Source organism: Bacillus sp. P4_E1 (genome assembly GCF_056401715.1).
The window spans coordinates 1-57,671 of sequence record NZ_JBFUIV010000001.1 but is presented as its reverse complement, the minus strand read 5'-3'; the positions used below and the strand labels follow the sequence as shown (position 1 = coordinate 57,671).

The 57,671-nt window shown below is 32.0% G+C and carries 50 protein-coding genes, 5 pseudogenes, 2 riboswitches and 1 other annotated feature (1 of these 58 running past the window's edge); of the genes and pseudogenes, 10 read left to right on the top strand and 45 right to left on the bottom strand.

Translation table 11 applies throughout. The features are described 5' to 3' along the window. Positions 1–1,056, bottom strand: partial view of a methyltransferase domain-containing protein gene (locus AC1DS7_RS00275; RefSeq protein ID WP_476998659.1) — the 5' portion only. It extends 168 nt beyond the left edge of the window; only the first 1,056 of its 1,224 coding nucleotides appear in the window; its start codon is at positions 1,054–1,056; its stop codon lies off the left edge, out of view. 702 nt (positions 1,057–1,758) lie between these two features. Between AC1DS7_RS00275 and AC1DS7_RS00270 the strand changes: the two are divergent. Both AC1DS7_RS00270 and AC1DS7_RS00265 read left to right on the top strand, forming a co-directional pair. Next, positions 1,759–3,563: pseudogene (locus tag AC1DS7_RS00270) on the top strand (ABC transporter ATP-binding protein). Then, entirely contained in the window at positions 3,556–5,304 is a 1,749-nt protein-coding gene (locus AC1DS7_RS00265; RefSeq protein ID WP_016101892.1) for an ABC transporter ATP-binding protein, read from the top strand. The pseudogene AC1DS7_RS00270 and the gene AC1DS7_RS00265 overlap by 8 nt, the downstream one beginning before the upstream one ends. Positions 5,305–5,556: 252 nt before the next feature. On the opposite strand, the gene AC1DS7_RS00260 is transcribed toward AC1DS7_RS00265, so the two are convergent. The 14 genes and pseudogenes from AC1DS7_RS00260 to AC1DS7_RS00195 form a co-directional block, all read right to left on the bottom strand. Then, positions 5,557–6,363: a DegV family protein gene (locus tag AC1DS7_RS00260; RefSeq protein ID WP_002013192.1), complete on the bottom strand. Its 807-nt coding sequence runs from the start codon at positions 6,361–6,363 to the stop codon at positions 5,557–5,559. A gap of 192 nt (positions 6,364–6,555) precedes the next feature. Next, positions 6,556–7,062, bottom strand: a complete 507-nt coding sequence (locus AC1DS7_RS00255; RefSeq protein ID WP_002141972.1) for a DUF3189 family protein — start codon at positions 7,060–7,062, stop codon at positions 6,556–6,558. A 79-nt stretch (positions 7,063–7,141) separates the two neighbouring features. Then, a complete protein-coding gene (locus tag AC1DS7_RS00250; protein WP_476998658.1) occupies positions 7,142–7,609 on the bottom strand; it encodes a CcdC protein domain-containing protein in 468 nt (155 codons plus the stop codon). A gap of 211 nt (positions 7,610–7,820) precedes the next feature. Then, complete coding sequence (locus tag AC1DS7_RS00245; RefSeq protein ID WP_078185854.1) at positions 7,821–8,453, bottom strand: VanZ family protein; 633 nt, start codon at positions 8,451–8,453, stop codon at positions 7,821–7,823. Positions 8,454–8,574: 121 nt separating this feature from the next. Continuing rightward, a pseudogene (locus tag AC1DS7_RS00240) lies at positions 8,575–8,700 on the bottom strand (GNAT family N-acetyltransferase); the annotation flags it as partial. 68 nt (positions 8,701–8,768) lie between these two features. After that, a pseudogene (locus AC1DS7_RS00235) lies at positions 8,769–8,972 on the bottom strand (penicillin-binding protein); the annotation flags it as partial. A gap of 113 nt (positions 8,973–9,085) precedes the next feature. After that, positions 9,086–10,324, bottom strand: coding sequence for an MFS transporter (locus tag AC1DS7_RS00230; protein WP_476998657.1), 1,239 nt, complete (start codon positions 10,322–10,324; stop codon positions 9,086–9,088). A 65-nt stretch (positions 10,325–10,389) separates the two neighbouring features. Further along, positions 10,390–10,647, bottom strand: a binding site (T-box leader). Between the two features lie 176 nt (positions 10,648–10,823). Continuing rightward, positions 10,824–12,962, bottom strand: coding sequence for a penicillin-binding protein (locus AC1DS7_RS00225; RefSeq protein WP_476998656.1), 2,139 nt, complete (start codon positions 12,960–12,962; stop codon positions 10,824–10,826). Between the two features lie 231 nt (positions 12,963–13,193). Further along, a complete protein-coding gene (locus AC1DS7_RS00220; RefSeq protein WP_002141978.1) occupies positions 13,194–13,793 on the bottom strand; it encodes an undecaprenyl-diphosphatase in 600 nt (199 codons plus the stop codon). 273 nt (positions 13,794–14,066) lie between these two features. Further along, positions 14,067–15,056: a zinc-binding dehydrogenase gene (locus tag AC1DS7_RS00215; RefSeq protein WP_098636598.1), complete on the bottom strand. Its 990-nt coding sequence runs from the start codon at positions 15,054–15,056 to the stop codon at positions 14,067–14,069. Between the two features lie 145 nt (positions 15,057–15,201). Next, the gene (locus tag AC1DS7_RS00210) at positions 15,202–16,620 is read right to left on the bottom strand and encodes an ATP-binding protein (RefSeq protein WP_476998655.1); all 1,419 of its coding nucleotides are present in this window, start codon (positions 16,618–16,620) and stop codon (positions 15,202–15,204) included. Beyond that, positions 16,617–17,291 carry a response regulator transcription factor gene (locus AC1DS7_RS00205; protein WP_002032425.1) on the bottom strand — a complete coding sequence of 225 codons (675 nt, stop codon included), beginning with the start codon at positions 17,289–17,291 and terminating at the stop codon, positions 16,617–16,619. Before AC1DS7_RS00205 ends, AC1DS7_RS00210 begins: the two co-directional genes overlap by 4 nt. Before the next feature lie 12 nt (positions 17,292–17,303). After that, positions 17,304–17,834 carry a hypothetical protein gene (locus AC1DS7_RS00200; RefSeq protein ID WP_016101885.1) on the bottom strand — a complete coding sequence of 177 codons (531 nt, stop codon included), beginning with the start codon at positions 17,832–17,834 and terminating at the stop codon, positions 17,304–17,306. Between the two features lie 109 nt (positions 17,835–17,943). Next, complete coding sequence (locus AC1DS7_RS00195; protein ID WP_016101884.1) at positions 17,944–18,462, bottom strand: GrpB family protein; 519 nt, start codon at positions 18,460–18,462, stop codon at positions 17,944–17,946. Between the two features lie 126 nt (positions 18,463–18,588). Here AC1DS7_RS00195 and AC1DS7_RS00190 point away from each other — a divergent pair, with 126 nt between their 5' ends. Beyond that, positions 18,589–19,470 carry a serine/threonine protein kinase gene (locus AC1DS7_RS00190; protein ID WP_476998654.1) on the top strand — a complete coding sequence of 294 codons (882 nt, stop codon included), beginning with the start codon at positions 18,589–18,591 and terminating at the stop codon, positions 19,468–19,470. Positions 19,471–19,516: 46 nt separating this feature from the next. Next, positions 19,517–20,836: a sensor histidine kinase gene (locus AC1DS7_RS00185; RefSeq protein WP_016101882.1), complete on the top strand. Its 1,320-nt coding sequence runs from the start codon at positions 19,517–19,519 to the stop codon at positions 20,834–20,836. 99 nt (positions 20,837–20,935) lie between these two features. Here AC1DS7_RS00185 and AC1DS7_RS00180 read toward each other — a convergent pair whose 3' ends face one another. From AC1DS7_RS00180 to AC1DS7_RS00165, 4 genes are all read right to left on the bottom strand, one after another. Further along, positions 20,936–21,034 (bottom strand): YjcZ family sporulation protein, encoded by a 99-nt coding sequence (locus AC1DS7_RS00180; RefSeq protein ID WP_000007808.1) that lies wholly within the window; start codon positions 21,032–21,034, stop codon positions 20,936–20,938. A gap of 135 nt (positions 21,035–21,169) precedes the next feature. Continuing rightward, a complete protein-coding gene (locus tag AC1DS7_RS00175) occupies positions 21,170–21,970 on the bottom strand; it encodes an energy-coupling factor transporter transmembrane component T family protein (protein WP_002141987.1) in 801 nt (266 codons plus the stop codon). Further along, a complete protein-coding gene (locus AC1DS7_RS00170; protein WP_476998653.1) occupies positions 21,963–23,663 on the bottom strand; it encodes an ABC transporter ATP-binding protein in 1,701 nt (566 codons plus the stop codon). The genes AC1DS7_RS00175 and AC1DS7_RS00170 overlap by 8 nt, the downstream gene beginning before the upstream one ends. A gap of 10 nt (positions 23,664–23,673) precedes the next feature. Further along, positions 23,674–24,222, bottom strand: coding sequence for an ECF-type riboflavin transporter substrate-binding protein (locus AC1DS7_RS00165; protein WP_002127640.1), 549 nt, complete (start codon positions 24,220–24,222; stop codon positions 23,674–23,676). 139 nt (positions 24,223–24,361) lie between these two features. Further along, positions 24,362–24,477, bottom strand: a riboswitch (SAM riboswitch). Between the two features lie 150 nt (positions 24,478–24,627). On the opposite strand from AC1DS7_RS00165, the gene AC1DS7_RS00160 reads away from it, so the two are divergent. Further along, positions 24,628–25,311 carry an aspartate/glutamate racemase family protein gene (locus AC1DS7_RS00160; protein WP_476998652.1) on the top strand — a complete coding sequence of 228 codons (684 nt, stop codon included), beginning with the start codon at positions 24,628–24,630 and terminating at the stop codon, positions 25,309–25,311. 49 nt (positions 25,312–25,360) lie between these two features. Here the strand turns inward: AC1DS7_RS00160 and AC1DS7_RS00155 are convergent, their stop codons facing one another. The 8 genes and pseudogenes from AC1DS7_RS00155 to AC1DS7_RS00120 form a co-directional block, all read right to left on the bottom strand. Further along, positions 25,361–26,539 carry a macrolide family glycosyltransferase gene (locus AC1DS7_RS00155; protein WP_476998651.1) on the bottom strand — a complete coding sequence of 393 codons (1,179 nt, stop codon included), beginning with the start codon at positions 26,537–26,539 and terminating at the stop codon, positions 25,361–25,363. A 256-nt stretch (positions 26,540–26,795) separates the two neighbouring features. After that, the gene (gene lepB, locus AC1DS7_RS00150) at positions 26,796–27,314 is read right to left on the bottom strand and encodes a signal peptidase I (protein ID WP_016101878.1); all 519 of its coding nucleotides are present in this window, start codon (positions 27,312–27,314) and stop codon (positions 26,796–26,798) included. Between the two features lie 77 nt (positions 27,315–27,391). Continuing rightward, positions 27,392–29,518, bottom strand: coding sequence for a peptidoglycan D,D-transpeptidase FtsI family protein (locus AC1DS7_RS00145; protein WP_016101877.1), 2,127 nt, complete (start codon positions 29,516–29,518; stop codon positions 27,392–27,394). 224 nt (positions 29,519–29,742) lie between these two features. Further along, entirely contained in the window at positions 29,743–31,530 is a 1,788-nt protein-coding gene (locus tag AC1DS7_RS00140; protein WP_016101876.1) for a PAS domain-containing sensor histidine kinase, read from the bottom strand. 352 nt (positions 31,531–31,882) lie between these two features. Continuing rightward, positions 31,883–32,734 carry a Cof-type HAD-IIB family hydrolase gene (locus tag AC1DS7_RS00135; protein ID WP_476998650.1) on the bottom strand — a complete coding sequence of 284 codons (852 nt, stop codon included), beginning with the start codon at positions 32,732–32,734 and terminating at the stop codon, positions 31,883–31,885. A gap of 177 nt (positions 32,735–32,911) precedes the next feature. Further along, entirely contained in the window at positions 32,912–33,490 is a 579-nt protein-coding gene (locus AC1DS7_RS00130; RefSeq protein ID WP_002136626.1) for a cysteine dioxygenase family protein, read from the bottom strand. A gap of 114 nt (positions 33,491–33,604) precedes the next feature. Then, positions 33,605–34,471: pseudogene (locus tag AC1DS7_RS00125) on the bottom strand (cytochrome P450); the annotation flags it as partial. 93 nt (positions 34,472–34,564) lie between these two features. Continuing rightward, entirely contained in the window at positions 34,565–34,867 is a 303-nt protein-coding gene (locus tag AC1DS7_RS00120) for a hypothetical protein (protein WP_016101872.1), read from the bottom strand. A gap of 257 nt (positions 34,868–35,124) precedes the next feature. Between AC1DS7_RS00120 and AC1DS7_RS00115 the strand changes: the two genes are divergently transcribed. Both AC1DS7_RS00115 and AC1DS7_RS00110 read left to right on the top strand, forming a co-directional pair. Next, on the top strand, positions 35,125–35,646 hold the full coding sequence (locus AC1DS7_RS00115; RefSeq protein WP_000568385.1) for a DinB family protein: 522 nt from the start codon (positions 35,125–35,127) through the stop codon (positions 35,644–35,646). Between the two features lie 218 nt (positions 35,647–35,864). Then, entirely contained in the window at positions 35,865–36,269 is a 405-nt protein-coding gene (locus AC1DS7_RS00110) for a PadR family transcriptional regulator (protein ID WP_078204536.1), read from the top strand. Between the two features lie 102 nt (positions 36,270–36,371). On the opposite strand, the gene AC1DS7_RS00105 is transcribed toward AC1DS7_RS00110, so the two are convergent. From AC1DS7_RS00105 to AC1DS7_RS00080, 6 genes are all read right to left on the bottom strand, one after another. Further along, entirely contained in the window at positions 36,372–36,527 is a 156-nt protein-coding gene (locus AC1DS7_RS00105; protein ID WP_000046089.1) for a DUF1540 domain-containing protein, read from the bottom strand. A gap of 73 nt (positions 36,528–36,600) precedes the next feature. Beyond that, a complete protein-coding gene (locus tag AC1DS7_RS00100) occupies positions 36,601–37,230 on the bottom strand; it encodes a Vat family streptogramin A O-acetyltransferase (protein WP_002165689.1) in 630 nt (209 codons plus the stop codon). Beyond that, on the bottom strand, positions 37,220–38,503 hold the full coding sequence (locus AC1DS7_RS00095) for an MFS transporter (protein WP_476998649.1): 1,284 nt from the start codon (positions 38,501–38,503) through the stop codon (positions 37,220–37,222). Before AC1DS7_RS00095 ends, AC1DS7_RS00100 begins: the two co-directional genes overlap by 11 nt. Positions 38,504–38,770: 267 nt before the next feature. Beyond that, on the bottom strand, positions 38,771–40,006 hold the full coding sequence (locus AC1DS7_RS00090) for a cytochrome P450 family protein (RefSeq protein WP_002013149.1): 1,236 nt from the start codon (positions 40,004–40,006) through the stop codon (positions 38,771–38,773). A 160-nt stretch (positions 40,007–40,166) separates the two neighbouring features. Then, entirely contained in the window at positions 40,167–40,571 is a 405-nt protein-coding gene (locus tag AC1DS7_RS00085) for a hypothetical protein (RefSeq protein ID WP_002032464.1), read from the bottom strand. 146 nt (positions 40,572–40,717) lie between these two features. After that, positions 40,718–41,722: a DUF1835 domain-containing protein gene (locus AC1DS7_RS00080; protein WP_088291873.1), complete on the bottom strand. Its 1,005-nt coding sequence runs from the start codon at positions 41,720–41,722 to the stop codon at positions 40,718–40,720. Between the two features lie 298 nt (positions 41,723–42,020). Between AC1DS7_RS00080 and AC1DS7_RS00075 the strand changes: the two genes are divergently transcribed. Further along, positions 42,021–42,224 (top strand): hypothetical protein, encoded by a 204-nt coding sequence (locus AC1DS7_RS00075; protein ID WP_002142003.1) that lies wholly within the window; start codon positions 42,021–42,023, stop codon positions 42,222–42,224. Between the two features lie 352 nt (positions 42,225–42,576). On the opposite strand, the gene AC1DS7_RS00070 is transcribed toward AC1DS7_RS00075, so the two are convergent. After that, on the bottom strand, positions 42,577–42,780 hold the full coding sequence (locus tag AC1DS7_RS00070; RefSeq protein WP_002085220.1) for a hypothetical protein: 204 nt from the start codon (positions 42,778–42,780) through the stop codon (positions 42,577–42,579). A gap of 624 nt (positions 42,781–43,404) precedes the next feature. On the opposite strand from AC1DS7_RS00070, the gene AC1DS7_RS00065 reads away from it, so the two are divergent. Then, positions 43,405–43,584 (top strand): hypothetical protein, encoded by a 180-nt coding sequence (locus AC1DS7_RS00065; RefSeq protein ID WP_242488160.1) that lies wholly within the window; start codon positions 43,405–43,407, stop codon positions 43,582–43,584. Between the two features lie 597 nt (positions 43,585–44,181). Here AC1DS7_RS00065 and AC1DS7_RS00060 read toward each other — a convergent pair. From AC1DS7_RS00060 to AC1DS7_RS00020, 9 genes and pseudogenes are all read right to left on the bottom strand, one after another. Beyond that, positions 44,182–44,472, bottom strand: a pseudogene (locus AC1DS7_RS00060) (homoserine dehydrogenase); the annotation flags it as partial. A gap of 70 nt (positions 44,473–44,542) precedes the next feature. Then, entirely contained in the window at positions 44,543–44,959 is a 417-nt protein-coding gene (locus tag AC1DS7_RS00055) for a DUF3995 domain-containing protein (RefSeq protein WP_476998648.1), read from the bottom strand. A 145-nt stretch (positions 44,960–45,104) separates the two neighbouring features. After that, a complete protein-coding gene (locus tag AC1DS7_RS00050) occupies positions 45,105–45,872 on the bottom strand; it encodes a DUF3959 family protein (protein WP_476998647.1) in 768 nt (255 codons plus the stop codon). 210 nt (positions 45,873–46,082) lie between these two features. After that, a complete protein-coding gene (locus tag AC1DS7_RS00045) occupies positions 46,083–48,464 on the bottom strand; it encodes a pPIWI_RE module domain-containing protein (protein ID WP_476998646.1) in 2,382 nt (793 codons plus the stop codon). Between the two features lie 331 nt (positions 48,465–48,795). After that, positions 48,796–49,482, bottom strand: a complete 687-nt coding sequence (gene tenA / locus AC1DS7_RS00040) for a thiaminase II (RefSeq protein ID WP_002032475.1) — start codon at positions 49,480–49,482, stop codon at positions 48,796–48,798. Positions 49,483–49,606: 124 nt separating this feature from the next. After that, positions 49,607–49,712: riboswitch (TPP riboswitch) on the bottom strand. A 73-nt stretch (positions 49,713–49,785) separates the two neighbouring features. Then, positions 49,786–50,700 (bottom strand): D-alanine--D-alanine ligase, encoded by a 915-nt coding sequence (gene ddlB / locus AC1DS7_RS00035; RefSeq protein WP_002013134.1) that lies wholly within the window; start codon positions 50,698–50,700, stop codon positions 49,786–49,788. 4 nt (positions 50,701–50,704) lie between these two features. Next, on the bottom strand, positions 50,705–52,153 hold the full coding sequence (gene pdxR, locus AC1DS7_RS00030) for a MocR-like pyridoxine biosynthesis transcription factor PdxR (RefSeq protein ID WP_002032478.1): 1,449 nt from the start codon (positions 52,151–52,153) through the stop codon (positions 50,705–50,707). A 96-nt stretch (positions 52,154–52,249) separates the two neighbouring features. Beyond that, a complete protein-coding gene (locus tag AC1DS7_RS00025) occupies positions 52,250–53,275 on the bottom strand; it encodes a homoserine dehydrogenase (protein ID WP_061689488.1) in 1,026 nt (341 codons plus the stop codon). An 88-nt stretch (positions 53,276–53,363) separates the two neighbouring features. Beyond that, entirely contained in the window at positions 53,364–54,605 is a 1,242-nt protein-coding gene (locus AC1DS7_RS00020; RefSeq protein ID WP_002127669.1) for an esterase/lipase family protein, read from the bottom strand. Between the two features lie 279 nt (positions 54,606–54,884). Here AC1DS7_RS00020 and AC1DS7_RS00015 point away from each other — a divergent pair, with 279 nt between their 5' ends. Continuing rightward, positions 54,885–55,226, top strand: a complete 342-nt coding sequence (locus AC1DS7_RS00015; RefSeq protein ID WP_002189797.1) for a DUF3914 domain-containing protein — start codon at positions 54,885–54,887, stop codon at positions 55,224–55,226. Positions 55,227–55,301: 75 nt separating this feature from the next. On the opposite strand, the gene AC1DS7_RS00010 is transcribed toward AC1DS7_RS00015, so the two are convergent. Both AC1DS7_RS00010 and AC1DS7_RS00005 read right to left on the bottom strand, forming a co-directional pair. Next, positions 55,302–55,970, bottom strand: coding sequence for a lipoprotein BA_5634 family protein (locus AC1DS7_RS00010; protein ID WP_476998645.1), 669 nt, complete (start codon positions 55,968–55,970; stop codon positions 55,302–55,304). A gap of 69 nt (positions 55,971–56,039) precedes the next feature. Then, positions 56,040–57,671: FtsX-like permease family protein (locus AC1DS7_RS00005; RefSeq protein WP_476998644.1), on the bottom strand; the 1,632-nt coding region annotated here is incomplete at its 5' end.

The window sequence follows — 57,671 nt, the reverse complement described above, 5'->3', positions numbered from 1 at the left end:
TCTTAATCTAGTTGTAATTTGGCTATTTATGCTAAAATTTTTAAATACAATAAATGAACTTAATAAATAACAATCAGGTTTGAATAGATAGTTTAATTCGTACAATAAAAAATTTTCATGCTCAAAACTGTAATTACTTGTACCAGACTGATCAATTACAATATCAACAGAATGATTCTGAATAGGTATACTTAAAAAATCAGCGCAAATAAAAAGAATGTTTCTTTTGGAATTTCTTTTTTCAATTACATCTTTTAAAAATATAAGTTTATTCAAATCTCGATCAACAGCAATATATAAACAATCTTCTGGTAGTTCTTCATAAATATTTCGTAAAAAGAACCCAAGACCCGATCCTAAATCAAGTAACACCTTATTATTTAAATCTAGCTGCATTAGTTTCTTTTTCGCCCATTCTCCTCCTCTTTGTATATTCTCCAAAAAAGTAGTATCTGTTTCATTGATATAATCTGAAATATACTCCTCAAGTAAAGTCCTTTCATATGCTTCAAATGATTTTCCAGCTGTTAAAATCCCTGAGGTAATCTTGTATTCTTCACCACAATTGCAAATTAGATTTCCCTCAACAATTTGGTTCTTATTGATAATGCCATCTTCCAAAATTAAATTTCCGTTACACTTAAAACATTTAAATAAATTAAGTACTGTTAAATCTATCCCTAAAATTGAATTCGAAATTTTAGTTGCTGTAGATAAATTATTTAACGCTGTCTTTAATTTATCTTTTCTTTCCTCTAATGTTTTTATTTCTTGTTCAACCTTTTCATATTTCAATTTAAATAAAGATTGATAAGAAGTATCTGTTTCGTAATTCATAGATTTCGCTAAATTTTGATAAAGAAAAAGTTCTTTAATTTCATTCAAACTAAAACCTAGCCATTTGTACTCTAATATAAGCTCTACATCTTTTTGACAATATTCATCAAAAAAATAGTGACTTCCCTTTTTTTCAGGAATAACGAGTCCTAGGTCTATATAATGCCTAATCGTATCTACACTTACACTATTTACTTCTGCAAACTTACTGATTTTCATATTATCACTACCATTTATGTATTTGTTTATATATACTTCTTTTTTATTTTTTAAAATCCTTTTATCTCCCTATGCAAGATTATTTATAGTATGAATTAGGATTACCAATTCTGCATCAGGTTCATAAATAATAACTCAATCTTTAAGATTACCTGTGCCACTAGTGTACGCCACACTTAAAACCTTATTAATATGCATGGGGGCACCAACGTTTTACAGATTTCGTACGTTTAGATGAACCACCCTCTTTTCTCTAACTTTTGCGCTAGAAGTCTTACTCTGCCTGCTAAAGAGAGCTACACAAGGCCTCCCAGCTCCCACTTTCATTGTCTAACCTACATATCGATCTCCTGCCTTGTCAAAGAGTACTATACTTATAATTTCATTCCACATCCACATATTGACATCGATAATCATTCTCGATAAAATACCTAATGTAGAATATTCTAAATATATCAATTGGATTTATATAAGGACCTCAAAACAGAAAGGAGTTTCATTATGGTGACAAAAAATAAATTAACTGTACAAGGTTTTATGAATACTGGGCTTTATACAAGTATTTTACGCATATAAAAAAACAGCTATTTATTATTACTCATGACCCTGAACTGATTGCTCTTTCTTGTGATGAAACACTTGAAATTGCAAACGGTCGTATAAAAGAAATTAAAACATTTACACTATAAAGGACGTGAAAATATGGAACATTATACACACCCTGCTCAAAAGAAACATTGGATTCACTCGATTTTACAATTTGCAGCTTCCTTTAGACACTTAATGATTATTTCTACTTTCTTAGCTATTATTAGCGTTATTGGTGGACTCGTTCCTTATGTAGCCATCTATTATATTCTTAAACTATTAATAGACGGTACCCAAACTATAAGTAGCATTAGCTATTGGATTTTCATTGCTACCTGTGGCTATTTCGTACAAACAGTATTTCATGCACTCTCAAGTTATTACTCACATCAAGTTGCTTACAGTATTTTAGAGAATATTCGTTTGCAATTAGCTGAGCGTCTCATGCGTGCGCCACTTGGACACATTATCAATCAACCTGTTGGTAAGATGAAAAATGTCATCGTTGATCGTGTTGAAACATTAGAACTTCCACTTGCCCATATTATCCCTGAAGGGCTATCCAATATTTTATTACCAATTGGTGTTTTTATTTATTTGTTAACAATCGATTATCGAATGGCATTAGCTACACTCATTACCGTACCAATCGCGTTCATGATTTATATGATCATGATGCGCAACTTTAATTCACAATACAAAAATTACATGGAGGCTAGCAACCACGTTAACAGTGTGATTGTTGAGTATGTAGAAGGAATTGAAGTCATTAAAACATTTAATCAAACAAACAAATCTTATAAAAAATTCTCTCATGCTATTACATCATTTAAGGATTACACATTAAATTGGTTCCGTAGCACATGGCCTTTAATGACTCTCGGGAATGCGCTCCTCCCCTCAACGCTTGTTGGAACACTTCCAGTCGGATTGCTTCTTTACCAAAATGGTACTATTGAACCAGCAGAACTTATTATCTCATTAACTTTATCGATGGGATTAATTCATCCGCTCATACAATTGACAACTTTCGTTAATGATTTTAAATCTATCGAATATGCAGTGAATGACACAAAGGACTACTTACATCTAGAAGCATTATCGGTTGCCCCTACTTACAATCTAGTACCAACTCACTTTCAAATAGAGATGAATCATGTTGCATTTGGTTACAACGAAGAACATACAGTTATCCGCGATCTATCGTTAATTATTCCTGAGCGTAACTATACCGCACTTGTAGGTCCGTCTGGTAGTGGTAAATCCACTATCGCTCGGCTCATAACACGCTTTTGGGATGTATCTGATGGAAGTATCAACATTGGTGGCATCAATATTAAAGATATTCATCCAAACGATTTCAGTAAGATGATTAGCTATGTTGCACAAGATAATTTCCTTTTCCGTACAAGTATATTAGAAAATATTCGCATGGGGAATCCCAATGCTTCAGACGATGAAGTTTTCCATGCAGCTCGCCTTGCTCGTTGCGATGAATTTATTAAATCATTATACCAAATGGCTATCAAACGGACTCTGGTGAAGCTGGAAAAAAACTATCTGGCGGTGAAAAGCAGCGTCTTGCGATTGCTCGTGCTATTTTAAAGGATGCACCAATTATTATTTTAGATGAAGCAACAGCGTTCACAGATCCTGAAAATGAAGCTGAAATTCAAAAAGCATTTAATGAGTTAGCTTCAAATAAAACACTAATTGTTATTGCTCATCGATTATCAACGATTAAACACGCTGATCAAATTGTCGTCTTACAAAGTGGCAATGTTCATACTATGGGTACCCATGACCAGCTCTTACAAAGTAATAATTTGTATCAAAAACTATGGCGAGCACATATTGGTGCAAGTAAAAAAGACATTCAATCAGACTATGTAACTAAGGAGGGACATTCCAATGTTTAAGATTATAAAACGAATTCTGAATTGGACCGGTCCTTATAAAAAGCGCGTATATCTTGGGTTCGTCTTCTCATTTTTCCAAGCTATTTGTATTGCTTTACCCATTGTCATCTCTGCTAAGGGACTGCAATATATGCTCGATGACTATCATGGTACAAAAGAATTAACCTCACAAACAATTTGGTTACTCCTTTTATTTATGGTGATAGCAATTTTAGGACGATTCCTCTTTTCTTATTTAAAAGCTGTTTATCAAGAGAGTGTCGGTTATGAACTCGCTGCATCACATCGCATTCAGCTTGGGAACACATTAAAAGGAGTTTCACTCGGTTTTTTCAATAAGTACCGTACAGGTGATATTAATGGTATTGTAACTACCGATTTATCATTTGTGGAAATGATGGCAATGAAAATGATTGATATTGTTGTAAACGGTTATATCATGACATTTACAATGATTTTATTCTTATTGTTCTACAACCCCATTATGGCACTTATTGCAATTGCTGGCGTTATACTATCTATGATCTTTTTACAATTACTACAAAAACATAGCCGGAAAAAGGCACCCGTACATCAACAAAGTCAACATGAACTCGTTAACAATACACTTGAATACTTACGTGGTATGTCGGTTGTAAAAAGTTTCAACCAAGAAGGTATAGCATCACGAAATATTAACAAGGCCTTTAAAAATAGTAAAAATGTTAACATTGAAATTCAAAAGTCATTCGGTATTTATAATGTCGGTCACCGTATGGGGCTGAAACTTGCATCAGTTTTACTTGTTCTCGTTGCTTCGTCACTTGTTTTATCCGGTGATATGGAGTTTTCTGACCTGATCTTAATCACACTATTTTCTTTCGTTATGTTTGATAGTATTGAACCAATTAGTGATGCCACACACGTTCTTGAAACAGTTGACAATATGCTAGATAAGCTGGATGCTATTGAACAAACAGAATTTGTCGATACAAAAGGTAAAGATATACATTTAAAACATTTTGATATCACGTTCGATCATGTTTCATTTAGCTATAGTGATCGCCCAATTATCCAAGATGTATCACTTCATATAAAAGAAGGAACAACAACTGCAATTGTCGGTCCGTCTGGTTCTGGTAAAACGACACTATGTAACTTAATCGCTCGTTTTTATGATGTAGATAAGGGGGCTATTACAATTAATGGTATGAATATTAATGAATTAAGTCTTCATACATTAATGTCATCGATTAGCATGGTATTCCAAAATGTTTATTTATTCAATGATTCTATTTATAACAATATACATTTCGGTAATCCTAAGGCGACGAAAGACCAAGTCATTGAGGCGGCAAAAAAAGCGCAATGTCACGACTTTATCATGTCACTTAAAGATGGGTATAGTTCGGTGCTAACAGATGGTGGATCTTCTCTATCTGGAGGTGAAAAACAACGTATTTCCATCGCCCGTGCTATCTTAAAAAACGCACCAATTATTATTTTAGATGAAGCAACCGCAAGCCTTGATCCTGAAAATGAATCGCTCATTCAATGTGCACTTGATGAGCTGACAAAACGAAAAACCACACTCATTATTGCCCATCGACTTGCAACAATTCAAAACGCCCATCAAATCGTTGTACTTGAAAACGGAAAAATGGTTCAAAAAGGAACACACGAAGAACTAATCCAACGTGAAGGTACATATCGTCGTTTCATTCGTATTCGTCATGAAGCAGAAAACTGGGTTTTAAAATAATTTCTCCTATTTGAAAGAAAAACGAGTATAAACCTAGATTCGGTTATACTTGTTTTTTTCCTATTAAGCATGCCCTATTGCTTGTAACACAGCTTCATGAATGGATTCTGATAACGTTGGATGCGTTGCGATAAAATCTCCCATGGCTTGTTTTGGAGAACCATCAATTTCTAAGCTTGATGGAGGTGTGTCGGGACCCCATTTTTGATTTAACTAAATAAAAAACCCGCGAATTATTCACGGGTTTTACTCTTAATAACTAATTGCTATTGTTCCTTCACCTGCATGAACAGCAAATGAAATCGGCAATGGATAAAGCTTGAAATCCATTTCAGGGAATGCTTGTTTAATATCTGAAATCCATTCTTCAGCTCCATTTTTATCGTTAGCATAGAACATATGAAGTACTTTTGGTAATTCCTTTTCAAGCTCATTTTTAATGTATTCTCTACATTTTTGGATTTTACGCACTTTCTTTTCAAGTAAAAGTTCTCCGCCTTTTACTTCTAAGATTAAGTTGACACTTAATAAACTTCCAAGTAAAAATTGAACTCCCTTTACTCGACCACTTGCATATAAACCTTTTAAGCTTTTTGGAAATACATAAAAAGGCCTTCTTTTTTCATCTACTAATGTTTTATGTATATCTTGTAAAGTCATACCATCATTGTATAACGTTTTAGCTTTTCTCAAAAGTTCATCCATTGGATAACTTGTCGTTTCACTATCTAATACAGTTAAAGGGAAACCTGCCATATCAGCAGCTAGCTTCATATTTTGATAGGTCCCACTTACTTTTCCGCTAATAGCAACTGCAAAGCCTTCTTCATATTCTTCTTTGCATTTAGTAAATAATTCTACCATTTCCCCTATGTTAGGTTGCGAAGTAGTAACTGTTCTTCCATCATTTAACGCTTCATAAAGACGTTTATGAACTCCTTCTTCACAATCCTTATAAGACACTCCATCAATAATAACTTCAATTGGGATAACAAAGTTATCACCATCTGTTGTAAAACTCGCAGTTGTACTATCAGTAAACCAAGCAACACGCTTCATGTTGTTCCTCCCTTATTCTGTTCCTCTTTTCTGACTTTTCTATATATTTATCTTACGAAAAGAGAATATCCCCTGTAATAGTAACAGGACTTTATTATTTTGGCTATAGTAGATGTAATAATAAATGTGAATGTTTTTTGTCTATTTATCAAAAAAAAGAAAACCACAAAATTTCCCGGCCTTCTTTTAACATTACTTAAATGTTTCGTTATCTAAAATTACAACATAATCATTCGTCAATCGGCCAGCTTCTTTCGTATAATTAACAAGCCTTTGTATGTTATCACAGCTAAGTTTTGCTCCCCATACGAGTAATGGTACGCCGATAAAGTCGATGTGGAACCTTCTAGAAAACAGACCACCGAAAGTCATTGGTAAAGGAACTGTTGGTGATGTATTAGAAAAGATAATCTTTTCATGGCTATGATAATGTTTTTGCAGAATCTCTCCTAAATGCTTCATCGCAGGTACAACGACTTTGGATGCCCCGCACCCAATTGTATATACAGGATTTTCATATTCATCTTGTCCATGAAAAATAATCTTTCCCATATCCTCTGTTTTCAATTTATTAAAGTAATCTACATTTAATATTTCTTCTTTCGTTAACTTACGATCTGTTGGTAATTTATTTAAATGATAAGCTGCAGCGAGTGCAGTTGAATGCGTTCCACCGAAATCTGTGTAAATGAATATCATATTATCATCCCTTGTTGTAAAAGTTCAATATTATTTAGTATTACCGTTCACATCGTTGTTAAACAAGGGACGAATGTATTTACGCTTTTTGTGTTAATTCATTATATTTTTTCCAAATATAATAGCGTCTACTAATTACGGTACCTAATGTAATACATAAAAAGGCATTCGTTACAACCATTAATGTGTGGTGAGTACTGCCAGGAAACATACTTTGCTTAATCAAAACCTTTGCACCTAAAATAACAAGGAGAATAATTGTACTTAACCAATTTCCTTTTCTTAATACATGACCTGTTTCACTATCTAATCGAAATGTTAAAGCTTTTCCCCTAATAACTCCAAGACCCAATCCAATTCCAAGCATTGCAACGAATAGTAGTACGTGCAATATATTTAATTGTCCCATATGAATTATGGACTGGATTGTTACAAAGCACAGCAAAGCCGGAATGAACCAAATACGATTAATATTCACTTTGTATTCCTTACCTTGCATTAATACAATTATAAGAATAACAAGTAGAATAACAAATAGAATATCCATTTAGAGTCCTCCTATATACTTGTTTACCTTTGAAAATTATATTCGTCTCTGTTCATACCATACTTGAAATACGATAGCTACTTTAATTTGTATAATATGGAATGTGATCTCCCATCAGCCTTAAGCATAATTTATAAAAGTAAAAAGACGTACTTTTTACTCATACGTCTTTAGTAGATTTATTAGTACATTCCTAAACTGGTTTAAACTTTTATTTATCAATAAATTCTACACCTTTAGAGTTAGTTTTATCTAATACTTGAATGTTAAATGTAGCAGCTAATTTTAAAGTGATTTTATAAATGGAATATCCAATTATAGAACCTAGAACGTTACAGATTACATCATCAATATCGGTAATACGTCCCCCTCCACTAACTAATGACTCGATTAATTGTAACAATTCTATACTAACCGATATGATAAAACCTAATAAAATAGTATTTTTAACTTTTTTGAATTTATTCCATATAAGTGGTGCTAAAAACCCTAAAGGCATTAATAATAAAACATTCCCGCCTACATTTCTTACGATTAGACCAATCATAAATAGGACATCACCATCATAAGCACTCCCTATTTGACCGATATCTTTAATAATTGATGCAAAAGGAATAATATTGACTGACCGATTAAGATTTTCAACACTAGAAGGAAACCCGATTGGTAAAGGGAATAAGGTTACTGCAACAACCATACAAATGTATACTGCAAATAGAAAACTAATTAATTCTTTCCACCAATTCACATGCTTTTTATTTTTAAACCCAATTAATATACTTCGGACAAATAAATAACAGATAACCCCAAAAATAATAAATAAACTACCGTTAATCATATGCAAATCGCTAACACATCCCTTTATCTTAATAACTCGCTTCTATTCTATAGGACTTTTCGCAGGATGGTTTTGTCATACGAAATAATGCATCTTTATATTATTGTAAATTCATTAAAGAAAAGCCTTCAATTGCGGGATTTTCATATTTTTCTTTCTCTCTAAGTACATTGTCATAATATGCTGTATCTAAAAAAGATAACGCACGGCAACGTACCTAGCCTATTTCGTCTTCTTTTTTATATGCACTAATTTTATATCCATGTAATTAAAAAGCTCCTTCTATTTCTACCATTAGTTTTTCAGGTCCTGCCCCTTTATGATAGCAGTAAATAATTTGCATCCTGAGGCAATTCCAAATCTTGTTTGTAGTGTATTGTTTATACATTCACTTTGGTTAGCATATCCAAATGAATTTTCATAGATAATATCATCATCTTTTTTTATTAAGACTACCCCAGAAAAATCTATATTCTGATGTATTTCTTTTACAATTTTCTCTATTTGATCTTTTGTTTTTATCATAATAACCACCCTTGTTTATTGGTATTGTTCTTTCCCCTTATTATTTTTCCATATATAGGGTAAAGAAACCTCCTATTCACCCACCCTTTAGTTTCAAATAAAAATCAAGGTAACTATTTCGATTTTATTGATTCAGCGGAATATATCTTAGACTGCGATGGTAATAAGGTAAACACGCACAATATGATAGTAATAAGTAGCATTACCAGTACTCCTACAATGACCACAAGTTGCATAGAAGTGAATTGAGTTGCAACGCCGAACAGAATCGTTATAAAAATTGTTAAAACAGCTATAATGAGCCCGTATATACTCCCGATTCGTCCCATCATATGAACCGGAACGTTATTTTGATAAAATGTGTAAAATCCTGTATTTGCATATGCCATAGAGAAAGATAGAATAAAGAATCCGATAGCAGCTATTAAAAACTCACTTGAAAAAGCATAAATCAAATATCCGATTGCAATGAATAATGATCCTATCACAATTAGAAATGAAGGTGCTAATTTTTTTGATAAAATTGTATTTGTTATGGCTCCTAAAATAAAACCCGCTCCAGCGATACTAACTAGGAAGCCATACTCACTATCTGTTAACAATAAAACTTCTTTCGCAAACGATAGTTCAAGTGAATCTATAGCGGTAGCTAAAACCATCATCCCTTGAAATAAGAAGTAAACACAAACAATATACATAGATTTTTTACTAAAATTTAAAACTATGTTCCAATCTTTCTTTAATACAGTTAGTGAAAATTTATCATTGGATGTATTAGAATCGTCTTTTTTATCAAGATTAGGTAAAAGTAATGTAATGAACCCTGATAACAGAAATGCTATAGCATTCATATATATAGCAAACTCTGGTGTACCAGTTATTAATAATATCCCCGCTACTGCTGGACCAATTAAAAATGCACCAGATCCTATTAAACTACGTAGTGAGTTGAAACGTTGTCTTTGCTCTACTGGAATTAATTTCGTCATATATGTCATAGCAGTTGGTTCATAAATCGCACTGGCCATGCTTATAAAAAATACTAAGAGATAGACAATCCAAAGGGATGGAACCAAGGGTAAAATAGCGATAAATACTACTCGATATATATCGAGGTGAATCATTAACTTTCGTTTATTTAAACGATCTATCATACTTCCTGACCAAGCGTTTGTAAATAAAGTGGCTAATGGTTTTATCACATATAAAGTAGCGACAGCTAAGGCTGAGCCACCCATATTATAGACAAGTACATTCAGTGCGATTAAATAAATCCATGCACCTAAATTCGCAATACCAACTCCGGACAATAGTAATAAAGGATATTTCCAATCTTTAAGTAACTTTTTCACTTTAGGCACCCGCTTTCTAAATTGTTTTAAAACAATAAAAAAATCCCACCCCCAAGACTTTTAGTCTTAGGGACGAGATTTATCATCGCGGTGCCACCCTAGTTTGTTAATATGTCGCCATATTAACCTTATCAGGTACTGCACTATTTTCATGCTTATACCTTAGCTCTATAACGGGAGCTCCCGTCACACCATCCACTTTTAAAAGGTTCCGATGTGCTGCTCAGAGGCTTGATTCAATAAAGAATTTTTGCTCCTTTTCAGCTAAATGGAGCTCTCTGTGAAAAATTCATTTTATCTACTCTTCTCTTCACTGCATTTGGTTTTTCCATATTATCACATAACTATTTAACTGTAAATAATAAATAATCAGATATTTCAAACTATGCCAATGTTAATAGTCTTATTTATTATTTTTTCTAAAAATTACGGTGCGTGAAATTAGTTGAATCTCTAAAAAAAAGAGCCAATTATATATAGGCCCTTCAAAATTTCCAAATTAATTCGTGTTTGCCTCTACTAACGGTTGTAGCGGTGGTTCTAATTCTAGTTCTAAAGTGTCACCCTCTTGTAAATCTTGTCCTTTTTCAATACTTTGACTCGTTACATAGCCCATACCTGAAGTTTTTAAATCTAATTTTAATAGCTTGGAGAAATACATAACATCACGCATTGACCAACCTTTTAGGTTAGGCATTTTCACATTACTTCCTACTAGAAGTATGCGATCTCCTTCACTCATTACTTCGCTAGTCTGTGGATATTGTTTTATTATCTTTCCTTCTCCTAATAATACTGGCTGAAGTTTCTCTTTTTCTGCAATATTTTTTACAGTATCCATTGTTTGATTTACATAATTTTGTACTTTTATTTCAGATTGCTTTGTTGCATCTGCCATTTGCTTTTCTGTATATGGTTTCACTTTTAAATATTCTAGACTATTTTTCATAACTGGTTTAAAAATTTCAGCAAGAGGCTGAGCACCGTATTCATTCCCCTTTAATTTAGGTTGCTTAATGGCTAAATATACGACTAATTGTGGATCATCAATTGGAGCCATTCCTAAGAATGAAAAAATATAATTATCTTTCCCTTCCATATATCGTCCATTTTCAGGATTCGGAATTTGCGCTGTCCCTGTTTTACCACCAATCGGATAGCCATCAATTTTATACATCGTTCCCGTTCCTTTTGATGAAGTAATAACTCGCTCCATTAAGTTCCTTACCTCTTCTGCAGTTTCTTTTTTAATCGGATTCCCTATTTCTTTAGGTTGATTTTCCATAATAACTTGTTTATTTGTTGGATTTACAACCTTATCAACAATATAAGGTTGCATCATTTTGCCGTCATTTGCTATAGCTGTGGCCGCTTGTACGATTTGAATAGGAGTTACAGTTGAGCCTTGGCCGAAAGAAGTAGTAACTTGTTGAATTTGAGTATTTAACAATAATGTATTTTTACTTTCTCCAGGTAAATCTATCCCTGTTTTTTGATTGAAACCAAATTTATTCATATAGTGCTTGAATTTATTTGGTTTCAGTAACTGGTCTTCTAAAATAGAAAAAGCAACGTTCGATGACCGTTCAAACCCTTCATCAAATGTAATTGAGCCCCATCCATAGCCGCCATTATGATCTTTAATCTCTGCTGAACCAACTGCGTATTTTCCTGATTGGAAATATTCTTTCCCGTTATATACACCTTCATTAATTGCAGAAGCTAATGTAAAAACTTTCATTGTAGACCCTGGTTCGAATGCATTCGCAATTGGATCGTTTAAAAAATATTCAATGTCTCCCTTGTTAGGATTATAACTAGGCTTACTAGACATTGCTAAAATCTTACCTGTTTTTGGATCTGCAATAATTCCTACTAACATAGAAGGGTCATAGTGTTGCGCCGCTTTATTCATCGCGTCTTCTAAAAAACTATTAATTTGTTTATCAAGCGTAAGGTATACGTTATTTCCATTTTTAGCAGGTTCTATTTTTCCTATATCATTTGTAAGTGGGATACCATTTCGTGAACCTACATATTTTACATTCCCGTTTGTAGAGCGCAAATATTTATCAAGACTTTGTTCGAGTCCAAACTTACCTTCTGCATTTCCTTTTTCATCTGGCCTAGCAAAACCTAGGATATATGATGCAAAGTCTTCGTTTGGATATACTCTAGCTTTTTCTGTCGTAAATGACACCCCTGGTATTTTTAATTTTTTTATTTCCTCCTTCACTTCTCTAGGTAAATTCCGTCCAATTTTACCAATTTCAACTTGCGTACGTCCTTCATGAAAATTTTTCATGATCTCCTCTTTATCAACTTCAAGCGCATCTGCTAAACGTTGTGCGGTATCTTCTTTATCTTTTAATTTATCTTTTCCTTTTAGGTTTACAACGATGCGATATGTCGTTGAGTCTTGGACTAATACTTTACCGTTTTGATCATAAATTGTCCCGCGATTTGCCTCTAAAACTCCATTTTTGTTTTGTTGTTCCTTCGCAAGATCCTTTACATTAACATTATGCACGACTCCTACTGCTTGAATATAAAATATACGTAAAAGCATAGTAAGAAACAAAACAATAAAAGCAATCATCATATATCGAGCGCCTTTATTCGTTTGAAGTTTATGCATACTAATCTCCTTTCTTTTACAATGCATTAATGCGCTACTAAATATGTTCTTTAATATAGTAGATACTATATTTTTCGAAGTTTTTTTACTAATTCCTCTATAACAATAAGAAAACCAGTTCTGTTGCTATTTATTTTTTATTAATTTTGTATTTTTTAATATAAAATACGGTGAGTGAAATTTTTCGAATCTTCAAATAAAAAGAACCTACTTTTTGGTAGGTTCTTAAGTTTACGCTATGTGGTTATATTTCGCTAAAAAAGGAACTCGTTTTGCTACTAGTGCATACATTTTGAAAATAAAACTTGCTAACGGTTCAAATATACGTGCGCTTTGCATCACTAATCCACTTGTAATAAATGTTAAGAACGCAGCACCCAGTATATCTAGAGGATAATGAACGCCTACGTACATGCGTGATACACCGACTAATATTGCCCATATTAACGCGATATATTTAAGTTTTTCTCCTCTTAGAATAAATACGAAAGCAATCGAAAATACGAGTACAGAATGATCACTTACAAATGATGAATCTGCTGCATGCGGTACTAATTGATTTACATGATGTGTTATAAAAGGACGCGGATGGTAATATACCGCATGTATAAGAACATTTACTAATAATGCAATACTAACTGAAAGTGTCGTATATAACACTGTATATTGTTTTCTAATTGCATTCTCTTTCTTTCCATTATTGAACCATAGGATAAGCATAAATAGAATAGCTACATATGCAGCACTATTTGTAATAGCGATCATTAGCGTATCTAATAGCTTGGATGATCCAGCAAAGTTATTAATCCATTGAAATACTGTGTAATTCATATTACTCTCTCCTTATTATTACTCATTGTACTTTAAATAAAGATACAAGTGTTCTTGATTTACACAGTATACAACATCAATATGAAAATGGGCTTAAACTTTTCTCATCTAATTCTCATTTTATTACTATTCATTTGACAATCGTGTAACTATTTACAAGAGCTAAGTATGTATAAAGCTTGTAAAACATTTTAAATAGTATGGTAAACACTTTATGCATGAATATAATACTTAACATGTTCATTTAAATATAATTTCTCTGAAATCATATTTTCATTCCATACGAAGGGCAATATTACCGAATTGTTCTCCTTGCTGCATTCGATTTAAAGCTTGAATTGCTTCTTCTAATGGATATACTTTATCAATGATTGGTTTAATATTATGTTCCTCTATAAAATGAATCATCGCATTAAACTCTTCACTGCTCCCCATTGATGTTCCCATAATATCGATTTGATTATAAAATAATGCTCGTAACGGTAATTCGATTTTATCTCCTGAACTTGCACCAAAGTTAACGATTCTTCCATTTGGTTTTAATATATCAAAATATTTTAAGAAAGTCGCCGGACCTATACTATCTATAATTAAATCCACTTTTTCTCCATGTAGGCACTCGTCCCAATTACCAGAACTATTAAAAGAAAAGTCTGCTCCATATTTTTCAGCAGCCTTTCTTTTGTCCTCTATCCTTGAAGTAACACTCACCTTTGCTCCAATTGCTTTAGCAAATAACATAGCATAAGTAGCTACACCACCGCCGATTCCCGGAATTAGGACATGTTCTTCAGGTTTTAATCTACCTTTTGTAAAAAGCGCTCTATATGCAGTTAATGCCGATAAAGATAAAACGCCAGATTCTTCCCACGTAAGATATGATGGCTTTTCCACTACATTTTCTGCTGGTACAATAACATATTCAGCAAATGTTCCATCTGTTGGTCCACCTAGTACTTCAGGTAACTCTGGTATTTCATGAGTATTATTCCATCCAATACTAGGGTTAATAATAACCTCGGTATGTAGTGAAATATTTGAAACTCCTTCTCCTAGTTCTATAACAATACCTGCACCATCTGACCCTAAAACTAATGGTAGTTCCATTTCTTTTCTATTATTCATTATAAATAAATCACGATGATTTAAACCTGCTGCTTTTAATTTCACTTTAACCTCTCCAATATTAGGAGTTATCTCAGGTGATAATTTATATTCTAAACCTTCTAATCCTTTTTTATGTTGATGTACAATAGCTTTCATTAATTATTCCCCCTTAATCCTTTCAATTTACTTTAAATGTCGAAATAAATAAAATAATTTGATTGCTAAGCATCAAAAAAGGAGGAAATACAAAATGTATGCCTCCTTTTAAAGAGTATTTTCAAAAATAATTTTTTACCTTTAACTATTCATGTGTAGTATCCGGAAATGTAATTGTAACAATTGTTCCTTCGTTTTCTTTACTCTCTAATTGAATAGCTCCGTTATATTTTTCTACAAGCCTTTTTGCAATTGATAAACCTAGCCCATTTCCACCTTGTTTTCGGCTTCTCGCTTTATCAACTCTATAAAAACGGTTAAGAACAAATGGTAAATCAGCTTCAGGTATTCCTGTTCCATGATCTATTATGCGGATTTTAATTTTTCCTGACCGCATACTTGATTCAATGCAAATATACTTATTAGCTCCTTTTGTATATTTCACTGCATTATCCATTACAATAATAATTATTTGTTCTAAGTAAGATGATGGTATTGAAACATACGCTTCATCTGCATCCAATTTCATATCAAATTGAAAGTCAGTTTGCAGTACTGCAAAGTTTTGTGTAACTTGTTTTAATACGCTATTAACATGGATTCGTTCAGCTGCTATTTGATGTATCTGTTCTGATTCAGCCCTTGATAGCTCTAGCAATTCTGAAACTAATTTATTTAATCGATCTACTTCTTTTAAACTGGATTGAAGAGATTTATCCAATATAGCTGGATCATTTTTCCCCCATCGATTCAGCATTGATAAGTGCCCTTGAATAATTGTTAATGGTGTTCTTAATTCATGCGATGCGTCTTCTACAAACTGTTTTTGCTGTGTAAAAGAAGTTTCCACTTCATCCATCATTTCATTAAAAAGAATCGATAATTTTGCGAGTTCATCATTATTTTCTCGTACTGGAACTCTTTCATTTAGTCCGTTTTTCTTAATACGCTTCATCGTATCCGTTATGTTTTGAACACTTGATAAAAGCTTTTTCGTTATAAGTATTCCGCCTAAAAAACTAAACACTAATCCACATATCCCTGCAAAGACCATTACCACTAAGATAATTTTTAATAAATGATCAAATGTCTCTAAGTTTTTCGTAAGTTCAATAGTTCCCGTGAATTTTTTTGTTTGAATTGGTATGCGCTCAACTAATATTCGATCTTCTATATGTCTTTTTATTAAGGATTCATCTTGGGTAACCTGTTTTGGTTTTATCCAAGCTTCATTAAAATCTCGAGAAACAGTAACAATGGGCTTTCCATCATTTCCGATAATACGAATCATTTGATGTTTATCAATCATATCATTTAGAAATTCTTTACTATTTTCAAATGTTTTGCTCGAGAGCGTTTCGTTTTTATCTTGAAAATATGCCGCTATTTCTGTCAATTGTCTGTTTATTTGTTTCTGTTCATAATCTATAGTCCACTTATTAATTACAATGAATTGTAACGTGCTATACAAAATAAACAAAATGAATACTAGTGTAGTGGACCAAAGTGTTAATTTCCACTTTATAGGTAAATTTCGAATTCGGTGCACAATGTTTTTTATCATTTCATTATATATCCAGCACCGCGAACTGTTTGGATATACTCCTCCTTATCCACACTATGTAACTTATTACGTAAATAACGAACATACACATCGACTATATTTGTCTCAACCATTGCATCATATCCCCATACTTGGTCCAGTAAAATATCACGGGTAAGAACTCGATTAATATTTTTCATAAACATAAGCAGTAGCTCGAATTCTTTATTTGTAAGTTCAATTTCTTCATTTCCTTTAGTTATAGTTCGAGATTCAATCTGAAGCTGTAGATCTTTAAACGAAAGAAATGATGCGTGCTTTTGCTCTGTATTTTCTTCTCTCCTAAAAATCACTCTCATACGTGCTAAAAGTTCTTCAATTGCAAACGGTTTTGGAAGATAATCATCAGCTCCACTATCTAACCCTGTCACACGGTCCATAATACTATCACGAGCAGTCAACATAATAATAGGTGTACTTTTAGTTGCTCTTAGTCGACGACATACTTCCAGTCCGTTTAATCCTGGTAACATTAAATCAAGTAATATGAGATCGTAATTCTTTTCAAGTGCTGCTTCTAATCCCTTTCTTCCATCAAGTTGTATATCTACTATATATCCTTCATACTTTAATTCTAATTCTAAAAAATCTGCTAAGCTTTCCTCATCCTCAATAATTAGTATATGTTGCAACGATACTTCCTCCTATACGATTAAATGAATAAGTAATTCTATTCCGAATATAATTGCAACGATTTGATGTGTTTTTCGATACATTATCAATTTCGTTTTCTTATTAGTTTGTTGTAAAACAAATCCCGCAATCCCTAATGCTATTAAGGTTAAAAGAGAAAATATACCACTGTATACTAGCATAATATGCCGACTTCCTTTTATTAAAAAGTAAACACTGTGAGTAGTCGCAACAGCTATTACAGCGTATCCAATTAATACGTGAAAATGTTTTATAAAAAGATATAGCTCTTTAATTATTTTAAATCTGTGAATATGTTTCTTCTTTAAAAATAACCATATATGACGTAAGAACCATAATGATGCAGCTATAATTACCCCGTATTCACCTAAAGAACCTAATTTCTTATTTAGCCATTGTACATTTAATACATTCCCGTACAAAACATTAATAAATAGCAATTCTACACTACAAACAATAATAGTAATACCGATTATTTTAACATATATATGGAAATATTTATTTCTAAGTATTTTCTCCATTTTATATAATCTCCTTTTGACTCAAAAGCTCTATAATCAGCAGTGTATCAAGTAAAAGAGAGAATAACATGAGAGAAAGATTAAAATAAAATGAGAATCTGCAAACTACTTATATTTTATTTATCTCCTTTTTGGCCAATTCTAATATGTTGCAAATAAACGGTGCTTTTGCATTTGTATATGAAACACGATCAAAAGGATAGGTAGCAGCAAGCATCTCTTTTAATACTCTATATTCTTCACGTGCCCACTCATGATTTATTAGAAAGTCTCGAAATAAAAGGTTGTTCCTCCATTCCTCGTTATTATAAATATAAACATGTAAATGGTGGGTACCAGCTCTCCATTTACCTTTTCTAAAAAAACGCCAATTAGGTGTTTTTTTAGGAACATATTCATAGCCAATTTCTTCTAGGGCTTCCCTCCAATTTTCGGTAATTTGTAAATTTGTTACGCCGATCATCATATCAATAAGAGGTTTAGCCCCTAACCCTTCTACGGCTGTGCTTCCTATATGTTCAATAGCAATAATTTCTTCATGGAGTAACGGCACAAGTTTATTTTTTTCATTTAAAAACTCTGTATGCCAATATTGTTGGTACGGTTTAATTATGATTTTTCCATCCATTTGCTTTCCTCCTTATAACTATATATTATTATATTTATAAAATTTAAGTTTATAAATATAGGGGTTTCACAAAATATGTCGAATACTGTAATGGACAACTTAATTATATTAAATTTGAGGTGAATTATGAAAGATATTCCAGTTAAAATCCAGTTAGATACTATAACATTCCAACTAAAAAAACATCATAATTTTGATTGGCTTACAAAACTAGGTACAGTATTTGCGGTTTTTGACCAACAAGATTCCGGTAATATAAGTTTTGGTGTTGAAAAGAATGGGAAAAAGAACTTTATAAAATATGCAGGGGCACAAACACTCGCATATAATGCTTCTACAAATGAAGCTATACAAAGATTAAAAAGCTCAGTTACTATATACAATGAATTAAAACACGTTTCTCTTATAAGTTTAATTGATCACTACCCTGTACAACATGGATATGTTTTAATTTTTGATTGGTTTGACGGTGAATGTCTCCACCCGCACTGGAGTTTCCCACCCCCAGCAAAATATAATGATCCTAACTCACCATTTTATAAATATAAAAAATTATCCGTTAAAAATAGGCTAGTTTCATTAAATTCTATTTTTAATTTCCATACTTGCGTTGAACACAAAAACTATGTAGCTATTGATTTTTATGACGGTAGTATTTTGTACAACTTCAAAACTAATGAAACAAAAATTTGTGATATTGATTTATACAGTAACAAACCGTATGTAAATAAGATGGGACGAATGTGGGGGTCATCTCGTTTTATGTCACCTGAAGAGTTTCAACTTAATGCTATGATAGACGGGAAAACTAATGTATTTAATATGGGGGCTTTAGCTTTCGCACTATTAGGTGGCGGGCAAGATCGTTCCTTTATGAAATGGGAAGCTAGTGCAGGCTTATATGAAGTAGCATACCGTGCTGTAAATGAAAATCGTAGTGAGCGCTATGCGTCAATGGAAGAGTTTAATAATGCATGGTTAAAAGCCTATAACACTGAAAATCTATAAAAACTAAATACATTGTAAAAGTACATGTAAAACTTGTACTTTTATAATGTATAATACATATGGGATTGAAATTCAGGATAACGGGGCATGTATTATGAACTTTGTTTACATTAATCAAAATGTTTTAAATAATCTTCTTTATATTTTAAGCAGTATATTTGTTTTTTATTTTATTTATGATAGTGGGTACTTCGGGAAGAAATATAAGAAACTACTTATCATTTTTTGTACGAGTATCCCACTAATTTTATGTATGCGGTACCCCATCTATATGGATGAAAATTATATTCACGATTTAAGACAAATCCCCTTTTTAATTGGTACACTTTATGGTGGATTTCCAGTCGGTATTGCATTACTCATGATTTTATTAATAATACGTTTTATGTTTTATGGTTTTAGCCTGTTAACAATCATTGTTTATGGAACGATGTTAATAATTACAGCATTCGCATCATCAAAATTTAATACATACAATAGGAAAATAAAAGTAACTTCATCTATGTTTTTAACTTTTTTCCTTGCAATATTTACAACAGTAATTGTTTTAACTCTATCAGATTTTGAAGTGAATAATTTGTACATTATTTATTTCATTCTATTACCAACTATTTTAATATTATTTATGGTCTATTTTAATGAGGTTTTAAAAGATGCAATATTTATGCGATCAAAATTAATAAAAGTTGAAAAAATGGAGATTGTCAGCCAACTCGCTGCAAGTATTTCACATGAAGTAAGGAATCCATTGACTGTTGTAAAAGGATTTACACAACTTTTAAAAACACCCAATATAACTCAACAATCCAAAGATGAGTATATTGAACATATTCTTGAAGAGTTAAATCGTGCACAAGCAATTATTGATGATTACTTAACTTTTGCCAAACCGGCTTCAGAAAAACTAGATCATATTTCAGTGGAGCACGAGTTAAATCGAGTTATTAATATGATGTTGCCTTTTTGTAACATGAATACTATTAATATTACAAAAGAGTTCTCAGAGGGAACAATTATTGGTAATACACAGCACTTCCATCAATGTTTTTTAAATTTAATAAAAAACAGTATAGAAGCAATGCCATGTGGCGGTAATCTAATTATTTCTGCAACTGTTAGCAATAATAAGGTCATAATAAGGATTCAAGATAGTGGAGTTGGAATGTCGCAAGAGCAAATTAATCGATTTGGCGAACCATATTTTAGTACAAAAACGAAAGGTACTGGTTTAGGTACGATGGTTGCTGTTAAAATTATTGAAACGATGCGAGGCAGTTTAAAAATCCGAAGTATCGTTAATAAAGGAACTACTTTAACTATTACATTCCCAAAATATAATAATGAGAGCACGTTGCATAATAAATAAAAAAGGAGCATAATGGCTCMTTTTTTATTTCGATACAAAAAGTATCTGCTATGTTTTTTTAATTTACATTTAGAAGAGACTAATTAGAAATTAGTACCCTTAACTCCAACAGCTACATCCAACAATAATTAATAAAATAAATAACACAACTAATAAAGCGAAACCTCCACCAAAACCACAAGAACCGCCGAAACTCATATTTTTTCCTCCTTTTGGTTTGAAAACTAATAGGTAGTTGATCATTTTAACTGGTTCGTATTATACAGTATGTATATCTCCCTTTTTTGAGCATGTCTTCATAAAAATTAGTAAAAGCACTCTATTGAGAGTGCTTTAAAATGGGTACCAGAAGCTTTGGAATACATTCAGCTTTAAGTAAACTGCAATAATCAAAATGATAATACCAACAAAAAGTGTGATGTAATCCTCCTTTTGTGCGTCTTTTGCATAGTACCACGTTCGTTTATCCTTTTTTCCAAAACCTCTTAAATCCATTGCATTTGAAACAGTATCAATCCTTTCTAATGAATGAATAATAAGTGGCCAAAAAATTAAAACACGGTTTTTCATACGAATCCACAAGCTCGCTTCTCCTTTTTCAAAAGGTACGCCTCTTGCTTCCTGCGCGTGTCTAATGATTATATATTCAGATTGAATACTTGGTATATAACGCAGTGCAATATTTATTGCATATGTAATTTTATAAGGAATAGCAAATTTATTTAAGCTGCTTACAAATTCACTTGGATGGGTTGTATAAATAAAAAGAAGTGTAAATGGTAATAACGTAAAATATTTCAATGAAAGTGTAGCTGCATAAAATAAAGTTTCATATGTAATTGTTGCATAACCTATATAAAAAAAAGAGGTATACGATCCCGTTAATTCCGATCCATGGGTGGGCGTAATGAAAAGAATCATAACGGAATTTAATAAACTAAATGTAAATATAACGCTGAAAATAACTATAATTTTACGCAATTGAATTTTTGCAATTAAGAGGCCGATACATCCAACAATAAATAAAATTAGCAATATACGAAAATCAAAAAATAAAAAAGTAAGTGTCATACAAAATATAAATAAAGATAATTTAATTGCACCATCCATACGATAAAAATACGTATTATGCATATTCCTCCCTCCTATTAGCTTCAATATAAAGTTTCACAAATGTTTCTGGAGTTGGAATCCCGCTTAATTTAGCTAGTTTTATTAATGAAATCTCCCGTAGATTAGCTCTTTGTAACGTTCCTTGATCCCCTAAAACAGCAGATACAGTATTGTCCGCAATAATTTTTCCTTCATGCAGAACTACCGCTCGATCTGCATATTCTAAAGCAAGATTCATATCGTGTGTGATAATAATAAAGGATATGCCCCTTTCAGCCAGTTTTCTAATAAACGACATAAACTGTTTGTAATGGTAATAATCTTGTCCAGCTGTTGGCTCATCTAATACAATAAGTTTTGGGTTTGTTATAAGTACAGATGCAATAGTAAGCCTCTTTTTTTGTCCATAGCTTAATGCCTGAATTGGCCAGTTACGAAATGGATATAATCCACAAATTTTTAAAGAATTTTCGACTCTTGTCTCAATCTCATCTTTAGAAACCTTTTTTAATTTTAATGAATATGAAACCTCTTCTAAAACAGTAGGCTGTGTAATCATTTGATTTGGGTTTTGCATAACGTAAGAAATAACTTCCCCGCGTTTACGAATAGACCAACAATTTATATTTTCTCCATCGAATGTTATTCTCCCATTCTTTGTTTTATTTATTCCTATAAGAGTATGAGCTAATGTCGATTTCCCTGCTCCATTATGACCCAATAACGCTACTATTTCTCCCTCTCCTATTGAAAGGTTGATATCTTCTAAGGCTGTATGTTTGTTATTGTACGTAAATGATAAATTTTCTATCTTGCATAAAGCTTTTTTAATATATTTGTTTTTTGATGAAACTTGCTTATGCATCCAGTTCTTTAATAGGATATGAACGCCTGCATTACGAAGATTTTCAATTGGAAATACCCTAACATTATTACTATCAAAATTTAATTTCTTTAGCGCCTCTATATAAATAGGTTCTCTTAGTCCGATATTTGGTAATATATTAGAATTTAAAATACTATCCGGTGAACCAACGGCAATAACTTCTCCCTCATCTATTAAAATAATTTTATCTAAATCAAGGTTTAAAATTTCTTCTATTCGATGTTCAATAATTACAATTGTTTTATTATATTTCTCATGTATATTTTTAATGAGTTCTATTGTATTCAAACTACATGCAGGATCCAAATTAGCTAACGGTTCATCAAATAATAATATATCGGCATTTGTCGTTAGCAGACCTGCAAGAGAGACTGTCTGTTTTTGACCTCCTGATAATTCATGCGGACTTTGTGTATGAAAGTCCTGCATGCTTACCTTTTTTAAAGAATCCGTAACAATCTTTTTCATTTCTATTTGATTTACACAATCGTTTTCTAATGCAAATGCTACATCCTCTTCGACAGTAAGGCCTATAAATTGTGAATCTTGATCTTGTAATATTGTCCCTACGTGTTTACTCTGTTCAAAAACACTACCTTTTCTCGGATCCTTTCCAGCTATTAAAATGTTACCGGTACTTATCCCTTCGTAAGAAAATGGAATTAGCCCATTTATACAATGAGCTAATGTTGACTTACCTGAACCACTTCGTCCAGCGATAAGTACCTTTTCCCCAGGATATATTTGAAATGTAATATCTTTTAAAGTAGGCTGCGTGGTATGCCTATATTGAAAGGTAAATTGTTCAAAAGAAATAATTGGTTGCATGTATTCATCCCTACTTTTCAATTTTTAAATGTGTATGTTTCTTATTTGATTTCGCTAGACCGATCGTGATTGGTAAGCCAAGGACTAAAAATACGATAACGTCTGCAATTGTTGCGCCTAGTACTTGTATAACTATTTTGTCAAACGGTTCTCCCATCACAATAATATCGAATGCTCCAGCAAATATAATTGCTATGACAATACCAATTAACCCTGCAATTGCAAAATAAGAAATATCACGGTTATTATACGTTCCATGTTTTACACTAAAACCAACTCTTTTTTGTATGAGTCCCATTGCTAAACCAATAATACCTGAACTAATAACCCATCCCCACCAAATACCCCAACCAGCGATCGTATCTGTAACGGTATGACCGATGAGTCCTATTAAAAGTCCTGCTACCGGGCCAAATAACGCTCCAAAAACTGTTAAAATAGCCAATGCGGGTTTAATAAATGTATTCGGTGCGATAGAAAATCCCCAAAGCCCTAATACCCCGTATAGAGCTGCTCCAATTCCAATAGCTACTACTAGCTTTGTCGTTAATTTGTTCATTACAATTCCCCTCTCGTATTATTCAACTTTTAATACTCTATATTTATTTTGAAAATGAATTATGCATCGACACTTCCTTTCTATACAACAAAAAATGACCTCTTAAATAAGAGGTCATTTTCTTTCACGTACAAGAATCCCCTTATCTTTCAAAAGACACATAGTGTCCTCTGCGGAATTAGCACCTTCCTATGTAATTACATAGGGGTTGCTGAGGCTTCAAAGGGCCGTTCCCTCTACCTCTCTGGATAAGTATGTATTTGTAATCTGTATTATGGCACTAACAATAAATAATTTCAATACTTTTCTTACTATTTTTATTTTTCGATAAATAGTTCACTTAAATCATTGTATTCTTATCGGAATTATGAAATAATAAATTCAAAATTGTTACGGGAGGAATGCATGATGAAAGTAATTGGCTTAATTGGCGGACTAAGTTGGGAATCAACATCGTTGTACTATAAACACATTAATACACTGACTCTCTCTAAATATGATCAAAATGCGAAGCTTGTTTTATATAGTATGGACTTTGGTGAAGTAACTACATTATTACAAAATCATCAATATGAAGAAGTGAAAAATGAATTAGTCGCAGTAGCAAAAAAAGTAGAACACTCTGGAGCTGAATGTTTACTAATGTGTTCTAATACTGTACATCTATTTGCTGAGGAAGTAGAACAAGCAATATCAATCCCACTTCTTCATATCGGTGATGTAAGTGCTAAAGAAATGGTAGAACAGAATATAAAACGGATCGGATTATTAGGAACGAAACAAACAATGGAAGAAGATTTTTATACATCACGACTAGCAAAATATAACATTGAGACAATCATCCCAAATGACGAAGAAAGAACTTTTATCCATCACGTCATATTAAATGAATTAAGTAGAGGAATTATTTCAGAAACATCAAAAGAAAAACTAATACAAATTACCAATTCATTAATTAATAATGGGGCTGAAGGAATTCTACTTGGCTGTACGGAAATTCCTTTGCTCATTTCCCAAAATGATCTATCTGTTCCTGTTTTTGATACTGCTTATTTACATGCGAATACTGCTGTACAATTTGCTGGATAATAATATAAAAGCATACAGGTAGAGCCTCTATGCTTTTATATTATCCGAACTATTTATTTAAAAGAGCATCAATAACTGCAATGGCTCTTTTGGAACCACCACACTCTAAAAAACTTTCATTCAGTTTTTGAATGCCATGTTTATACTTTTTATTTGAAAGAACGTCTGTTACCGCCTTTTTTAAAGTTTGCACATTAACATGCTCTTTCAATAATCTATGTGCTGCCTCAAGCTCAGTTAATCTTTGCGCTATCATAGGTTGATCTTTATCATGCGGTATTATCACAAATGGGACATTATAATGGATTGCATCGTGCACACTATTCATTCCACCATGTGTAATAAAAACATCTGCTTCACTTAATATTTCTGATTGAGGTACGTAAGGGGTTATAATAAAGTTGTCTGGCGCTTGCTTAATTTTTGAAATATCATTTCTATCACCAATCGCCATTACTACAATCCCTTCGAAATTTGAAAAAGCATCAATACAAGTATTAAAAAATGGTTCGATCCCTTCGAGAAGTGTTCCCATTGAAATATAAATAACTTTCTTTTTTGAAAGCAATTCAAGTGGAAACTTTACATTTGTTTTGCGCTTTATAATACTCGGTCCAATAAAAACATTGTTTTCTCCGAACGAATCGCTATTAGGTTGAAAATAACGACTTGTATACACGAGACTAATATCTCCCTTATTATGCATAAATTGAAGATTATTTTTGGGCTTTACTCCAAATTCATGTTCCATTTGATACAGTAACTTTTCAGAGAGTTCATCGGGTTGGAATTGTATTTCTGCATTTGGATGAAAAGGCAAGGTTTCCAATAATACTGGTGGAATTAAAAATATAGGAGAGGAAACTATGCCTGGAACTTGTAAATATTCCTTTACTAACTCTCCAGCACCAAATATATCATAAACTATGAAATCAAAATTAATGCTTTTACATAATCGTTTCGTAATTTCTAATATGTATAAAGAAGTTTGAACATGTACATGAAAGAAAGATTTTAATCCATATGAAGTTTCATTATCAATAGAAATCTCCTTTAATAAATCCGGATGAGTATGTACAATGGCTCCCAAAACTTCAAGCCTTTCCTTAAAGCTTTCCGTTGTAATATAGTGTACGTTATCACCTCTTTCAGTAAAGGCCTTTACTAAACTTAATGTAGGATTTACATGTCCCTCTGCAGGGAAATTAACTATTAAAATATTCATCACTTATTTCTCACTCCTTACAATTCAATGTTCTTATTAATCGTACTGTTATTATTACAAGCAATCTTCCCTTAATAGTCCCAATATACTTACTACTTTAGGTTGATAAATAATTATCAGACATTGAAAAAGGCATCTACATAAAATGTAGATGCCTAACTGTGATAAGGAGTGTTCTGTGAGGTTAGGATAAGCTTTTCTGCTTGTCCTATGCTATCAATATATGATTTATTTTATAAAACGTGCATATCTAATAGAATTATTTTATTTGATCAAATGGATAATATACCATTTTCACTTTACCTATTATATTTGACTCATCAATTAGTCCAAGCGTATTCCTACTATCTTTACTATGATTTCGATTATCACCTAACACAAATAATTTATGCGTGGGAACTTTCATTTCTCTAGAGTTTGAAAAACGATTTGATACTTGTGACATATCTAACTGTATATACGACTCATCACGCTTTTTACCGTTAATATATACCTCATCGTCTCTTAATTGTATGTTATTCCCCGGTAATCCAATAATTCGTTTCACGTAGTATGTAGGCGAGTCTTTTTTTATTATTACAACATCACCATGATGAAAAGAAGAAAAATAGATGCTAGCCTTATTAACAAGTATGCGATTATTCTCATTCAAAGTAGGTTGCATCGAAATTCCTTCTACCATACAAAATAAAAATGACTTATTAATAAAAATAATTCCTATTATAATTAAAATATAGCTACATATTTTTCTCCGATCTTTTAGAATCAATTGCTTCATATGTACCTCATTTCTAATCTATTCGTATGTAAAAAACGTCTCTAGTTCATATAATTGCTAGAGACGTTTCGTATATTTTAATTCTCTTTAGAGTCATCTGTTTTTGGTGCTTCGCCAGTTAATCGCTTATTTTTTAATTCAAAATAAGCATCTAAAACTTCTTTTCCAATATCAGAGTTAATACCAGATTTATCATTAATAACCCACGGCACAACTACAGAGAATGCTACTTCAGGATTATCATACGGCGCATATCCTGCCAACGTTAAATTATAACATTCTCTTCGCTCACCTTTTTCATTTCTTCCAATATCACTTTCTCCACCGTATACTGTCTGTGCTGTCCCTGTTTTACCTGCTGGCTTATAAGATGCTTTTTGGAACGCCCTTACTCCTGTTCCATCACCTTCTTGGAATACCCTTCTAAATCCTTCTTTTACTTGATTTATATATTCCTCTTTCATATCTATCTTATTTAAAACGATTGGTTCTACTGCATGCTCCACTTTACCAATCTCATCTTTTTGCGACGTTTGCTCTCTTACCTCTTGAACAATTTGTGGCTTCATTCGATATCCACCGTTTGCGATTGTTGAAATATACTGTACAAGCTGAAGTGGCGTATAGGTGTCATACTGGCCAATTGAGTAGTCTAGCAAAAAACCAGGTTGATTATCTTTTTTACCAATTTGTCCAGCTGTTTCATTCGGTAAATCAATACCCGTTGGAACACCTAATCCAAATTGCCTGAAATAATACCTCATTTTATCAAAGTACTCCTGTTTAATATTTAATGAACTATTTTTCACATAATCTACACCTGCAATTTTTAATGCTGTATTAAACATATAAACGTTAGAAGAAACTTGTAAAGCTCTTAGCTCATCAATATTCCCGAAATCTTTCCAAGACTTTTTCTCCTTAGTTCCTTTAAACTTCATAGGCGCATCATAAAAGTAAGTACCTGGTGTTATAGCTTTCGTTTCGAAACCAGTCAATATTGTCGCACCTTTAACTGTTGATCCAAGCTCATATGAACTTGTCATCGTACCTAAAGCATAATCTTCAACTTCTGTTTTCCCATCTTTTTCTACTAATTTTTTCCCTGCCATTGATAATACTTGACCATTTTTCGGATTTATCATTACAACGAAGGCACGGTCCAACATCGATTCTGAACCTTTATAGGCCTTTAATATTTTTTCTATGCTCTCTTCTACTTTTTTCTGTAATTCCATATCTATTGTTAAAGTTAAATTCTTACCGCTCTTTCCCTCAGAAACGGTTTCCGTTCTAATTGTATTACCTTGTTTATCTGCAACGCTTCTTACTTCTTTTTTTGTACCATGAAGTACATCTTCATATTGCTGCTCGATATAACTTTTTCCAACCCTATCATTTCGGCTATAATCACGTACCAAGTAGTAATCTAATCGTTCACTTGGTAATCCTTCATCGGAATTAGAAACATTTCCAAGAACAGATCGGAATAACCCATCATTTACATACACTCTCTCCCAATCCACCGATACGTCTACACCTGGGAGATTCGCTAAACCTTCACTAATTAAAGTAAATTCCTTTTCACTAACATCTTTTTTAATAATTTGAGGAGCCATTTGATAACCAGAAGTCATCTTACTTTTAATAGCTAACACTTTTATATCTTTCTCTGTTAATTCCTGAAGATTTTTATCTGTAACCCGTTTTCTTTTTAACTCTTCTATTTTTTTATCTAGCTTCTTGCCGCTAATATCCTTTTCTCTAAATGTATCTATTTCTTTTTTCGATACTAGATTTTCAGCCAGTTGCGGATTTAATTGCATCCAAAAATCTTTCTTATCTGTCTCATTTAACTTATCTATATCTTCTTGCGGCATTTCAATTATGTCTACAAGTTGTCTTGCAGTTTTTAATATATCTTCTGATTTTACACCTTTCATCTTTGTGTACGTGATCGTGCGTAAAGATGTATTATCAACAACTGGATTCCCTTCTCGATCAAATATTTTCCCACGTGGGACAGATAGGCTCACAGTTGCATTTTCTCTCTTTTCTACTTCATTTTTATAAGTCTCTCCATCGAAAATTTGCACTTTACCTAACTGTATAATCATTGCAGAAAATAATAAAAATACACATAGAAATAAAATATTTAACCGCATCGGTATTGCTCTACCACTTTTTTTCACTTGCTTTTTCACCTTGTCATAATCTCCTCCTTACAGTATTTCTAATAATAATTGAATCTATATATTAAAAGTAGTGCACATTTTCTATACAGTACTTTGTACAAATATTAATATACTGATAAAAACTTAATAGAAATTAAAACAAAGGTTAAGAAAAGGTAAAGTTTACTAAATTAAATATAAAAATACCCAATGAAAAAAGTTTAGCTTTTTTCATTGGGTATTTAATCATTTATTTAAGAGTTAATATTAGAACGTATCGATATACATTTATCATCACAATTTGATAGAGATTGTTTACTCTGAATTTTCGGCAAGTAAATAGTTACAGTTGTCCCGACGCCAACCTCACTCATTATACTTATTGTTCCTTGATGACCTTCAATTATTTTATAACTTAACATCAATCCAATACCGGTACCTTTTTCTTTCGTACTATAGAAAGGTTCACCTAATCTTTTAATTCTTTCTTCAGGTATTCCTATTCCTTCATCTATTACACTAATAATGACACCTTTTTTATGTATTTCTTTTATATGGATTGAAATTTTCCCGCCATCTAGCATTGCTTCAATTGAATTTTGCAAAATATTAATAAATACTTGTTTCAATTGATTTTCTGAGCATTCAATGATTATCTCTTTGGAATCTGTAAATAGTTCAACTTGAATATTTGTCATGATTGCTTTTGTATTAATTAATGATACGACATTTTTAAAAATTTGATAAATATTTTTCTTTTCTGTATTTATTTCATCAGTTTTAGCAATCGACAAAAACTCTTGGAGGATTGCTTCTATTCTTTCTATTTCGGAAAGCATAAGATCAAAATATTTTTCTTGATCTTCTTTATTAATTTGGAATAACTGTATAAATCCTTTAATTACAGTTAATGGGTTTCTCACTTCATGAGCTACACCGGCTGCTAATTGACCAATTGCCGCAAGTGTATCTGATTTATTTAGCAATTCTTCTGCCTTTTTCCGCTCTGTGATATCGCGTACAATGATCATAATTTTATCTTGTAATAATGGTAAACATCTAGCTTCAAAGAAATCGATACTTCCATTAATTGTCAGAATATATTCTACAATTACATTCTTTCCTTCTTCTTTCAATTGGCGAATTGCTTCTTGAAATTGCTGTGCTACTGGAGACGGTAATATTTCGTAAAACTTTTTTCCCATAAAAGCTTCTGCAGGTACGTAAAATTTTGTAGGGGATCCTGCTTTATAATCTATAATTGTCCCATCATCTTCTGTTAAAAAACATAAATCTGGTAAAGCTTTAAAAATTAATTCTAATTCAGACGTTTGTTGTTTTAATTGCTCTTCTATCGCTTTTAAATGTGTAATATCTACCCCAACAGCCCAGTAACTAAATCCTGTTACAGGAAACTGTTCTGATATATTGGACCACATTATCGTTTTAATTTCACCATTTTTACATGTTAAACTCATTTCCCAATCTCTAAAATTTTTTCCACGAGTCAAAAATTTATTTTGTATTTGATGGCGATAATTATGGTCAGGATACAGTAATTGAAGAGCGTTTGGATTCCCAATTATTTCTTCAGCAGTATAACCTGTTACAATCTCGCATTCTCGATTCCATAAAACAAAATCTCCATTATAGTCAAGCGCATCAACCATAACAGGCATGTTTTGTAAGATCGTATGTAATTCTTCCTCTTTTCGAGAAAGTAACGATGTATTTTTACTTTGAACTGCTTTTTTCATCCCAGTTATAATGAGGTTAGAAAGCATTTCAAAATATTTTTGGCAATTGCAAATTTCGCTTCGTTTGGACCATACAATAAAAGATCCTAAATATTGATTGTATAAGAAAAGGGGGATTTCAATTTTGGGAAGTTTACATACTTTCATTTCATTAATTCCAAATGAAAATATACATTCGTTTTCAGCATCAAGAAGTTGATGTGATATGTTGGTTAATTTATAAAATTGTTCTGCCATGGTTTCTATTGTACTCACATCAATAAGTTCCATTAGCCGCGCATTCATTCCTTTTTCACCTCGATATGTAAAAATTATACAAATTCAAAATTCATACTTCTTCATTATACGAAGAAAGTGCTCCTAGGTATATAGCTGTAGAATAATTATTCTAACAAATTCTATTTTTCAATTAAAAACAGAAAATAATATGGGAGTGTTACGCGCTGCTAACAGCACTATAAAAATACAATAAACATAAAGTTCACAAGTTTTTCACAACTTTCATGAAAAATATAAACATTTATTCCAATATATTCTATATAATGAGGTGTAATAAGGCTTCTATGAATCACATAGAATACCTTACCCCTAATAAAAAGAAAAAAGAATCTATTTGGATTCTTTTTTTCTTTTTTTATTACATTACATATTTATATAAAGCATGTGCGACACCATGTTCTTCATTTGTTAACGTTTCGTATTGACACATCGCTTTTATTTCTTCAACTGCATTTCCCATTGCAATTGATATATTTGCTTTCTCCATCATAGAAACATCGTTTAAGCCATCACCTATTGCTACAGTATTTTCAACTGGAATATTCAAGTGTTCTGCTAAAGTGTATAATCCATTTCCTTTTTGAGCATCTCGATGATTAATCTCTAAATTATGCCAATATGAAGATGTAATTGCTAAATCAGTATTATGCAGAAACGTTTCTTTTAACTTTTTTAATTTTTCTATGTCATAAGAAAATGGTAAAAGCTTATGCACATGTATATCAGTTTCTACAATTGGTTTACAACTTTCTGCACTATGAAATGCTGTATGCTCAAGATATAATGCAGCAATCGTTTCTAACTCTTTCAAATCGAAATTTTCTTTTGCATTCTTCACATACTCGATTTCATTACGCACACTCTCTACGCCATAATCCGGTACATACACACCTTTATTAGTATAGAGCTGATAATACATACCACTTTCTTCAAGATATTCCACAATTTCAAGTGCATGGATGTTTTGAATTGGATATCTCTTCATCATTTTCTTATCTTTATAAATAAGGGCACCATTTTCCGCAATAATTGGACACTCTAAATTAACTTCTAACAATAATCGTTCAATATCAACGATAGAACGCCCTGTACAAATAGCTACAACATGGCCTGCTTCCTGACATTTTCGAATTGCTTCTGCATTTTCTTTACTTATCATTTTATTACCGGAAAGAAGGGTTCCATCTAAATCAATTGCTATTAATTTCATTATTTCTTCACCACTTTCTATAAATACACGAGATCTATTTAACAAAAAGGTATCGTTTTCATATTGAGCTCGTTAAGTACTTCTTATTTATAATTTATGAAAAGCGTTTCAGGTCAAGAAATAATTAAAAATAAAATCAAAAGCTTTTCTCTTTAAAGAAAAGCTTTTGATTTTAAACTATGAACTATAACTAATATATTTTGTCTCACACATATACACATTCTTTTCTTCAGTTGGGACATATACTTTAAACTTTTCTAAACGTTTTCCGTAAATATGAATCGTGACAACGCTTTCACATTCAGCTATTTTAAGAATATGACAATCAGCTGGTGGAATGACTTTATCTGTTTCTCCTTCTCCCAAATAAAGATTTCCTGTATGGGTTAAATAAACAAGTGAATTTTCAAGCTGCTTAGTTTGTATAAAGTTCTGCACCATTATCCTTCCTGAAAAAACACCTTCTACTCCCCATGTACCATCATGATCATGTAAAGGTGTAGATTGTCCATCTTTCCATACAAGAGCTAATACTTCAAATCGCTTTAAAGGATCTTCATATAACAAGTGCCGTGCATATTGAGCCGAATTCGCCTTCTGTTTTTCTAGCGGAAGCCATGTTTTTTTTTCTAAAAGTTCTTCTAGTAATTTTTCAATCGCACAAACAATTTGATCTTCTAATAAATTACTATCAATTAAATCCGTTACAGCTTTAATAAATGTTTGAAACGTTTTACTTCCATTACACGTTAACATAAGCATCCTCCTCCACTCTTCTTTCACACACTTCCATACTAAATAGACCACTAAAAATTTACAATTGAGAAATAAAAAAACAAGGTACAGTAATTTTGTACCTTGCTGAACGTTTTACCTAGTTTTCAAAAGAATAGGTAAGTATTTTAATGTTTGTTCATTTTCTAATATACATTTTTCTAAATTGAACGATGGAGATAACTCTATTTTTTCAAAGGCATTTATAAAGGTAGTTAATGCAATCTCAGCTTCTAAACGTGCAAGTGGCGCCCCTAAGCAACAATGAGGACCTTTACCAAAGGTTAAATGCTTTTCATTTCCTATTCTGTGTAAATTAAATTTAGAAGCTTGTAAGAACTTTTTCTCATCTGAATTTGCTGCACTAACCCACGTAACAATCATTTGATCCTTTTTCATAAAAGGTCCAAATATATTTGTGTCCGCTGTAATCCTCCTAGCTAATGTAATGGGAAAGCGATAGCGTAAAACTTCCTCAATCGCTTTTGAAATTAACGTAGGTTCTTTTCTTAACTCTTTATATATTCCAGGTGAATCTACTAAAAAGCAATAAAAGCTGTTAATAATTAAATTTGTATTTGTTTCATTACCTGCCGCTAATAAACCTAAAGAAAAAGTAACTATTTCTTCATCGGTTAATCTTTCGCCTTCATATTCAGCTCGTATTAAATCTGAAATAATATCGTCGGTTAAATGATATCTTTTCTCTTGAACAATTGGAAGCAGGTACGTTTTAAATTCATTTAACGCAATTCCTTTTTCTACATCCAAATCGTTAAATTTTTCTTTACTATATGGCATAAATAAAATATCAGACCATTCTTTAATCTTTTTACGATCCGTTGTTGGCACTCCTAATAAATCGGATATGACGGTAACAGGTAAAGGTGCAGCAAACTCTTCAACGATATTAACCTCACTATATTTTCCGATATGTTGTACAAGTTCATTTGCGATAGACTGATATGTAAATATAATAAAAAACGAATGATTAATAGAAATATTCTACGCCACTCGTTTTTTATCGGACTTCTTTTTACTGTACTTTTATTTTCTTTATGAGTTATTAGAAAAATAATTGTCTATATAAGTCTTTATTTTTTCAAAATCCTTTTCCATAAATAAGATTGCTGGTACTTCAATTATTGGAAGATTATTTTCATTATCAAAAGGTGGACACGGTTTGGGAACTACCAAATAGTCAACTGAGTTTTTATCCCTAATATAATTAATTGAAACATCATAATACTTAGAAAAATTTTCCTTCAAATCATCCTGATTCCTTAAAAATGGTAGAGAAAATATTGAACCATAATTTATACCAGCGTCGACAATTAATACAAAGCATATTTTTTTCATGATACACCCTCCTCGTATAATAAGTTTTAAGTTAATAACTGTTCCTTGAAAATTAAATAGTTTTTATCTTCAAGAGCTACATCAAAAAAATGATGTATGGGTAAAATTTAGTCTTGGATAAGGTAACACTGATAAAAACAGGTTTCCTTTTTCTTTATATTCAATTAAATTATATCATTATTTTACATGAATTTTCAGACTTTGTTTTTTTTATTTTATTGGTAAACTTATGCTTAGCATGAATTGGAGGGATATATATGATAGATTATAGAATAATTTCAAGAGAAAACTATTCAAATAAGATTGGAGAGCTTGTAACAATGCTTGAACATACAAGAGATGTTACATTGAGCGAAATCTCCAATTTAAACCAAAGTGATTTAGATTTCTTACCAAACGGTAGTTCAAACACTATTGGTTCTCTCTTATCACATATTGCAGCGATGGAGTTTGTTCATCAAGTTATCTCGTTTGAAAAAAGAGATTTAACTGAAAGTGAATATCTAAAGTGGCGAATTTCTTTAGAACTTGGAGACAAAGCAAGGGAAGGAATAAAAAAGCAATCTTTAGATTATTATTTGAATGAATTATCACAAGTTAGAGAAAATACACTAACATATCTGAAATCAAAACAAGATAGCTGGTTATTCGAGGAAAACAAGTGGGATAATGGTGTGCCTTATAATAATTACTACTTGTGGTTTCACGTTATGGAAGACGAAATTAATCATCGTGGACAAATAAGAACAATTAAGCGATTGATGGGAATGAATAAATAAATCTTATTCAACCAAAGGGTGCTTTACTTGAGAAAGTCACTAGAAGAGTCAAATGATAACTATGAACTGCCCCCAATTGCTAGGTTTTGTTTAACAATTGGGGGCAGTTCATTTATAGCGCATAGGTAATCAGCTTTTTGTTAATCATGAGGTAGATATTTTTAACTAAAAAACCAATAATGGAAATATATTACAGCTTATAACCCGTTTTTACACGTATCTCGGCTGAACCCCATAATACACTGTATCCCGCTCTTCGGCGCTTCGAAAATATGGGGGCTATAATTAAACAAATACATAAACAAGTCGGAAAGCCAAACCGAAATATGTACGACATAACTGAAACAGGAGAAGAAATTTTTTATGAAATGTTAAGAGAGTTTCCCGAAAAGATTGCGACAAATAACGCTGAATTCCTTGTGCGTATCGCGCTATTTGAAAAACTTGATTACGAAGCTAGAAAAGAAATTTTAACAATACGCCAAGACGTACTACATAAACAGCTTACTGCTATTCAATCTTTACATGTTAGCTCATCTTTTATTACAGAAGTCATTGAATTTAGTAAATCACGTATTGAACATGAATTGCTCTGGATTGCATCACTTATGAAGAAAATATGAAAAAATAAAAAGAAAAGTTAAAAACAATGAATGAAAATGAGATTTATTATCAATACTATAATTAATAAAAGGGCAACCACGATTTGGCTACCCTTCAAAAATTTATACTTCTGGATCAAAAGTTTTGCAATCTGTTTCTTCAGTTGTAGATGCATGTTTACCTTTATGACTTACTACATAAATTGCATCTGCACTACATTTATTGCCGTTAGCCCAAAATTTACAGTTGTTTACTTCACATAAAACGTCTTGTGCCATAGTATCACACCTCCTTGTTCTATTATCATTAACAAAATTCGGAGGTATGATACTCTTTGTCATGCATTTTTTATTACCTTTTTAACTTTCTTAATGGTTCAATGTCTCCTTGTACAATAGCATCTATATTTTCGGTTATTTTTTCAATGTCAAAATGCCACCATTGAATTTGCAATAATTCTTCTATTATTGTATTTGTGAATCGTTCCTTTATTTTATTTGCAGGGTTTCCGCCAACAATTGTATATGGTGCGACGTCTCTAGTCACAACAGATTTAGCTGCAATGATTGCACCATCCCCTATTTTTATTCCGGGCATAATAGTTGTATCCATACCAATCCAAACGTCATTTCCTATAACTGTATCACCTTTGTAAGGTAAATCAGACAAACTAGGTGTATACTTCTCCCACCCATTTCCAAATATATTAAATGGATATGCCGAAAATCCATCCATCCGGTGATTCGCTCCGTTCATAATAAAGGTAACTCCATTTGCAATACAACAAAACTTTCCAATAGTAAGATGATCTCCAAGAAATTCATAATGATGTAATACTCGATCTTCAAATGTTTCTCCATCTTTCGCATCATAATAAGAATAGTCACCAACAAATATATTAGATTTCGTTATTGTATTTTTTATAAAATGAACGTTTTGATTTCCTTCAATAGGGTATTTAACATTTGGATTAGGATTCATGTTGCACAGCACTTCCTTTACCATTCATTTCACTTTCTACTGCTATTACTGGCTTTAAATTGTATATAGGCAAAATAAACAATAATCCAATAACAAATAGTAGAGCCGTCCCCTCATACATCGTACCTAATGAAAACATCTCCTTTAATGAACCAGCTATACTCATCGTTACTACCATTGAACCGGTGAATAGTGGACTTAAAATGCCATTTACTCTACCAATAAAATCCGTATCACTATTTTGTATAATAAGTGTATTTATCCCTATTTGAATACAAGGTAGGGCTAAACCACTGAAAAGTTGTGCTGTAAGTGTCACCCATAAATTTGTAGAGTATCCTATAATAGCAATTCCAATTGCCTGACCAAGCATACCTACAATTAACATTTTTTGCGGAGCAACGTTTTTCGCAAATACCATCGCTAGAGCTCCGCCAACAATCATCCCCGCACCATTTACTGTTAGTAACCATTGTAAACTCTCTTTTGATAACCCTAACTGCTCAGTCACAATAAAGATGCCTAGTGGCTGAATTAAACCTATACCTAGTCCTGCTGCCATAAAACAAAACCCTAGCAAAGTTAATGCTTTTTTCTTTTTTACATATTTAATACCATCCAGCATTTCCTGCAACAGCGTAATTTCTTTCTTCTCATTATCATTCTCATGATCTTTCGGAAGAAATAACAACACAGCTGCTGCAAGTAAAAAAGCGATACCTGTTATGATGATTGAAATATAAATTCCAAAACTATGAAAAATAAATGTTCCAAGAATAGGTCCTAACACCATAAAAATCGCAAATATTGTTTGATATATAGACATCGCTAATTGAATGTGTTCCGTTGATAAATGCTGTTTAAACAACTTCATACCGGATGGTTGAGAAAACTGCGAAAGGATTGCAGAAATAAGCGTCACAAAAAACACGATTTTCCACGTTCCAAACATAAGAGTAATTAATACAGCGAATACGGAAATAGAACTTAACGTCTCACACCATATCATTGTCTTCTTTGGCTTCCACCTATCAGCAAAAGTTCCACCAATGAATGAGAAAATAAAAATGGGAGCAAATTCAGCAACCGAAATCATCGAAATAGCAAAAGCATCACCTTTCGTCATTTCCATAACATAAAGTAATACCGCAAAGTTACGAACCCAAATTCCAACTTGTAAAAATAATGCTGATGCTAGAATCCCTTGCACAAATCGATTTTTTAATACTTGTGATACCCCATGATTTTGTTTCGTTTCTGCAGTCGTCGACATAAAAAAGCCTCCTATTTCGTGTTCTGAACAGGAGGCAGCACAAATCATATGAAAAGACTATATATTCGCAGTGCGAAACACATCCCTTTTCTATACATGCACATACTAATCCTATTCAGAAGAATATTTCGTTTTTTAACGAAGATCTCTTACAAATAGAATTAGTTGATCATTGGGATGTTTTCACCCTTCCGTTTCGAATTTAAATAACACATACATACTCTATGTTAATCATTTGTCGTGTATGCATGTCTCAATATAACTATTCTAAAAAGACAATGGTAATTCCTCTAAAGAACGCATTAAATAATTACCTTGCCAATTAATTTTGTCACGCTCACCTTTTATTTGTAACGATGGCATTCTTTTAAACAGAGCAGTAATAGCAATCTTTGCTTCCAACCTAGCAAGTGGAGCTCCTAAACAGAAATGGCTACCATGTCCAAAAGCAATGTGACGGTTATTCTCACGCATAATATCAAATACTTCTGGGTTTTCAAATACTGTTTCATCACGGTTTGCTGAAGCTAATGCGATAATAACCATATCTCCTTTTTGGATTGTTTGGTCATGAATTTGAAACGGCTCAGCCGCCCATCTTGCAGTTGTCACCTCAACTGGAGAATAATAACGCAATCCTTCCTCAATAGCTGAATCAATTAATTCCGGATTTTCTTTTAATAACTGTAATTGCTTCGGATTTTCAAGAAGTGCTAATACCGTATTTGTTATTAAATTCACTGTCGTCTCGTGTCCGGCTACAATTAATAACATGATCATTGAATATAGCTCTCGAGCACTAAGTTTATGCCCTTCATTTTCTGCAAGTATTAACGCACTAACCAAATCTTCTTTTGGATTTTTTCGTTTTACATCAACTATATATTGGAGATATGTAATAAACTCAGATAGTTGTTTTTCGGTTTCTTTTATTTCTTCAGGTGTTTCTGGCGATGCAATGACAGCATGAGACCAAATTCTAAATTTCGCTTGATCTTCTTTTGGAATTCCAAGCATCTCACTTATTACAATAATCGGTAATGGGAATGAATAATCATCCACAAGATTTAATGTACCTTTTCGCTCTATTTCACTTATTAAATCATCCGCTATTCTCTGAATTCTTCCGTCTAATTGTGAAATCATCTTCGGTGTAAAAGCTTTTTGAACTAAAGATCGCAAACGACTGTGGTTAGGTGGGTCCGAATTTAACATGTGCGTTGTTAAATGATCACTATTGTCAACGGAAAGATGCATGTTCTTTGTATCTTGAGGAAACACATTTGCCTGATCTTTTTTTAAGCGATTATCTTTTAAAAGCGGCAGAGCATCTTCATATCTTGTAATGAGCCATTCTTTACCGATTTCAATTTGATTTACAAATAATATAGGCTGTACTTTTCTCGATTCTTTATAAATTTCATAAGCATCTTCTTTAAACTGAGCAGAAGCTAAATTAATGCCATCCTCTATTTTTCGGCCAACCTTATTTTTTATTGACATTACATTCCCTCACTCTCAATTATTTGTGTAAATCAACCTAACATTTGAATTATACTTCAATAAAAACTAGAAAATTGTAAATTTTTAATCAAAATCTTACTTCGTATATTGAAAAATAAAAAAGTGAGAGAGTAAAATTATTCTACTCTCTCACTTCCTATTATGCGAAGCACATAAAATTACTAATTTGTTGATATCGATAACTTACTTTACGACGACGACCACCTTGCCAAGTGTAACCTGAAACCCCGCTTCTTCTTACCTCGGTTGGAAAGAACCATAAATCTCTTCCGAAAGGACCAGGTCGATGTAAACGTAAATAGCCCCATCTTCCTAGACAGTTACACATCCAAGATTTCATATTGCCTGCTTGTGCTGGAGAAGCAAATGTGGACGGTAACGACGGAGCTTGTGACGGTGGTGGTGATGTTGGAGCATCTTCCGCATCATCTGGTCTATAGTCTTCTTGTTCAATATCTCTCACTTCATTTGTAGATTCATAACCGTAGTTTTGTGGATTATAATACATCTCTTGATCATATGGATAGTTTTGTTGGTTATACATAATAACCCATCACCTTCTTTTCATTTGTTTCTTTTAACATTCATATGTGATACGCCATTCATAGGAAGCTTATGTATAGCCTAAATTCATCTGAAAAAAGCTCGTATTTTAAAAATACGAGCTTTTTTATAAACAAAATATATTTTTTATTTTATTAACTTCACACTATAAAAACGCATTTGATCTAACGAACCTTCATATTCAAATACTTCTTGCTTAATTAATTCTTTCAAGCGATATTCCAAAAACGTATCCCCAACCAATTGATCCGAAAGTCCAAGTGCTTCACCTATTACTCTCGGAGCTTTATGAAATTCTTTATCTGCTCCTACATTTTTCGCACACTCAATAATGAATTGATCAAAATAATCTTCTTGTACAGCATGCACTTCATCGTCTTTCCAAACTCTTAAAAACTCCGTGCTTTGCGATAATCTATCCCACTCATGTGCAAACTTCATTCGCTTCTCTTCAGTTAAATACGGAAATTCCACAAAACTTTTTTGGAAAAGAGCTAAACTTTCAGGAGATACTTCTCCAGTTCCACGGATATCATAATCTTGTTTTAATATTTCTCTACTCGCTTCAGAAGTATTCATAACACGAATATTTTTCTTATCTTTTAATTGCGCAATTGCAAAACAAAGCCCTACGTGCTCATGGGCATTATCCGCCTTCCAAACGGTAATCGGTGTTTCATTCGGAATTGAATGTAGCTCTTCTAAAGTCTCCTTAAATCTTGGTAAATACTCTTCTTCAAAATAACAATCATAAGAAGTTAAGTTATTTAATAACCACTGTGCCCTTGCTAATTGACCTTCATTCGTATGTAATTGATGTATGGGACCAATTGAAAAGAATTCAGAGTATGAAACAACACTCTCCTCGTGTAATCCTTCTTGTTTCAACATATATTTTAAACATCCGGCAGTTGAATCATCAAAGGCAATATGAATGTGTGTGCTTTCTTCTAAATTTTTTTCCTGAGTTGTATGACTCGTCAATTGCTTAGGGATACTCGTTAAATTTTTTATCATATCTTCGCTATAATTCCCGTCTAATACATCTAACTGTATTAGAATACTTTGAAGTAAATGTTTTGCTTCATCTTCATACATATCCTCTACAACATTTTTAATTTTATCTATCATATAAATCCCTCTATTCATTTCTAAAATAACGTAGATTATAGTGTATCATTTTAGCCCAGATGTTTAAAAGTCTTTTTAAAATCAAATCGTTTATTACACAGATTGCTGCAGCCATCTAAGTTTTTAACAAAAGCTTTCTCTATGTTCCTCTCAATCTATAGATCTATAATATTTTTTTCTTCCTCCTTATTTATCTCCCAAAATCACATTAGTTGCTAAATAATTTTTAAACACTTTGTAAATCTTTTTATTTAAATGTATAATTATATAGAAAATAAAAAATACAGGAGCAATATTAATGGCGAAAGTACTTACTAATTATAAACATTATTTAAAAAATTGGAGATTTATATTTATTTGTATATTACCTGCTGTCGCTTTATTGTATACATTCGATGTCATCTTTGAACTACTGTGTCACCAAAATTTCTATTTGTCTAATTTAATTATTGCTATCATATTAATCTTAATATTTATTAACATTAAAGAAAACTATAATTGAAACGAAACCGTTGTGAAGCTACATTTTTCATAAAAAATTAGAGCACCCTGCTATTGGATGCCCTAATGTGATTAGAGGTTTTTTCTGAGTATTTAGTAGGACACGAAGATCTTGTCCTATTACATACTATATGCTTGTACTTATTACATTGTGCACTAGAAAGCACAATGTCTAGATGCCAAATAGATACATACACATTGGAGTAACTAACACGCTAGAAAAGACCTTTCTATATCCATTCATTCTTAATAGCCTACATTATTACTAATAAAATTTTCTCATACTTTCATTGTACAATTGCTTTATTTATAAACAAAAAACATCCCCATGGATGTTTTTTATCTAATTACCTTTACACTTCCATAAATTTAGCAGGTACACCAATTTTTTCAACTACAGAAGATATATTAGTAGGGTTAATCATTACATTTTCAATACAAACTAATTTATTTTCTAATAATCCATTCTCTGTAGTAATAAACTCTTCAAATCGTTCTAAAGTCATTGAGAATTTGTGCTCACTTCCACCATTCATACTGACTTTTACATACTTCATAGTGTCACCGCCTCTCTTAATTATCTATAATTCGCTAAAAATACGCTTACATCCTTTTATTAAAACGTGGATTTATCACTTTTATCACTTCCCACTACACGTTTGAAATGATTTTGAGAAAAAAGCTACTAAACACCACCTGTTCTTTTCATTAAAATTTCAATAGAATGTTTCTAGAATTATATATCTTTGGAAAAGATTATATAATAGTACTGATTAAATATTAGGAGTGTTATTAATGGTTGATATAATCCGACTCTTAATCATCATACTTATCGCAATTTTTTTATTTTCATCAATTATTATGGAGTTTAAAAAACCTCACAAAAGTATGTTTTGGTTCTCAATTGAAGTCTTGTTTCTGCTAGGAATCGTACTTTTAATGAAAGAATTTTTCATCAAACTTTCCGCATAATCCCTTAAGTAAAACATAATATCCCATCAATAACGCAGGATAAATTATGATTGTTATTTTTTTCACTGAAGTTAATAATTTAACTTCCGTTAGTTATCTTTTATTTATAACTACTTTATAAGCTTCTGCTAATTACTCTTTTTCGTATATTATCATGAAGACTAGAGCAAGCATGCCTTGTCATATATTAGATAAGGCATGTGATAACATTGGGTAACGATAACAATCAATTTATTTTTCATGTAGTACAAAGTTCGGCAATTAAAAGATTTATAATTGCTGGAACAGGAATTTATTGGACCGTAAATTTCATTTCTTCAAATGCATTACTCGCAATTATTAGTTGTTTTTTGGGGACAAAAAAAATGAAAAAAATGCATCATTCATAGAAGCAATAACTAAATCCCAATTCATTTCTTTCAAATTTGTTGCCTTTACTCTTCTTGAAGTGGGAAAGCAATTTTTCACAGTTGGCTAATTCAYCCGACTTTCTGGCAGACAATACTTTTGATTGTCTGCTTTTTGTATGAGATTTTTCGTTTGACATATACTACTTTTGAACCTGTATACCAATACAAGCCATTTTGGTGTTTGGGATTTCCCTTCCTGGGATAAGTATTTTTGAACTTATCCCTTTTTGTATAGGCATGTATATTTGGGATAAAACTAATTACAAGCAGATTTTCTGTTTATTCGTAGTTCTTAACCAAAAGACTTTTCTCCTTTAAAGGACAGTAGGTACGACTGCTTGTCCTTTTTTATTAATATTTCACACACCATTTTTTGCCCCCTTCTAAGCATTCTATTACAGCTCCCAAATAGCCAATGTTTATAGTCATACAAAATAAGCAGTTGCTGATACTTTCCTTTTTGAGTTACACAACACAATAAAAATGTGTAACTATAGATTTGAATCCATGTCCCTCCTATCTCAAAAGCTCTCCTAAGTAACTAAAAAAACACCTTAAGTGGGCGTCCTTTTTTCTTTATGTAAGAGAACATACAGATAACATTAATCCTCCAAATGTCACTGTTCCTAGTAACCCCAATACAACTCCTGTTAAACAAACACAATCAGCAAGACAAATTGAAGATTGCGATAATGGAACAAATGACCTACTTGTGCTCGATCCATAATGTTTTATTTTTTCATAATTTATATCCAACATGAAATGTAGACATGATACACACCCCTCAATAGTTTGAAGAGATTCATTTTCTAACCGCTCCAATAACTTGTTATTTAAAGCAAATGGTAGAGGGTACTGCTTATCTAATCATCTCTGTTGCCGTATAAATCCCTAGTTTAGTTTGTAATAAAGTATTAAAATAATGCTGGTTATATGTTCACGTTATTATTGCTAATAAGAAGGATAAAGATAAAAATGCACAAAGTGGTACATATAAAACAGTATCCATTCTAGCAAACTCCGTATCTTTTTTTCGTTTAAAGATACCAAAATAATGAAACTCACCAATTACTCTTATGAAAAAAACAACCATACAAACCCAGGATCCCATTTGAACAAAAACATTGGGAAGTGCGGAATGAACAATATTTGCTTGTTGTAATAAAATCATTGCTGCCATACTTAATAATAACGCAATGAACAATGTCATTCCTGTACCTGGTGTAAACGCCTTTTCTCCAGCTTTAGTTGGAATGACACCATTTGTCGCCCACTTACCTCCGAAAGCCCAATAAACATGTAAAAAACTAACTAAGAATAATATGCAAACAGAAATATATGTAATAATAAGCATTTTGTCCTCCCATTATTTTATTTAAATCATTACCTTTAAAATATGCTATGAATCCTTCATACGCAACCTATATTTAATTACATAAAAAAACCCCTTAATGATTTATCAATTTTACGATAAATCATTAAGGGGTTAGTGAAATTTATTATGCATTATACCTATTTTTTCGACGTTCCATCCTAGTTTGTCCTTGAACAGTACTTTCTTTATATTGATCTATTTGCTCTGCCATTTCATATGTTACAACTGGTTCTTCGTTATTACGCTCATGCATTATTTCTGGCGTTTTACGTTTAGAACCTTTTCCACCAAACTTAAATAATTTCATCTTAAATTTCGGTAATCTTGGAAAGCGGACCTTAAATGATAGCCTTTTACGTTTCTTTTTTTGTTTAAATAGATTTGTATTTTCTTTATTAGTGTCTTTCTCTTTACGGTGTAATAACATCGCAAGTAATCCACCTAATATAAGTCCTCCAACTAAAAGGAGAATATATAAGTAATGGCTTGTCATTAAATTCATCATACGCTCAAGTATGACTAACGACTGCACTTCTTTTATATCCCATAGTAACGCGGCCCATAATGAGAATAAGCCCAAAGTAAGCCCGTATGTACGAAACCGGAATAAACACGGAATTAACGCAATGCAAGCGGCGATTTTCGCGTTCGCTATTATTGAACTTATTGAAATATCCTGATTCCAAATAACTAACAGTAATGTTATAAATGGTGCATACGCTATCCAGCTACATATACGTGAATATATCTTTTTCGCAAAGTAACTACCGAAACTAGTAAAAAATAAAAGTCCTCCAATATATAAAGATTGTTCAAGAGGGATTTGCTTTAACATTCCTGCAATTGGAAAGAGGCCGCTCAGTAGCATTAATAATACATCTAATTTCTTCACAATTCCCCATTCCTTTCAAATTTTCTTTTCAATTAATAAAAATCGCTTTTCCATATGATGTAGTTTTTGTATTTCTAAAAAACATCTTAATCCTGTATGTAAATAAAGTAAATACGTAAAAGAAAAGATACATGACAAAGGATAGCCTTATTTACATGAAAAAATGACAAATCCTGCTCATTATTACTAGCAGGATTTGTACACTATTATTTATATTAATATCAATGTATCTTCTTTTTCTAAAATTATTACATCTTCATCTAATTCGTCATTGAATTCTTTAAACTCCCTTGAATCAATATCGGTAGTATAATTTTTAATTAATTTAGCCATATGCATTACATACGTATTATGAATATTTTGTTCTGAGAGCAAGGTTGATTTACAGCACATGTAATGTATCATTTTGGCGATTTCTTCTCTCTCTTCAGATTTTACACCAAGCGGGATAACTTCGAGTATGTACTGCTGTACTATCTCATTACAATCTAATTCGTATGCAGCCGTGCTATAGTAAATTCCCATTTGATCTACAAATAATCTCGTTTCATTCATAACATGTTCTTGGTCTCTAACAATATAGTTCGGTACATCTGAGTTAGTATTAATTCTAATTATGTTTATATCCTCTTTAAAATTTGGGATTATTTCAGGTGAAACCCCAATATTAACKCTTTTATTTTGCAATTCCTCTATCCAATATTTCCTCATATTGGCATCTACAATAAAATAAACTTCTTTATTTTGTTTATGTGCATCTTGTGAAATTTCAACTAATGTTTCTGACATAAATTGTTTAAAACTGACTCCTATATCATTCCTTTTTGATGGTTGTGGTAAAAACACTTTATTATTACCTATATTTAATAAAGTATGATCAATTGTGCCCCATTCTTCTTGACCATATAATTTATATAATATTTCTCTCCCATTTATTTTTGAAAAAATAGGTAAGAAATCATATTTAGACATTTTCTCAATTGATAAATTTACAATTATCCCCGGTAATTTTATCTTATTCCAACTACACTTTAAGAATCCCTTTTGTTCTAACAAACTAAGAATGGCCTTAATAATTTCTTTTTTAGATACACTTTGTCCGATAAATAAATTAATAAATGCTGAAATACGTTCCGTTTGAGCGAATCCTTCCCGAATAATTTGCTTTGGATTAATTTTTTCGCGACCATCACAACTTTTTATTGCAATTAATGCTAATTTCATTTCATTTTGCTCACCTGCCGTAGCATGTACAGCTTTTACGACATCGTCTACTAGTTTCTTTTTGTTTTTATGGCTATATTGCATTCTATATGGATTTTGTAACAATTTCCTAATGTTATATCTTACTATTTTTAACAACACCGGATTGTCTGCATTTAATACATAGGAGGAATCTCCGTTTTGAGCTAAAACTATTTTGCTATCTAATAACGCTTGTTCTATCTCTATTACTATATCATCTGACCATACTTCTAACGTAATTGATTCTAATCCCTTTGGGGCAAATAAAGGTAATAACTCATTCTCATTATTAGTTAATACATTTTCACATTCTGGAAGTAATGTGAAATATGGGCATATTCGTTGGAATTCATTAAAAAGTTCCTCTTTTTCTCTTACTTTTATACCAAATTTTATTTTTGTTCCTTGAACTTTATATATATTTTCGTTATATGGAAGAAGCACTCTTATCTTTGTTCCTCTAATATACTCTTTCGGACATTGGAGAATGTTCTCTAATTTAACTTCTCCCCCTATCCTATAATCATCTTTTAAATTTCTAAAACGTTTAATCCACTTTATTCCTTTTACAGCTTGTTGTACTTTTAACTTTACAAATCTTTGCTTTTTATTATTTGATTCAAATTCAGGAGTTGAAATCAGTATTTGGCTCCGCTTTCGCCCTAAAAGTATAGGGATATCTTTATGATTATATTGTTGATAAAACCTCCTAATCCCTACAGATACTTTTAATAGCGGAATATTCTCACCTCCACGAGTTACGTATTCAAACCGATATACATAAGAGAAATAATCATGTGTTTCTTCATCTTTAATTGGCTCAGACATCGCTTCAGAAACATGTTGTGATCGCAGTGGTGAAAAATATATTTCTTCCTCATTTTTATTTTCCATACGTAAAGGCTGTTCGCAAAAAATATGAGTAATTAGAGCTGGTACCCATTTAGAAAACGTTTTTTTATCATGTAATGCTGGTAAATTACTAATTAAATCATACTGCCATTCTAAATGTGGTGGATCTATTAATTTATTAGGTTTCCAATCATGAATAACCTCATACCAGCTTTGGAAAATATAGTCTAACTGTTCTTGTTTCATTGGTTCTTTTGCTACAATCCAGGGCGTATCTTCCTTTAATATATATGGATTATGCTGAATGAATAATATATCAGAAAACATTTCATACAATCTTTCATTTACAAGTTTTAATTTGCTCGTTAATAAAAATGTTCTATAATGTATCTCTACAATCTCAAGCCATTCAATAGGAAAATAAATATACGATACTTTCTCATTATAGAGGGGTTCTACTATATTTTTAAATGCTAATAACTGTAATTTTTCCATATTATTAATACTTCCTCTCTTAATTTATATTGATCATGAATAATACTAGAAAAGATACCAATTTTTTAAGCATTAACGAATCAAATTTTAACCAAGCACATTAAAGGAAATAACTAAATTACATTTGGTTATTTAAATAAAACATTATTAAAATCAAATTAATATAAAGTAACTATTAACATATAACTACCTCCTTATGGGACTTTATATTATAAAATCATTATAATGAATTATTATATTTTTTATCTATGATTTACAAAAAAATTACAGAAACTAAATATAATAAAAGGTATCGCCTCTTTATATAGCGATACCTTTTATATACTCTTAATTAAATAACACCTTTAACTTCTTCATTCACCGGCCATTTTTCTAATGTATATGCCATTTCCCAAAATGAATATTCATATTGACTACTAAAAATAAAATGTTGTCTCATACGATTACGGTCTGCCTCTGTTACTTTTTCAGCGATCGTATCTAATCGTGTGATTTGCTCTTCTACTAGAGTACGGAACCAATCAGATCCATATGCAGAAATCCATTCTTGATAAATTGGCTCTTCTGGTTGACATTCTTTTAATCGTTCACCGATTTCATAATATAACCAATAACAAGGTAAAATAGCCGCAATAATATCTCCTAAATGCCCTTCATAAGCTGCACGATACATATGAGATGTATATGCATATGCAGTTGGCGCAGGAATAAAATTATCTTTTTCTTCTTTTGTAATCCCTAATTTCTTTGCGAAATTCTCATGTAATGATAACTCAGCTTCATACGTATTTTGTGCATGGTGTGCCATACGAGCTGTCGTTTCTAATTCAAGAGCCTTTGCAGCACCTAACGTTTGTACTCTAGCAAAATGACTCAAATAATAAGAATCTTGAAGCACATAATATCGAAAACTAGCTAAATCTAATGTTCCTTCGCCTAGTTTTTTTACAAAAGGATGGTTAAAACTTGCTTCCCAAATTGAATCTACTTCTTTACGTAATGATTGTGAAAAAGTCATTCAAATCCCTCCAAATAATGTAAAAAATATACGTATTTATCCACAATTATTAAAGCTGTAAAATAAAAAAACTTTCTTTACAGGCGTAAAGAAAGTGAAATTGACAGTATTTATTCGTTAAATAGCAACGTCTTTCCCACTTCCCTACGCTGGCATTAACCAGATCAGGTACTAAGAGTCTCAAAATTTCATCTGATCTCAGCCTATAAAAGGCCCCCCTAGTGGATAAATATTTAGTTGTCGTATTGTAATTATCATAGCATAATTCGTGGAACTGTCAAAAGAATTAATTATATAACTACCTTAAAAACCTTCTTCTTTCCTTACTTTTAATGAAGTTTCAATTATCATATCTAATAGTTTGCTATAATTAATTCCCGCTGCTTCCGCACTTTTTGGCAGTAAACTTGATTGTGTCATCCCTGGTAATGTATTAACTTCCATTACATATGGAATTCCTTCCTTCACCATCATATCAACCCTTGCATAAACACTACATTTTAATGCTTTATAACAAGCCAGTGACGCTTTATTTACACGTTCCTTTATTTCAGCTGGAAGTTCAATAACTTCTTCAACTGTACTAGTATCATCATATTTTGCATTATAGTCAAAGAACACAGCAGCATGTCGAATCGAAATGATAGGTAACTGTTGCCCATCAAAAATTGAACATGTAATCTCGTCACCTTTTATATACTTCTCAATTACTACTTCAGAATCCCATTCGAATACAGTTTCTAGCATAGAGATTAATTCATTTTTATCATAGACAATCTTAACTCCAACACTTGAGCCGCCAGAGTTTGGTTTTACCACTAACGGAAAGCCTAATTTATCTAACTCCTCAAGCTTTAGATCCTCCATTTTTGTAAGTTCAATCCAATCTGGTGTTTCTACTCCTTCATAACGCAAAATCTTTTTCGAAATATTTTTATCCATACATATACCGCTAGATAACATATTACTGCCGCTATATGGAATACCTAAACTCTCAAGCGTCCCTTGAACCGTACCATCTTCTCCGTATTTTCCGTGTAATGCTAGCAATGCAAAATCAATGTCTTTCGCTTTTTCAATTAAATCCATTTTTTCATTTAACGTAATTGGAACGATTTCATATTTACTCTTATCTAAATGTGCAATCATTTCATTCCCAGTCATAATTGATACTTGTTTTTCAGAGGATACTCCTCCCATAATAACGCCAATTCTCATTTTCTCAACTCCAAGTTTCATTTTTTAAAGTTTCACCAATTATTTGAATCCCGCTAACAATTTCCTGTTCTTTCAAACGTGAAAATCCTAATCGGAATGTGTTCGCTCCTCCTCCATCAGAGTAAAAAACATCTCCAGGAGAAAACGTAACTCCTTTCTCATAACACTTTTGTAAAAGTGTGCGGGCTTGAATTTTTTCTTCCAACTCTATAAACAAATGAAGTCCACCGTCTCCAGTCATTCTTTTAAACGGAATGTACTGATTACACGCCCCAACAGCTAACTCATATTTTTTCTTATAAACAGATCTTGCTTTTTTTAAATATTTTTCAAAATATCCTTCATGTAAATATTGAAACAGAACAGCTTGATCTAACGTAGATGTGTGAATGGTTCTGGCTCTTTTAACACTTTCTAAATAATGTATCAGTTCTTTATCTGCAATGATCCAACCTACACGTAAACCAGGGAAAAGTACCTTTGAAAAGCTACTAATATAAATCACATTATTACCAGCCCCTGCAAAAGTTAATAATGGCGATAAATGTGAACCCGAATAACGTAATTCTTCATTAAACCCATCCTCTATAATAGGGATCTTGTATTTTGAAAATAACCTCATCAATTCCGTTCTTTTCTCCGAACTCGTAACAATACCAGTCGGATTATGATAAGAAGGGATTAAATACGCGAAATCAAAATCCTTTTCACGCAAACTTTTTTCTACTTCATTCGTATCAATACCATCATCATTCATATTAATTCCATGAACTTCAAGTCCATGTAAACGAAAAAGCTTCAATGCAGCATGGTGAGTTGGGTTCTCACAAATAACACGCCCTGATTTCTTCGATAAAGAAGATAACACAATATCTAATCCTTCTGTAAATCCATTTGTAATTAGAATATCTTTGTTCGAAATATCTACACCTTTCATTTCCATGTAATGAAGTAAATAATTAATTAACGGTCTATAACCTTTTGCATATCCGTAGTTCAATACGATATCCCCTTCAATGGACATACGAGTAAGAAAAGCTCTTTTGAAATTTTCAACATCAAATAGCTTTTCGTCCGGGGCTATACTATTAAAAACAATCATTCCTTTTTCCCAGCGAACTCCATGCTTCATTAAGTCTAATTCATCCGCTAATGTGGTAACTGTATTAAGTTTATTTTTCCAATCTATTTCAACAGACGAGGTGTTACTTATATCCACCTTCGCAACGAAATTTCCTTTTCCTTTAACTGCATAAATGAGTCCTTCTTGTTCTAAATCCGCATATGCAGAGAGTACTGTATTTCTGCTCACTGATAATAATTCACTCAGTTCCCTTGTTGATGGGATTTTTTGGTCCCCCAACAAATGCCCTTTCATAATCATCTTTTTTAAATAATCCTTTAATTGAATATAAACGGGACGATCTTTTACAACTTTAAAATCTTTAAACAATTTCTTACCCCCTGCAATTATTTTTACATATTTATTTCATTCTCAAAAGGTCCACTACATATGTATTTTTTATTAATAGCGGTACGGTTATAAAGCCTATAAATCATTTCGATATAAATTGATTACATCTTTTAAAGCAGCAGCTGCAGCTCCGCGTGGATTAGAAGCTCCACCAATTGTAGTGACTTGTCCCATTGTATCTGTAAAGAACGTAATTCCTTTTTCCGTGCCATTTATATTTGCTAACGGATGTTCTTTCTCTAAATTACAAGGTTGTACACTAAGGTTTACTTTTCCATTATCATCTTTATATGCTGATGCAATTAATTTAATTGATTTATTTTGTTCCTTTGCATTTTGAATTTGTTGCGTTGTAACGTGCTCTATTCCGTTTATTTTTATATCTTTGAGTGAATAATCGTTTCCCATTAAACTATTCGTCAAAAGTAATAATTTACAAGCGCTATCCATCCCGCTTATATCTAATAACGGGTTAGTCTCCGCAATTCCTTTATTTTGTGCTTCTTGCAATGCTTCTTCAAACGTCTTATATTCTTCATGCATCTTTGTAAGAATATAATTTGTTGTCCCGTTCAATATTCCTTCTATTTTTTCAATATGGCAACCCGCTAAACTTAGTTGTCCAATGTCTAATGTCGGTAACGCAGCGGCAGTTGCACCGCTATATCGAATGCGTGAGCCTGAAATGCGTGCTGCCGTATTCAGTTCACTCCAAGCTGTAACAAGTGCACCTTTTGAAATAGCTACTATATCCATTTGATTTTCAATAGCTTGTTTCATATACTGTTTCCCTGGATTTCCATTTTTAAGATTTGTAGCAGTTGATTCAACCAATACAGTACCATTTATATTAATCGTTCCGCGTTCCTCTGGATAATGTTCGATATATTTTTCAATTGCAGCAGAACCATCACCATACGTCAATAAATCATTAATCTGCAAACCTTTCCCGTTATATATTGCAATATTTCTTCCTATCACTCCACTAACAACTAAGTCAATTCCATATGTTTCATTTATATATAAATATTTTTCGTTTAATAATTTAATAAATTCTTTACCAACTGTCCCATACCCCGATAATACAACTTGAATTTTCATAAGATCACCCCATGTTTTTTTTGCCAAATCCCTCTTTCAATATAATATAAAGCGCCCTCGAATTCCATCGAGAGCGCTTTATTATTATCTATTTCGGTAACCGTGATAATTTTTCTGCAATTGTTCTATAAAACTCTTGAATATTAGAAAAACCTAACGTGTCTGAAACGCTTAATCCTACCATATCAAGATGGTCCCAATTTGCTTTCGTTTCGATATGATTCCATTTTCCAACCTGTAAAGACTCATTATCATTTGCAGCAATATTAGATGAAGGTGCAATCATAGAATTTGTATTTACTACACCGTCATTTTGCCACCAAGAAGTATCTATTAATGTTCGATTCTCTTCATATCTTGCATAGGAACCTAAGAAAAATGCATTACCCATTAACACTTTATTCATCGTTATATGAGGTAAATGTAAACCTGTTATTGGTGCTGCTTGCGATGCATGTCCACTATAAGATAAGTAATATACATCCGATTGCGTCTTTACCCAATTATTTAACTCCTTTGCTCCATCAGTACTTAAATCCCATTGACTTATATCTTTTGTATTTTCCCAAATTGAACTATTTAAAATACGATCAGTATATTGGAAAAAGGACTCTCCGGCATTCTTTTTTATACCCCATTGATCCAATTTAAAATCATATAATGATAAATTATTGTTTCCACCTAAACTTGCAGCTGTAATGAGTAAATCTTTAACGAACGGCAACAGAAGACTTCCGTCCGCGAGTGTTGTACCGTTATGAGGAGTTGCTAAAGTTGTAACACTATGAACATACGATTTGCCACCTTCAAATAGTGGTGATATCTTTGTGTTCGGATGATTTTTCACATAATCTTTTTCTTCATAACTTCCTTCTTTTAATAATTGCACTAATGTTCTTGTCGTTTGTCCACCCATGCTATGCCCAACTAAATGAACTTTATTTGTTTCACTCCAATTCGGTGCAAATCCACTATAAGTTCTACCAAAACGATTATGTCCATGTTTCTCAGCATGTGCCGCACCGTAGTCTACTATTCCACCGTTAATTTGCGCATATAATTCACATGCACGATCCCAGTTACTAGAAACTGGTCCAACAGCTGCAGTATGTACTGTATAACCATTTCTTTTTAAATCTTCTTGTATATCATGAACACCACCCCAATATTTTACCCCTAGCATTTCCTCTCTACCCCATCCAGCAAATCCATTCACTAAAATGATAGGATAATTATTTTGTTGTCTCTCTTCAGCGTATGTTGTTTTCGCTGCGAATGAACAAACAGTCACTAATGCGAAAAAACATACTTTTAAAAATAATTTCCCCATACTTTCTCCCCCTCAATAAAACGTTTACATTTATCTTTGAAAAAAAATACAAACTTAGTTTGCAACTTAAACATAATGTAAAGTATTTTATATACGTTGTATATATAGAAAACATATACAAATGTTGATAAATATTTATTCTAGTAAGCATTTACTTTTCATAACACAACTTGTAAATCTGATTATTTGAATTTATAATTAAATATAGTTTCCTCATGTTAAATGGATTTAAAAATCATAAGAAAACTAATTTCATTGCTTGAAAAGGAGGAAAAAAGCATGCAAGTCGGATTAAAAATTCATACATTAGCTCAACCTTCTAAAATAACCCCATCTAATCTTGAGCATAATACTATCTCTTCTACTAAGCATAAAGATAAGAAATCTAATGATCTAATCAAATTTGATATTCGTACATCTGAACAAGAAATGAAACAAGCGGATCATAAATTTAGCGAATTAGACTTATGGAAAATGCTAAAAGACAAAGGTGTACCTTTATGGATGATTTTAGAAATGTTACAGAAATTTCGTAAAGAAAAGGAATCTCAAAATGGTTCGGTTCAACATTCAAATGCGATTGAAGAAACGAGCGAGACTCGATTAAATGAAGTCATGTAAACTATGTTATCTGAAGGGTCTATAACTAAAAAGAGTTCAAGGTTGATAGAAACTTTATCAACCTTGAACTCTTTTTTAAGATTTTTCTTCAATCGTTACAAACTGAAAAGATACTTCTCCTTCCAAACCTTTGATTAGCCTTGTTACTTTGACATTTTCATTAACCAATGTATTATCTGTCGACATTTTAGGTTTTTCATCTCCTAAAGATTTTTTCAGATGAAGAAGGTGCATTTTCGTTTCATTTACCTTTATTTCTTTATACACACTATTTTGTGCTACAATCACATACCATTGCGTTGGATATTTACGAGTGTTACCTATCCAAGCGTCACTATCGTATGAAACTGGAATCTCTTTTCCTTCTAATTCAATACTTTTCATATCCTTTTCGTCTTCATGTGTAAACAACAGCGAACCTTCTTTTGGGAATTTCGGTAACGTATCTATAATATAATTGGAGCCATTATCTCGTTTACGAAAAACTTTTTCTTTAATCAATGCTTGTGCTGTAGACTCATTTAAAATTAATACTTGTCCGTTTCCATAAGTACCTGTTTTCACAGAAAACACTTCATTTTCTTTCGTAATTTCTTGATAACGATTAATAATTGGTGAAATTTTATTTTCATTTCCAATGATTAATAAACCGTTTGCAGGAAATGGATTCTCCTTTTTAGAACATGCACTAAAACTTATTAATAGTAGTATCGTTAACATAAAAATAGTTAAAGTTCTTTTCATCGCGTTTCCTTTCATCATACAGTTCATTTTTTCCACATACTTTAATGTAGTCTTACAAGCTAATAAACTCTATTGCTCCATAACCTTATAAAGCTTTTGCAGGTAACGCCAACGGGTTATAAAGAAATATAATACTTGTATACATATAAATGAAATTAAAATAACGATAGAGCTATTAATTATAGAAAAATCGACTAATTGCTGTAATGCCGTATAAGCGACTACAGTATGAATCACTGCAACAACAATCGGTAAGAAGAACATTAATAATAACTGTCTCGTTACAATTTTTTTTAATTCTCGTTTACTTAACCCCATTTTCGAAATCATTTTATATTGCTGTTGATCGCGATCTAAATCAGTATATAATCGGAAATAAATAAAACTAGCAGCGAATGTGAAGAAGACGATTCCGACTAAAACACTTGCCATAAGTAATAATCCATTCGTTTGCTTTGCACTTAACAAATCTATAGTTAAAGCCCGAAATTGAAAATTACCTACTCTAGTATCTTTCTCAAATCTACTAATTAATTCGTTTGAAATTCCCTTCGTTTTCATCCAATCGTCTACAACAAATCCGTAAGTACGATATGGAATGTCTTTATTAACTGGGTCACTAGTAAGAGGGATTCCATCATATACCTGATCTTTAACAGCGATATAAATAGTTCTAGAATCATGTGGTAAAACTAAATTTTCTACAGCTTTTTTCACATGAAATGTCTTTGTCCAATCTCCTTGAATGACTTCTATATTCTTTTTATACTCGCCATTTTTAAATTCTTGTTTTTGTGATACGACTCCAGGAATTAATAAAATTTCATCTTCTTTTTCTATTGTTTCTTGTTGATAGCCTAGTGCTTTAGCAAGATCGTTATATTCACTTAACTTCATTACATCTACACCATTTTCCGTGTATATATATGAAGATGAAGCCATTCGATACGGAATATTAGCATCAGAAAGGTGTTTTTTTATAATAGAAAGATTTTTATTTAATACTTTGTCGTTTTCAAAACTTCCATACAAAAATGTATACGGATTTGTCATCCTTACCAAATCCCTATTTCCAATTGCAGCTGTTGTACCAATCGCTGTAAATGCAACTGCTGAAACAATAGATACTATAAAAAACATSGTTGCATTATCTTTCATACGGTAAATTAATTCAGAAAATGTTAATATATTTGTTCTCTTTAAAAAGAAAGATTCTCTCCTTTTCGCAAGGTGCAATATATAAACGCTACACTGTGTATATAAAAAGTACGTTCCTATAATTACTAGGAGCACCCCTATTCCAAGCGTAATAAAATTAGTACTTGGGATAAAGCGAAATACTGAAAAATATCCATACCCTATACTAATTAAAGAAAGTAGCGATAATAAAATTGATGCTTTCGGTTCTGGCTTTGGCTTTTCCTCTGCTTGTATAAGTTCCACAAGTTCTGTTACTTTTATCATTTTAAATGTAACGAGCGAAACAATTAAAAATAATAAAAGAAATGTGATAACTGTTAATAATACAGCCTGCACTGGTATATAAAAAGGCAAACCATTACTAATCATTAATACACTTGCGCTTATCAATAAAACTAGTTTAGAAAATACGAGTCCAATGAGAATTCCTATACAAATTGAGCCAAGTCCAATCAACATATTTTCAATTAATAATAATTTCTTAAGCTGTCTCATTGACAC

Excerpts from the sequence above, each read along its gene's own strand:
- AC1DS7_RS00220 (WP_002141978.1), bottom strand. The coding sequence starts at position 13,793 with ATGAATTACACAGTATTTCAATGGATTAATAACTTTGCTGGATCATCC.
- AC1DS7_RS00025 (WP_061689488.1), bottom strand. The coding sequence starts at position 53,275 with ATGAAAATTCAAGTTGTATTATCGGGGTATGGGACAGTTGGTAAAGAA.
- AC1DS7_RS00100 (WP_002165689.1), bottom strand. The coding sequence starts at position 37,230 with ATGAATCCTAATCCAAATGTTAAATACCCTATTGAAGGAAATCAAAAC.
- AC1DS7_RS00195 (WP_016101884.1), bottom strand. The coding sequence starts at position 18,462 with ATGGATGGAAAAATCATAATTAAACCGTACCAACAATATTGGCATACA.
- ddlB (WP_002013134.1), bottom strand. The coding sequence starts at position 50,700 with ATGAGAATTGGCGTTATTATGGGAGGAGTATCCTCTGAAAAACAAGTA.
- AC1DS7_RS00085 (WP_002032464.1), bottom strand. The coding sequence starts at position 40,571 with ATGTATAACCAACAAAACTATCCATATGATCAAGAGATGTATTATAAT.
- AC1DS7_RS00075 (WP_002142003.1), top strand. The coding sequence starts at position 42,021 with ATGGCGAAAGTACTTACTAATTATAAACATTATTTAAAAAATTGGAGA.
- AC1DS7_RS00020 (WP_002127669.1), bottom strand. The coding sequence starts at position 54,605 with ATGGGGAAATTATTTTTAAAAGTATGTTTTTTCGCATTAGTGACTGTT.
- AC1DS7_RS00265 (WP_016101892.1), top strand. The coding sequence starts at position 3,556 with ATGTTTAAGATTATAAAACGAATTCTGAATTGGACCGGTCCTTATAAA.
- AC1DS7_RS00010 (WP_476998645.1), bottom strand. The coding sequence starts at position 55,970 with ATGAAAAGAACTTTAACTATTTTTATGTTAACGATACTACTATTAATA.
- AC1DS7_RS00055 (WP_476998648.1), bottom strand. The coding sequence starts at position 44,959 with ATGCTTATTATTACATATATTTCTGTTTGCATATTATTCTTAGTTAGT.
- AC1DS7_RS00175 (WP_002141987.1), bottom strand. The coding sequence starts at position 21,970 with ATGCATAATACGTATTTTTATCGTATGGATGGTGCAATTAAATTATCT.
- AC1DS7_RS00260 (WP_002013192.1), bottom strand. The coding sequence starts at position 6,363 with ATGAAGCGTGTTGCTTGGTTTACTGATAGTACAACTGCGAGTTTTACA.
- AC1DS7_RS00250 (WP_476998658.1), bottom strand. The coding sequence starts at position 7,609 with ATGGATATTCTATTTGTTATTCTACTTGTTATTCTTATAATTGTATTA.
- AC1DS7_RS00255 (WP_002141972.1), bottom strand. The coding sequence starts at position 7,062 with ATGATATTCATTTACACAGATTTCGGTGGAACGCATTCAACTGCACTC.
- AC1DS7_RS00015 (WP_002189797.1), top strand. The coding sequence starts at position 54,885 with ATGCAAGTCGGATTAAAAATTCATACATTAGCTCAACCTTCTAAAATA.
- AC1DS7_RS00140 (WP_016101876.1), bottom strand. The coding sequence starts at position 31,530 with ATGAATGCGCGGCTAATGGAACTTATTGATGTGAGTACAATAGAAACC.
- AC1DS7_RS00210 (WP_476998655.1), bottom strand. The coding sequence starts at position 16,620 with ATGATAAAAAACATTGTGCACCGAATTCGAAATTTACCTATAAAGTGG.
- AC1DS7_RS00090 (WP_002013149.1), bottom strand. The coding sequence starts at position 40,006 with ATGTCAATAAAAAATAAGGTTGGCCGAAAAATAGAGGATGGCATTAAT.
- AC1DS7_RS00105 (WP_000046089.1), bottom strand. The coding sequence starts at position 36,527 with ATGGCACAAGACGTTTTATGTGAAGTAAACAACTGTAAATTTTGGGCT.
- AC1DS7_RS00190 (WP_476998654.1), top strand. The coding sequence starts at position 18,589 with ATGAAAGATATTCCAGTTAAAATCCAGTTAGATACTATAACATTCCAA.
- AC1DS7_RS00070 (WP_002085220.1), bottom strand. The coding sequence starts at position 42,780 with ATGAAGTATGTAAAAGTCAGTATGAATGGTGGAAGTGAGCACAAATTC.
- AC1DS7_RS00080 (WP_088291873.1), bottom strand. The coding sequence starts at position 41,722 with ATGATAGATAAAATTAAAAATGTTGTAGAGGATATGTATGAAGATGAA.
- AC1DS7_RS00135 (WP_476998650.1), bottom strand. The coding sequence starts at position 32,734 with ATGAAATTAATAGCAATTGATTTAGATGGAACCCTTCTTTCCGGTAAT.
- AC1DS7_RS00130 (WP_002136626.1), bottom strand. The coding sequence starts at position 33,490 with ATGTTAACGTGTAATGGAAGTAAAACGTTTCAAACATTTATTAAAGCT.
- tenA (WP_002032475.1), bottom strand. The coding sequence starts at position 49,482 with ATGACTTTTTCACAATCATTACGTAAAGAAGTAGATTCAATTTGGGAA.
- AC1DS7_RS00115 (WP_000568385.1), top strand. The coding sequence starts at position 35,125 with ATGATAGATTATAGAATAATTTCAAGAGAAAACTATTCAAATAAGATT.
- AC1DS7_RS00185 (WP_016101882.1), top strand. The coding sequence starts at position 19,517 with ATGTATAATACATATGGGATTGAAATTCAGGATAACGGGGCATGTATT.
- lepB (WP_016101878.1), bottom strand. The coding sequence starts at position 27,314 with ATGAAGCAATTGATTCTAAAAGATCGGAGAAAAATATGTAGCTATATT.
- AC1DS7_RS00225 (WP_476998656.1), bottom strand. The coding sequence starts at position 12,962 with ATGCATAAACTTCAAACGAATAAAGGCGCTCGATATATGATGATTGCT.
- AC1DS7_RS00200 (WP_016101885.1), bottom strand. The coding sequence starts at position 17,834 with ATGGAGAAAATACTTAGAAATAAATATTTCCATATATATGTTAAAATA.
- AC1DS7_RS00160 (WP_476998652.1), top strand. The coding sequence starts at position 24,628 with ATGATGAAAGTAATTGGCTTAATTGGCGGACTAAGTTGGGAATCAACA.
- AC1DS7_RS00170 (WP_476998653.1), bottom strand. The coding sequence starts at position 23,663 with ATGCAACCAATTATTTCTTTTGAACAATTTACCTTTCAATATAGGCAT.
- AC1DS7_RS00180 (WP_000007808.1), bottom strand. The coding sequence starts at position 21,034 with ATGAGTTTCGGCGGTTCTTGTGGTTTTGGTGGAGGTTTCGCTTTATTA.
- AC1DS7_RS00095 (WP_476998649.1), bottom strand. The coding sequence starts at position 38,503 with ATGTCGACGACTGCAGAAACGAAACAAAATCATGGGGTATCACAAGTA.
- AC1DS7_RS00165 (WP_002127640.1), bottom strand. The coding sequence starts at position 24,222 with ATGAACAAATTAACGACAAAGCTAGTAGTAGCTATTGGAATTGGAGCA.
- AC1DS7_RS00215 (WP_098636598.1), bottom strand. The coding sequence starts at position 15,056 with ATGAAAGCTATTGTACATCAACATAAAAAAGGATTAGAAGGTTTAGAA.
- AC1DS7_RS00120 (WP_016101872.1), bottom strand. The coding sequence starts at position 34,867 with ATGAAAAAAATATGCTTTGTATTAATTGTCGACGCTGGTATAAATTAT.